This is a genomic window from Diaphorobacter nitroreducens (assembly GCF_002214645.1).
In the GTDB taxonomy this organism is placed as follows: domain Bacteria; phylum Pseudomonadota; class Gammaproteobacteria; order Burkholderiales; family Burkholderiaceae_C; genus Diaphorobacter; species Diaphorobacter nitroreducens.
Map to the genome: position 1 here is coordinate 617,697 of NZ_CP016278.1, position 56,812 is coordinate 674,508.

46 protein-coding genes, 1 tRNA gene, 2 pseudogenes and 1 riboswitch (2 of these 50 only partly in view) are annotated in these 56,812 nt (G+C 66.5%); of the genes and pseudogenes, 26 read left to right on the forward strand and 23 right to left on the reverse strand.

Going from position 1 to position 56,812, the window contains the following annotated elements; all coding sequences use genetic code 11:
• Positions 1-183, forward strand: partial view of a hypothetical protein gene (locus BA022_RS02905; protein ID WP_011804910.1) — the 3' portion only. The gene continues 120 nt to the left of window position 1, outside the view; only the last 183 of its 303 coding nucleotides appear in the window; its start codon lies off the left edge, out of view; its stop codon occupies positions 181-183.
• A gap of 119 nt (positions 184-302) precedes the next feature.
• Here BA022_RS02905 and BA022_RS02910 read toward each other — a convergent pair whose 3' ends face one another.
• The 3 genes and pseudogenes from BA022_RS02910 to BA022_RS02920 all read right to left on the reverse strand — a co-directional run bounded on the left by BA022_RS02910 (position 303) and on the right by BA022_RS02920 (position 3,029).
• Positions 303-728: an RNA-binding S4 domain-containing protein gene (locus BA022_RS02910; protein WP_047351412.1), complete on the reverse strand. Its 426-nt coding sequence runs from the start codon at positions 726-728 to the stop codon at positions 303-305.
• Positions 729-768: 40 nt separating this feature from the next.
• Positions 769-2,171: pseudogene (locus tag BA022_RS02915) on the reverse strand (sensor histidine kinase).
• A 172-nt stretch (positions 2,172-2,343) separates the two neighbouring features.
• A pseudogene (locus BA022_RS02920) lies at positions 2,344-3,029 on the reverse strand (response regulator).
• A gap of 147 nt (positions 3,030-3,176) precedes the next feature.
• Between BA022_RS02920 and BA022_RS02925 the strand changes: the two are divergent.
• The 3 genes from BA022_RS02925 (at position 3,177) to BA022_RS02935 (ending at position 6,441) form a co-directional block, all read left to right on the forward strand.
• Entirely contained in the window at positions 3,177-4,136 is a 960-nt protein-coding gene (locus BA022_RS02925) for a Bug family tripartite tricarboxylate transporter substrate binding protein (protein WP_011804914.1), read from the forward strand.
• Positions 4,137-4,269: 133 nt separating this feature from the next.
• Entirely contained in the window at positions 4,270-4,821 is a 552-nt protein-coding gene (locus BA022_RS02930) for a tripartite tricarboxylate transporter TctB family protein (protein ID WP_088888498.1), read from the forward strand.
• A gap of 90 nt (positions 4,822-4,911) precedes the next feature.
• On the forward strand, positions 4,912-6,441 hold the full coding sequence (locus tag BA022_RS02935; protein ID WP_088886501.1) for a tripartite tricarboxylate transporter permease: 1,530 nt from the start codon (positions 4,912-4,914) through the stop codon (positions 6,439-6,441).
• A gap of 46 nt (positions 6,442-6,487) precedes the next feature.
• Here the strand turns inward: BA022_RS02935 and BA022_RS02940 are convergent, their stop codons facing one another.
• From BA022_RS02940 to BA022_RS02950, 3 genes are read right to left on the reverse strand one after another with little or no spacing between them, the layout of a single operon-like run.
• Positions 6,488-7,681 carry a PepSY-associated TM helix domain-containing protein gene (locus tag BA022_RS02940; RefSeq protein WP_088886502.1) on the reverse strand — a complete coding sequence of 398 codons (1,194 nt, stop codon included), beginning with the start codon at positions 7,679-7,681 and terminating at the stop codon, positions 6,488-6,490.
• 23 nt (positions 7,682-7,704) lie between these two features.
• Entirely contained in the window at positions 7,705-9,894 is a 2,190-nt protein-coding gene (locus BA022_RS02945; RefSeq protein WP_088886503.1) for a TonB-dependent receptor, read from the reverse strand.
• Positions 9,891-10,151, reverse strand: a complete 261-nt coding sequence (locus tag BA022_RS02950) for a hypothetical protein (protein ID WP_088886504.1) — start codon at positions 10,149-10,151, stop codon at positions 9,891-9,893. Before BA022_RS02950 ends, BA022_RS02945 begins: the two co-directional genes overlap by 4 nt.
• A gap of 307 nt (positions 10,152-10,458) precedes the next feature.
• Here BA022_RS02950 and BA022_RS02955 point away from each other — a divergent pair, with 307 nt between their 5' ends.
• The 11 genes from BA022_RS02955 to BA022_RS03005 all read left to right on the forward strand — a co-directional run bounded on the left by BA022_RS02955 (position 10,459) and on the right by BA022_RS03005 (position 24,205).
• Complete coding sequence (locus BA022_RS02955) at positions 10,459-11,973, forward strand: sigma-54 interaction domain-containing protein (RefSeq protein ID WP_088888499.1); 1,515 nt, start codon at positions 10,459-10,461, stop codon at positions 11,971-11,973.
• Between the two features lie 190 nt (positions 11,974-12,163).
• A complete protein-coding gene (locus BA022_RS02960) occupies positions 12,164-13,363 on the forward strand; it encodes a substrate-binding domain-containing protein (RefSeq protein ID WP_088886505.1) in 1,200 nt (399 codons plus the stop codon).
• Between the two features lie 131 nt (positions 13,364-13,494).
• Complete coding sequence (locus BA022_RS02965; protein ID WP_088886506.1) at positions 13,495-15,015, forward strand: extracellular catalytic domain type 2 short-chain-length polyhydroxyalkanoate depolymerase; 1,521 nt, start codon at positions 13,495-13,497, stop codon at positions 15,013-15,015.
• A 39-nt stretch (positions 15,016-15,054) separates the two neighbouring features.
• A complete protein-coding gene (locus BA022_RS02970; RefSeq protein WP_088886507.1) occupies positions 15,055-15,837 on the forward strand; it encodes an ABC transporter ATP-binding protein in 783 nt (260 codons plus the stop codon).
• Positions 15,834-16,559 (forward strand): ABC transporter ATP-binding protein, encoded by a 726-nt coding sequence (locus tag BA022_RS02975; RefSeq protein ID WP_015913546.1) that lies wholly within the window; start codon positions 15,834-15,836, stop codon positions 16,557-16,559. The genes BA022_RS02970 and BA022_RS02975 overlap by 4 nt, the downstream gene beginning before the upstream one ends.
• 32 nt (positions 16,560-16,591) lie before the next feature.
• Positions 16,592-17,617: a branched-chain amino acid ABC transporter permease gene (locus BA022_RS02980; protein WP_088886508.1), complete on the forward strand. Its 1,026-nt coding sequence runs from the start codon at positions 16,592-16,594 to the stop codon at positions 17,615-17,617.
• Positions 17,618-17,628: 11 nt separating this feature from the next.
• Positions 17,629-18,696, forward strand: a complete 1,068-nt coding sequence (locus BA022_RS02985; RefSeq protein ID WP_088886509.1) for a branched-chain amino acid ABC transporter permease — start codon at positions 17,629-17,631, stop codon at positions 18,694-18,696.
• Positions 18,697-18,747: 51 nt separating this feature from the next.
• Positions 18,748-20,928, forward strand: coding sequence for a 3-hydroxybutyrate oligomer hydrolase family protein (locus BA022_RS02990; RefSeq protein WP_088886510.1), 2,181 nt, complete (start codon positions 18,748-18,750; stop codon positions 20,926-20,928).
• Between the two features lie 103 nt (positions 20,929-21,031).
• Positions 21,032-22,159: an ABC transporter substrate-binding protein gene (locus BA022_RS02995; RefSeq protein WP_088886511.1), complete on the forward strand. Its 1,128-nt coding sequence runs from the start codon at positions 21,032-21,034 to the stop codon at positions 22,157-22,159.
• 45 nt (positions 22,160-22,204) lie between these two features.
• Positions 22,205-23,083 carry an alpha/beta fold hydrolase gene (locus BA022_RS03000; protein WP_088886512.1) on the forward strand — a complete coding sequence of 293 codons (879 nt, stop codon included), beginning with the start codon at positions 22,205-22,207 and terminating at the stop codon, positions 23,081-23,083.
• Between the two features lie 162 nt (positions 23,084-23,245).
• A complete protein-coding gene (locus BA022_RS03005; protein WP_088886513.1) occupies positions 23,246-24,205 on the forward strand; it encodes a rhodanese-like domain-containing protein in 960 nt (319 codons plus the stop codon).
• A 70-nt stretch (positions 24,206-24,275) separates the two neighbouring features.
• Here the strand turns inward: BA022_RS03005 and BA022_RS19270 are convergent, their stop codons facing one another.
• From BA022_RS19270 to hemH, 5 genes are all read right to left on the reverse strand, one after another.
• Positions 24,276-24,443 carry a hypothetical protein gene (locus BA022_RS19270; protein ID WP_011804920.1) on the reverse strand — a complete coding sequence of 56 codons (168 nt, stop codon included), beginning with the start codon at positions 24,441-24,443 and terminating at the stop codon, positions 24,276-24,278.
• A 19-nt stretch (positions 24,444-24,462) separates the two neighbouring features.
• On the reverse strand, positions 24,463-25,560 hold the full coding sequence (locus tag BA022_RS03010; protein ID WP_088886514.1) for a YeeE/YedE thiosulfate transporter family protein: 1,098 nt from the start codon (positions 25,558-25,560) through the stop codon (positions 24,463-24,465).
• Between the two features lie 107 nt (positions 25,561-25,667).
• Positions 25,668-26,621, reverse strand: coding sequence for a sulfurtransferase (locus BA022_RS03015; protein ID WP_088886515.1), 954 nt, complete (start codon positions 26,619-26,621; stop codon positions 25,668-25,670).
• Positions 26,622-26,757: 136 nt separating this feature from the next.
• Complete coding sequence (locus BA022_RS03020) at positions 26,758-29,211, reverse strand: Lon protease family protein (RefSeq protein ID WP_088886516.1); 2,454 nt, start codon at positions 29,209-29,211, stop codon at positions 26,758-26,760.
• Positions 29,208-30,266, reverse strand: coding sequence for a ferrochelatase (hemH, locus tag BA022_RS03025; protein WP_088886517.1), 1,059 nt, complete (start codon positions 30,264-30,266; stop codon positions 29,208-29,210). Before hemH ends, BA022_RS03020 begins: the two co-directional genes overlap by 4 nt.
• 39 nt (positions 30,267-30,305) lie before the next feature.
• Between hemH and BA022_RS03030 the strand changes: the two genes are divergently transcribed.
• Positions 30,306-30,998 (forward strand): HAD family hydrolase, encoded by a 693-nt coding sequence (locus BA022_RS03030; RefSeq protein WP_088886518.1) that lies wholly within the window; start codon positions 30,306-30,308, stop codon positions 30,996-30,998.
• Positions 30,999-31,010: 12 nt separating this feature from the next.
• Here BA022_RS03030 and BA022_RS03035 read toward each other — a convergent pair whose 3' ends face one another.
• The 3 genes from BA022_RS03035 to BA022_RS03045 form a co-directional block, all read right to left on the reverse strand.
• Positions 31,011-33,749 carry a cation-transporting P-type ATPase gene (locus BA022_RS03035; protein WP_088886519.1) on the reverse strand — a complete coding sequence of 913 codons (2,739 nt, stop codon included), beginning with the start codon at positions 33,747-33,749 and terminating at the stop codon, positions 31,011-31,013.
• 344 nt (positions 33,750-34,093) lie between these two features.
• Positions 34,094-34,915, reverse strand: coding sequence for an alpha/beta fold hydrolase (locus tag BA022_RS03040; protein ID WP_088886520.1), 822 nt, complete (start codon positions 34,913-34,915; stop codon positions 34,094-34,096).
• Entirely contained in the window at positions 34,915-36,228 is a 1,314-nt protein-coding gene (locus tag BA022_RS03045) for an O-acetylhomoserine aminocarboxypropyltransferase (protein WP_088886521.1), read from the reverse strand. Before BA022_RS03045 ends, BA022_RS03040 begins: the two co-directional genes overlap by 1 nt.
• Positions 36,229-36,326: 98 nt before the next feature.
• On the opposite strand from BA022_RS03045, the gene BA022_RS03050 reads away from it, so the two are divergent.
• Together BA022_RS03050 and aroC are read left to right on the forward strand one after the other, a co-directional pair.
• Complete coding sequence (locus tag BA022_RS03050) at positions 36,327-36,782, forward strand: CBS domain-containing protein (protein ID WP_047351400.1); 456 nt, start codon at positions 36,327-36,329, stop codon at positions 36,780-36,782.
• Between the two features lie 92 nt (positions 36,783-36,874).
• Positions 36,875-37,975 carry a chorismate synthase gene (gene aroC / locus BA022_RS03055; protein WP_088886522.1) on the forward strand — a complete coding sequence of 367 codons (1,101 nt, stop codon included), beginning with the start codon at positions 36,875-36,877 and terminating at the stop codon, positions 37,973-37,975.
• 76 nt (positions 37,976-38,051) lie between these two features.
• Here aroC and nrdR read toward each other — a convergent pair whose 3' ends face one another.
• The 3 genes from nrdR to BA022_RS03070 all read right to left on the reverse strand — a co-directional run bounded on the left by nrdR (position 38,052) and on the right by BA022_RS03070 (position 40,836).
• On the reverse strand, positions 38,052-38,501 hold the full coding sequence (gene nrdR / locus BA022_RS03060) for a transcriptional regulator NrdR (protein ID WP_011804930.1): 450 nt from the start codon (positions 38,499-38,501) through the stop codon (positions 38,052-38,054).
• A gap of 12 nt (positions 38,502-38,513) precedes the next feature.
• The gene (gene glyA, locus BA022_RS03065) at positions 38,514-39,758 is read right to left on the reverse strand and encodes a serine hydroxymethyltransferase (protein WP_088886523.1); all 1,245 of its coding nucleotides are present in this window, start codon (positions 39,756-39,758) and stop codon (positions 38,514-38,516) included.
• Positions 39,759-39,792: 34 nt separating this feature from the next.
• Positions 39,793-39,952: riboswitch (ZMP/ZTP riboswitch) on the reverse strand.
• A 44-nt stretch (positions 39,953-39,996) separates the two neighbouring features.
• On the reverse strand, positions 39,997-40,836 hold the full coding sequence (locus BA022_RS03070; protein ID WP_011804932.1) for a lytic transglycosylase domain-containing protein: 840 nt from the start codon (positions 40,834-40,836) through the stop codon (positions 39,997-39,999).
• Between the two features lie 718 nt (positions 40,837-41,554).
• Between BA022_RS03070 and BA022_RS03075 the strand changes: the two genes are divergently transcribed.
• Positions 41,555-45,277 (forward strand): DUF748 domain-containing protein, encoded by a 3,723-nt coding sequence (locus tag BA022_RS03075; protein WP_088886524.1) that lies wholly within the window; start codon positions 41,555-41,557, stop codon positions 45,275-45,277.
• A gap of 252 nt (positions 45,278-45,529) precedes the next feature.
• Positions 45,530-48,169: a DUF349 domain-containing protein gene (locus BA022_RS03080; protein ID WP_088886525.1), complete on the forward strand. Its 2,640-nt coding sequence runs from the start codon at positions 45,530-45,532 to the stop codon at positions 48,167-48,169.
• A 69-nt stretch (positions 48,170-48,238) separates the two neighbouring features.
• Here BA022_RS03080 and BA022_RS03085 read toward each other — a convergent pair whose 3' ends face one another.
• Positions 48,239-48,802: an Rrf2 family transcriptional regulator gene (locus BA022_RS03085; RefSeq protein WP_011804935.1), complete on the reverse strand. Its 564-nt coding sequence runs from the start codon at positions 48,800-48,802 to the stop codon at positions 48,239-48,241.
• Positions 48,803-49,521: 719 nt separating this feature from the next.
• Between BA022_RS03085 and hutG the strand changes: the two genes are divergently transcribed.
• Complete coding sequence (gene hutG / locus BA022_RS03095) at positions 49,522-50,346, forward strand: N-formylglutamate deformylase (RefSeq protein ID WP_088886527.1); 825 nt, start codon at positions 49,522-49,524, stop codon at positions 50,344-50,346.
• 308 nt (positions 50,347-50,654) lie between these two features.
• Here the strand turns inward: hutG and asd are convergent, their stop codons facing one another.
• Positions 50,655-51,506: an archaetidylserine decarboxylase gene (gene asd / locus BA022_RS03105; protein WP_088886528.1), complete on the reverse strand. Its 852-nt coding sequence runs from the start codon at positions 51,504-51,506 to the stop codon at positions 50,655-50,657.
• Positions 51,507-51,716: 210 nt separating this feature from the next.
• Here asd and BA022_RS03110 point away from each other — a divergent pair, with 210 nt between their 5' ends.
• The 5 genes from BA022_RS03110 (at position 51,717) to BA022_RS03130 (ending at position 54,924) form a co-directional block, all read left to right on the forward strand.
• Positions 51,717-52,886: an HPP family protein gene (locus BA022_RS03110; protein ID WP_088886529.1), complete on the forward strand. Its 1,170-nt coding sequence runs from the start codon at positions 51,717-51,719 to the stop codon at positions 52,884-52,886.
• Between the two features lie 236 nt (positions 52,887-53,122).
• On the forward strand, positions 53,123-53,389 hold the full coding sequence (infA, locus tag BA022_RS03115) for a translation initiation factor IF-1 (protein ID WP_011804941.1): 267 nt from the start codon (positions 53,123-53,125) through the stop codon (positions 53,387-53,389).
• A 63-nt stretch (positions 53,390-53,452) separates the two neighbouring features.
• Positions 53,453-53,529 (forward strand) — tRNA-Pro (locus BA022_RS03120).
• Positions 53,530-53,704: 175 nt separating this feature from the next.
• The gene (locus BA022_RS03125; protein ID WP_088886530.1) at positions 53,705-54,007 is read left to right on the forward strand and encodes a hypothetical protein; all 303 of its coding nucleotides are present in this window, start codon (positions 53,705-53,707) and stop codon (positions 54,005-54,007) included.
• Positions 54,008-54,153: 146 nt separating this feature from the next.
• Positions 54,154-54,924 (forward strand): heparan-alpha-glucosaminide N-acetyltransferase, encoded by a 771-nt coding sequence (locus BA022_RS03130; protein ID WP_088886531.1) that lies wholly within the window; start codon positions 54,154-54,156, stop codon positions 54,922-54,924.
• Between the two features lie 49 nt (positions 54,925-54,973).
• On the opposite strand, the gene BA022_RS03135 is transcribed toward BA022_RS03130, so the two are convergent.
• The 4 genes from BA022_RS03135 to msrB form a co-directional block, all read right to left on the reverse strand.
• Positions 54,974-55,759, reverse strand: a complete 786-nt coding sequence (locus tag BA022_RS03135; RefSeq protein ID WP_015913520.1) for a foldase protein PrsA — start codon at positions 55,757-55,759, stop codon at positions 54,974-54,976.
• Positions 55,760-55,826: 67 nt separating this feature from the next.
• A complete protein-coding gene (locus tag BA022_RS03140) occupies positions 55,827-56,105 on the reverse strand; it encodes a BolA family protein (RefSeq protein WP_088886532.1) in 279 nt (92 codons plus the stop codon).
• Complete coding sequence (locus BA022_RS03145; RefSeq protein ID WP_088886533.1) at positions 56,102-56,662, reverse strand: septation protein A; 561 nt, start codon at positions 56,660-56,662, stop codon at positions 56,102-56,104. Before BA022_RS03145 ends, BA022_RS03140 begins: the two co-directional genes overlap by 4 nt.
• Positions 56,659-56,812, reverse strand: partial view of a peptide-methionine (R)-S-oxide reductase MsrB gene (msrB, locus tag BA022_RS03150; protein ID WP_011804947.1) — the 3' portion only. It continues 260 nt past the right edge of the window; the window shows 154 of its 414 coding nt (coding positions 261-414); its start codon lies beyond the right edge, outside the window; the stop codon is at positions 56,659-56,661. The genes BA022_RS03145 and msrB overlap by 4 nt, the downstream gene beginning before the upstream one ends.

Genomic DNA, 56,812 nt, shown 5'->3' on the forward strand with positions numbered 1-56,812 from the left:
CTGTTCTCGCACTTCGATGCGGCCGAGGACCGCGTGGTGCTGTTCTTCTCGCCCGCGGCCGCGGACATTGCCGTGCGCTTTCGCGCATCGCCGTGTGACCGGCCCGCGCAGGACCTGGTACTGCTGGCGGGAGAGGGTGACGCATGGCATGACGCGGCGCAGGATGAACGCCTGGCGGCCTGATCTTTGGGCATAGCGCTTCGGGCATAGCGCACGGCCCGTGGGGGCACGCGCTGTGCTTCGCGTCGTGGGGCTTTGGCGGCTGGCTGCCACAGGCTGCGGCGCTGTGAGCCCTGCCCATCTCAGTCGTCGATGGAGGCGCTCCAGCGGTCGTCCCAGTCATGGCGCAGGTGGTCCATGGAGCGGCGGTCGCGCTTGGTGGGGCGGCCCTCGCGCAGCGCGGCGGCTGGCTCTGGCGCCAGGCGGCGCGCTTCGGCGGCCTGCGCGCGCGCGGCGAGGCTCTCGGGCGTTTCCTCATAGAGCTGCTGCGCCACGGGTGCCGGGCCGCGGAAGTTGCTCAAGGCGCGCACTACGACCGTGCGGGCGACCGCGCCCTGGCGCAGCGCGACGGTGTCGCCCGCGCGCAGTTCACGCGCGGCTTTGGCCGCCTGGCCGTTGACAGTTACGCGGCCTTTGCCGATCTCTTCCACGGCGAGGCTGCGGGTCTTGTAGAAGCGCGCGCACCACAGCCATTTGTCCAGGCGCATTGCATCGGGTGGTGTCGTCATCGGCGTGATTTTGCCTGGGGCGGCGTGCGTGAAAAACGGTTCAGGCGTCGGCCAGTGGCAGCCGCACCACGGCGTCCAGGCCCAGCACGCGGCCGTCCGCCTGGCGATTGGCGAGGGTGATGTTGCCGCCCAGCGCGTGCACGATCTCCTGGCAAATCGCCAGGCCCAGGCCCGAACCCGTGCGCACGTCGCCGGCCGAAAACGGTTGGAACAGCCGCGTCGCCAGTTCGTCGTCGATGCCGGGGCCGGCGTCGGCCAGGGTGAGGACGGCCTCACCGTCCTCGCGGTGCAGCGTGACGGCGAGCTCGGTGCCGGGCGGCGCATGGCGTATGGCGTTGTGCAGCAGGTTGCGGCACAGCTCGCGCAGCATCCACTCGTGCGCGCGAATGGGCGCGGCGTCGGTGGTGATGCCGAAGTCCAGGTCGCCCTGTGCGATCAGCGGAGAAAGCTCGAGCGCCATCTCGCGCAGCACTGTGTCCAGTCGCGTCACGGGCACCTCGCCCTGCTGGCGCAGCTGCTCCACTTTGGCCAGCGCCAGCATCTGGTTGGCCAGCTGCGTGGCGCGGTCCACGGTGTGGCCGATTTCCTGCAGCGCCTGCGTGGGCGGCAGGTCGCCGCGCAGGGCGGACTGCACCTGCGTCTTGAGCACGGCCAGCGGCGTGCGCAACTGGTGCGACGCGTCGCGCACGAAGCGCTGCTGGTGGGCGAGCAGGCGCGACAGGCGCTGCATGACCGCGTTGGTGGCGTCGATCAGCGGCTGCAACTCGCGCGGCGCGGCGGGGGCGGCAAGGGGGGCCAGGTCGCCTTCGGTACGGGCCTGCAGGTCGCTGCTCAGCTGGCGCACCGGTTGCGTGGCGCGCTGCACCACCAGCACCACGATGCCCGCAATCAGCGCCAGCAGCAGCGCCTGGCGTGCCAGCGTGGTGTGCAGGATCTGCAGGGCCGCCGCCTCGCGCAGCTCCAGCGTTTCCGCCACCTGGATCACGGCCATGCCGCGCCCCTCGCTGCTGGCCACGGGCTGCAGCAGCACGGCCACGCGCACGGGCTGATCGCGAAACGGTCGTCATAGAAGTCCACGAGCGCCGCATAGGGCGGGCGCTGCGGGATGGTGCCGTGCCAGGCGGGTAGTTCGGCAAAGCCGGAAATCAAGTCGCCGCGCAGGTTGGACACGCGGTAGAACATGCGGCTCTGGTTGTCGGCCTCGAAGGCCTCCAGCGCCGCGTAGGGCACGATGGCGCGCAGCTCGGCCATGTCGTCCCAGCCGCGCACGTCCAGCTGCTCGCTGATGGTCTTGGCCGAAGCCAGCAGCGTGCGGTCATAGGCAGTGTGCAGCGCGGCCAGCGCCTGGCGGTGCAGGCTGTAGGTGTTCACGCCCACGAAGAGCAGCGTGGGCAGCAGGATGCCCACGAGCAATTGGCGGCGCAGCGACTGCGGGCGCGTCATGCCGCCACCCGGCTGCGTTGCGCGTGGTGGGGAGCCTGGCGCACAGGCGCGCCCGCTCTTGTCCGGTGGCGGTGGCGCAAACCATGCCAGCGCGCTCCGTGCAGCGGGCCCGGCCGGGCCTGCGGCATCGCCTGCCTGGAGGGGGAAGGCGCGCAGCGACTCACGGGCCGTTTCATGTCTCTGGCTTGAGTAGATAGCCCAGGCCGCGCAGCGTCATCAGGGCCACGCCGGTGCCTGCGAGTTTTTGCGCACGCGGTACACCACCACTTCGATGGCCTCGTATTGCACCTCGCTCTGGCCGGGGAAGACCAGTTCATACAGCCGCTCCTTGGCGACTGCGCGCCCCGGCTGGGCCAGCAGGGTGCGCAGCAGCGCCAACTCGCGCGGGGTGAGGTCCATGGGCGCATCGTGCAGATAGATGGCGCCGCTTTCTTTTTCATAGCGCAGAGCGCCCATCACCAGGGCGTTGGAGGCCTGTTTGTCATCTGCCGCATCGCCGCCGCTGCGGCGCAGCAGGGCGCGCAGCCGGGCCTCCAGCTCGTCCAGGTCGAAGGGCTTGGGCAGGTAGTCGTCGGCCCCCGCGTTCAGGCCCAGCACGCGGTCGCCCACGGTGCCGCGCGCGGTCAGCAGCAGCACGGGGGTGCGCAGGCCGCCGGCGCGTGCCTGTTGCAGTACCTGCAGGCCGTCCAGGCCGGGCAGGGTGAGATCCAGCACCACGGCGTCGGGCGGGTGCGCGCGCCATTCGGCCAGCGCGGCGCGCCCGTCCGCAAGGGCGGTGACGGCCATGCCGCGGCGCGCCAGCGAGCGCTGCAGCGTGGCCTGCATGGTGGCGTCGTCTTCGACGAGAAGCAGTTGCATCCGCGGATTAGAACGCGTTTGCGGCGGGTGGCGGTTGGCGCGCGGATCTCGGTGTTAACCCTGGTGCCGTGGACAGCCGTTTGACAGCTTGCGCGCGCATCATCGCGCCGGTCAGCGTTCCCTTTTTCTAACAAGCAAGGAGACAACATGCGTCGCGATACCTTTCTGAAGTCGCTGGCGGCACTGGCCGCCGCGGGCAGCCTGCCGCTGTCGGCCCAGGCCGCCGTGGCCGTCAAGATGATGCTGCCCGCCAACCCCGGCGGCGGTTGGGACACCACGGGCCGCGCCCTGGGCAAGGCCCTGCAGGATGCGGGCGTGGCCTCCAGCGTGACCTATGACAACAAGGGCGGCGCGGCCGGCGCCATCGGCCTGGCGCAGTTCGTGAACGGCTCCAAGGGCGACCCGAACGCGCTGATGGTGATGGGCGCCGTGATGCTGGGCGGCATCATCACCGGCAAGCCGCCGGTCAACCTGAGCCAGGCCACGCCGATCGCGCGGCTGACCAGCGAATACAACGTCTTCGTGCTGCCCGCCAACTCGCCCTTCAAGAGCATGGCCGAGGTGGTGGCGCAGCTCAAGAAGGACCCCGGCAGCGTGAAGTGGGGCGGCGGCTCGCGCGGCTCCACCGAGCACATCGCAGCGGCCATGATCGCCCGTGAAGTGGGGGTGGACCCGGCGCGCATCAACTACGTGGCTTTCCGTGGGGGCGGGGAGGCGACGGCGGCCATCCTGGGCGGCAACGTCACCGTGGGCGGCAGCGGCTACAGCGAGTTCTCCGAGTACATCGCCGCGGGCAAGATGAAGCCCATCGGCGTGACCTCGGGCCAGCGCCTGAAGGGCGTCAACGTGCCCACGCTCAAGGAGCAGGGCATCAACGTCGAGATCGGCAATTGGCGCGGTGTGTACGGCGCGCCCGGCATCACGGCCGAGCAGCGCAAGGCGCTGGTGGCAATGGTGGAGAAGGCCGTCAAGAGCAAGGCGTGGGCCGAGGCGCTGGAGAAGAACGGCTGGACGCCCGCGTGGCTGGCCGGCGACGACTTCGCCAACTTCGTGGACAGCGAATTCGCCAGCCTGCGCGCCACCATGGTGAAGTCGGGCATGGTCTAAGCCCGGCGGCGCCGCAGTGTGCTGCGGCGCTCCTTTTTTGAGAGCTGTCAGCGCTTGATGGATAAGCGCTAGGGCCGTTTTTTGTTTGAAACCTGCGCCGCCGCGGTGCGGCGCCTCCCCGGAGGCCGCAGCCATGTCTGAGCTTTCCTCTTCCCCTCCCTCCATTCCACCCACAAGCGCCGTGCCTTCACCCGGCTGGCAGGCCGCCGTGGGCGCCGGCGTCATCCTGGTGGCCGCGGCCATGGCCTGGGGCGCGCTGGAGATTCCCGGCAACGCCGGTTATGGCGGCGTGGGCCCCAACTTTCTGCCGTGGGCCTGCGCCCTGGTGTTGGCCGTGTGCGGCGGCTGGCTGATCTGGGAGGCCACCACGGGCGGCTACCGCCAAGCGGCCGACCCGGGCGGCGCGCCGCACGCGGCATGGGGGCCCTTTGCCTGGGTGTCGGCGGGGCTTCTGCTGAATGCGACGCTGATCGTGGAGCTGGGCTTCATCGTGGGCTGCACGCTGTGCTATGCGCTGGCCGTGCAGGGGCTGCGCCGCGCGGGTGGGCAGACGGGCCTGCTGTCGCCGCGCGTGCTGGCCGTGGATGTGGCGACCGGGCTGGCCATCGCCGCGCCGGTGTTCTGGCTGTTCACGCAGTTCCTGGCAATCAACTTGCCGGGCCTGACCGCCACCGGGTGGCTGTAGGCCAGGGCGCGGGAGAGTGCACATGCATGCTGACTTTGGCTGCTTCGATGGCGCCGGCGCAGGCCGCGTTCCAAACAGGGATTGAGTGCTATGGAAATCTTTGACGCATTGCTCGCAGGCTTTGCCACGGCGATCACGCCGGCAAACCTGCTGTGGGCCCTGGTGGGCTGCGCGCTGGGAACGGCCGTGGGTGTGCTGCCGGGCATCGGGCCGGCGGTGGCGGTGGCCATGCTGCTGCCCATCACGGCCAAGGTGGACATGACCGCCTCGATGATCTTCTTCGCGGGCATCTATTACGGCGCCATGTATGGCGGCTCCACGGCGTCCATCCTGCTGAACACGCCGGGCGAGACCGCCAGCATGGTCACGGCCATGGAGGGCAACAAGATGGCCAAGAGCGGGCGCGCGGGCGCGGCGCTGGCCACGTCGGCCATCGGCTCGTTCGTCGCCGGCACCATCGCCACGGTGGTGGTGACGCTGTTCGCGCCGGGCGTGGCCGAGTTCGCAGTCAAGCTCGGCCCGCCCGAATACTTCATGCTGATGGTGCTGGCCTTCACCACGGTGAGCGCGGTGCTGGGCCAGAGCAGTCTGCGCGGCATGACGGCGCTGTTCCTGGGCCTGGCGCTGGGCTGCGTGGGCATGGACCAGATCTCGGGGGCCGCCCGCTACACCGTGGGCAAGATGGAGCTGCTGGACGGCATCGACATCGTGCTGGTGGCCGTGGGTCTGTTCGCCGTGGCCGAGGTGCTGTATGCGGCGCTGTACGAGGGCCGGGTGGAAGAGTCGCAGAACCAAATGGGCCGTGTGCACATGACGCGGCGCGACTGGCGCCGGTCCATTCCCGCATGGCTGCGCGGTACCGTGATCGGCACGCCCTTCGGTTGCATCCCGGCGGGGGGGACGGAGATTCCCACCTTCTTGAGCTACGCGACCGAAAAGCGTCTGGCCAAGGGCGAGGACAAGGCCGAGTTCGGCACCCGTGGCGCGATCGAGGGGGTTGCGGGCCCCGAGGCGGCCAACAACGCCACGGTGACCGCGGCGCTCATCCCGCTGCTGACACTGGGCATCCCGACCAGCAACACCACGGCCGTGCTGCTGGGGGCCTTCCAGAACTATGGGCTGAACCCCGGCCCGCAGCTGTTCACCACATCGGCCACGCTCGTGTGGGCGCTGATCGCGTCGCTGTACATCGGCAACATCATGCTGCTGGTGCTGAACCTGCCCATGGTGGGGCTGTGGGTGAAGCTGCTGAGGATCCCGCGCCCGCAGCTCTACGCCGGCATCCTGATCTTTGCCACGGTGGGCGCCTACGGCATGCGCCAGAGCACGTTCGATCTGTTCCTGCTGTACGGCATCGGCCTGCTGGGCGTGCTGATGCGGCGCTTCGACTTCCCTACGGCGCCCGTGGTGGTGGGCATGATCCTCGGGCCGCTGGCCGAGGCGCAGCTGCGCAACGCGATTTCCATCGGCGAGGGCAGTTGGATGATCTTCCTGCAGCGCCCCATGTCCGTGACGCTGCTGGTGATCGTGCTGGCCGTGCTCATCGTGCCGCGCGTGCTGCGCCGCTGGGCCGAGCGCAACCTGGCCCATGCGCGCCAGAGCGTGGACGATGTGAGTTGATGGAGCGCTGCGCGTCGGCGCTACCCGCGCCGGCGCGCGCGCGGCCCTAGCGCAGCACCCGGGCCACCACCGGGCCTGGCTGGGGGGCAGGCCCGCTGCCGGGGCCTTCCTGCCGGGCCGCAGCGGCCGCGCCCTGCGGCTGCGTGCGGCGCCGCGCCACCCACAGGTACAGGCCGCTGCCCAGCACGATGATGGTGGCGATGTCGAGCACGGCCCAGAGGATCTGCATGGGCATGCCCGCGTAGTCGCCAAAGTGCAGCGGCTGCGACACCAGCAGGGCCGTCAGGTACCACGGTAGCTCCGGCGCGGCAGTGACCTTGGCGGTGCGCGCGTCGACCAGCACGGGCTCGAGCAGGCGCGAGGTGAGCGGCGCATCACCGCGCAGGAAGAAGGTGTTGTGGTGCGGGCTGGAGAACGCCGTGCCCGGGAACGCAATGAACGACAGCCGCGTGCCCGGCGCCTGGGCCAGCGCTGCGTCCAGTGACTGCTGCAGGGAGCCGCGCTCGGCGACGGGCGTCAGCGGCTGGCCCTGGTAGGGCGCCAGCAGCGCGGTCAGCTCGTCGTGCTGCCAGTACTTGACGATCAGGTCGGCCCAGGTGTTGACCACCCCCGTGGCGCCGACCACGCAGGCCCACACCAGCGTCACGATGCCCAGCAGGTTGTGCAGGTCCAGCCATTTCACGCGCGTGGAGCGGTCGCGGCGCACCTCGCCGAACTGCAGCTTGCGCATGAAGGGCGCGTAGAGCACCACGCCGCTGATGATGGCGACCACCAGCAGCAGGCCCATGAACCCGAGGAACAGCTTGCCCGGCAGGCCCGCGAACAGGTCTACGTGGAGCTTGAGCATGACCCACATGAAGCCCTCGTCGAAGCGCGGCTGGGCCAGCACTTCGGCCGTGCGCGCGTCCACGGCGACGGAGCGAAAGTCGTCCGTGGGAGCCGGCGTGGGCGTGAGCGTCACAAACCACAGGTCGGTGCTGTCATCGGGCTGCGAGGCGTATTGCACCACGCGGTCCGGGTGCTGCGCCTGGGCCACCGCCAGGATGCGGTCCAGGCTGGCGCGGGGCGTGTCCGCCGGCATGGCGGGGGCCTCCACCTCGGTGCCGAGCAGGTGCCCGATCTCGTGGTGAAAGATCAGCGGCAGGCCGGTCAGGCACAGCAGCAGCATGAAGACCGTGCAGACGAGGCTGCTCCACTTGTGCAGCCAGGTCCAGGTCTTGAGGGTATTGGGTGTCAGCATGGCGTTGGTGCGTCCGTAGGGGGTCAGAAATCCACGCTGGCGCTCAGCGTGAAGGTGCGCGGTGCGCCTACCACCAGGTAGCCTGATCCGGGGTAGCCGCCCGCAGAGGCCCAGTAGTTGCGGTTGGTGGCGTTGTCCACGCGGGCGCGCAGTGTCAGCAGCCGGCCGCCGACCTCGGTCAGATAGCGCACGCCCAGGTCCAGGCGCGTCCAGGCGGGCAGGCGCAGGGTGTTGGCATCGTCGGCGTAGCTCGCGCCGGTGTGGACCACGCGCGTATCCAGGGCGAGGCCGCGCACGCCCGGCATATCCCATTCCACTCCGGCATTGGCCTGCAGGCGCGGTACGCCGATCACGCGGTTGCCATCCAGCGAGGCGGTGCCCGTGGCGCGCTGCTTGGCCTGCAGCCAGGTGGCGCCACCCAGCAGGCGCAGGCCGCGCGCGGCTTCGCCATAGACGTTGAACTCCACACCCTGGTGGCGGTCTTCGCCGGCGGCGGTGAAGACGTTGTCGGCATTCACCAGCGCACGCGGGCGCGTGGTGCTGAAGAGTGCCACCGAGCCGCCGATGCGGCCCGCGTCGTACTTGACGCCGATTTCCTTCTGTTTGGAAACGTAGGGCGCGAGCTGCTGCCCGTGGTTGACGACCGGAACGCCGTTGGCCGTGGCCGGGGCCGTTTCGCCTTGGCTCAGGCTCTCGATGTAGTTGGCGTACAGCGACAGGCGGGAGCTGGCCTTGAACACCACCCCGGCCGCGGGGCTGATGCGACTCTTGTCGTAGCTGCCCAGCGGTGCCGAGGTGCCGTAGGCGTAGTCCTGGACCTTGATGCTCTGGTGGCGCGCGCCCACGGTGAGCAGCAGCGTGTCGTCCATGAAGGCCAGCGTATCGCCCAGGGCAAAGCTGACCAGGCGCGTGCGCCCCGTGAGGTTGGGGTTTGCCAGGTCGCCGCCATGCAGCGCGCCGGCGCTGAATGCGGGAGCGGCATAGGGGGTGTAGCCATACAGGTTGGCGGGCAGCGTGTTGCCGTAATCCATCACATAGGCGTTGTCCTTCTCGAAGTCGAAATACGAGGCGGAAGCCACCCATTCGTGTCCCACGTTGCCGGTGCGCAGCTTGCCGCGCACGCCCAGCTCGCCCGTGTTCACGCGGTCTTTGCGTGTGTTGTCGAAGCGGTAGACGCTGCCCGCGCCGGTGTCGGAGTTGGTTACCCTCAGGTTCGCCAGCGAATTGGCCTCCTTGCTGCGGCGCATGCCCCAGGCACCCCAGGCGGTGATGTCGGGAGTGAGGTCGACTTCGCCGCGCAGCGTACCGAAGAGGTCGCGCTCGTTGGAATACGACCAGGGCTGGGAGAAGTTGGCCTTGGCATCGGGCGCGGCGAGGATGCTGGTGGCCAGGGGGCCTAGTGTCACGTTGCTGCGCGTACCCTTGAGTTTGTTGTCCTGCCAGCCGATGTCCCCCGACAGGCGTACGTTGCGGCTGCGCCAGTCCAGCCCCACCGAAAGCAGGCCCAGGCGGCTTTCCTCGTGATCAATGGCGGTATCGCCATCGCGCAGCGCGGCATTCACGCGGATGCCGGTGCTGCCCTCGGGGCCGAAGCGGCGCGCCAGGTCGAGCGCAGCGTGCCCGTAACCTCCCGACCCGGTGCCCAGCGTCACGCGGGACAAGGGCTCGTTCGGCGCGCGCTTGGGCAGCAGGTTGATGGTGCCCCCCGCGCCGCCCCCGAAGGGCGCTGCTCCCGTGAGGAAGGTAGCGGCGCCCCGCAGGACCTCGACGCGCTCGAACAGTTCGGTGGCGATGTACTGGCGCGGCAGCAGGCTGTACAGGCCGTTGTAGGCCACGTCGTCGGAGCCGACCACGAAGCCGCGGATGAAATACGCCTCCTGGAAGTTGCCGAAGCCCCGCGCCATGCGCACGCCTGAGTCGTTTTGCAGCACTTCGCCCACGCTGCGGGCCTGCTTGTCCTGGATGAGTTCGTTGGTGTACGCGGTGATGCTGAAGGGCGTCTCCTGTGGGTCGCGAGTCCCCAGGATGCCGACGCGCCCGCCGCGCGCCACCTGGCCGCCCGCATAGGCTGGCGACAGGCCCTGGGCCGACGCGTCGGCGCTGGCGTTGACCTCAACGGTGGGGAGTTCGGGCGCGGATGGCGTGCCCTGCGCATGCGCCATGGACTGCAGCGCGACAAAGATGGCAAGGGCTAAAGGGGTGGGGCGGTTCATGGTTGTGATGGGCGGGAGGAAACAGAGTCAAGGGCGGCGCAGGGCTTGGCGCGCGGGACCAGCGCGCACCAGGTCATCACGGCAACGGGCAGGCCAAGCGCGAACCATGACCAGCGGTCGCCCCAGTGGTCGGACACCAGTGCGCTCAGCAAGCCGCTGGCGGTGAGCACGCCCAGCACGCACGGCCAGAGCCAGAGGGAGGGCCGCGATGGCGCGGGAGGCCGCGGGGTGGACGGGGAAAGGCGGGTGTCGTTCATGGTTGGGCCGGTCAACAGCGGTGGGCGTTAAGGGCGTGCAGAAGCTGTGCGCTGACGGTAAAGGGCATAAGAACGAGAGTGATTGGTGTTTATGTTTCTTGGCGCATCGCTGCCTCGTTCATCGCCCTAGACAGAGTGCGCCGGGTACCGCCGCGCAAGCGCAGCGCGGCCAGCGCCCGGGGGACGGCCGCCCCCGGGACCTCCCCACCAGAGAGCACGCTTGCACAGGCGCGGAGTATAGCTCTATGTTGAGAATGGTTCTTATTAATTTGCAATGGGCGTCGAACGCCGGCGTTACCATCCGACCATGCCCCTGCATACCGACGCCTCGCCCTTGCCGCTGGATGCGCAGGGCATCCTGGAACTGGCTGCGCGCTCCATGTTCCAGCTCTTTTCCACCATGAGCCAGGGCATGTTCCTCGTGGACCTGAGCGGGCGCATCGTGTGGGTCAACGGGGGCTACCGCCGCTTCCTGCCCGACCTGGGCGTGCATTCGGTCCATGACTTCGTGGGCCGCATGGTGGAGGAGGTGATTCCCAACACCCAGATGCGCCAGGTGCTGGAGACGGGCCAGCCCGTCCTGGTGGACCTGCTGACGAACAAGGCCGGCACGTTCGTGGTCAGCCGCATTCCCCTGCATGGGGATGATGGGCGCGTGATCGGCGCCATTGGCATCGTGTTGTTCGACCATCCGGAAACCACGCTGCAGCCCCTGATTGCCAAGTTTGCTCAACTCCAGCGCGAGCTGGACGATGCGCGGCGCGAGCTGGCCGCGCAGCGCAGCCGGCTGCCCGTGGCCGGCCCGGGGGTGCGCCGTGCCAAGCACACGTTCGCCAGCTTCGTGGGTGCCAGCCCCGCAGCCACCGAGGTGAAGCGCCAGGCGCGCCGCGCGGCCCAGTCCCAGAGTCCGGTGTTGCTGTTGGGCGAAACCGGCACGGGCAAGGAGCTGCTGGCCCATGCCATCCACGCGGCTTCCACGCGGGCACAAGGTCCCTTCGTGAGCGTCAATATCGCCGCCGTGCCCGACACATTGCTGGAGGCAGAGTTCTTTGGTGTAGCCCCCGGTGCCTACACCGGTGCCAGCGTGCGGGGTCGGGAGGGCAAATTCAAGCTGGCCGACGGGGGCACGTTGTTCCTCGACGAGATCGGTGACATGCCCTCCAATCTGCAGGCCAAGCTGCTGCGCGCCCTGCAGGAAGGTGAAATCGAGCCCCTGGGTTCCAATCAGCTCGTGCCGTTCGACGTGCGCGTGGTAGCCGCCACTTCGCGCGACTTGGCCGCGCTGGTGCGCGACGGCCTGTTCCGCGAAGACCTCTTCTATCGCCTGCATGTGCTGCCCATCCGCGTGCCACCGCTGCGGGAGCGGCGTGGCGACATCCCGGCCCTGGTGGAGGCACTGGCCGACGACCTGGCTCTGCGCAATGGCATCGCCCCGCCCGAGCTGCTGCCCGATGCACTGGCCCTGCTGGGCGCGCAGGCATGGCGCGGAAACATCCGCGAACTGCGCAACGTACTGGAGCAGGCTGCCATGCGCAGCGAAACGCTGACCGTCGATGCAGAGCAATTGCGTCAGGTGCTGCGCGAAAGCGGCGTCGAACCCGCAGCGCCCACACCCGATGCGGGCGGGGTTTCTACCGGCGACGATGGCGCGGCGCTGCTGCGCCCATTGGCCGTGCAGGTGGCAGAGTTGGAGCGCCGCGCCATAGCTGCAGCGCTGTCATTGCATGGTGGCAACAAGCTCGCCACGGCGCGGCACCTGGGCATCTCCCGTGCCACGCTCTACGAACGGATGGGGCAGCCCTTGGCTAACCCTGATAAATAAATAGACAAATGCCTGAAATTAAGGCATTCAATTTGTCTGTAAATTAGTCAAGAAAACCGCAGCGGCTGGAAATTCGCGAAAAATGTCGCCGAAGTGACGTCTGGTGATCTGTCCGGCGACCATGTCGGGCCACTTGCGCCCTGGCATGGTGCGTGCAATGTTTTTGTCATACCCAAAAGAGGAGACACGCATGCACCATCGCAGCCTCGCGGCGCGGGCCGGCGGCCTGGCCGCAGCCCTGGCGGCCGCTCTGACCGCGCCGTTGGCGCTGGCCCAGTCCGAGATTCGCATCGCCCATGTCTATAGCAAGACCGGGCCGCTCGAAGCCTATGGCAAGCAGACGCAGGCAGGGTTGATGATGGGGCTGGATTACGCCACTGGTGGGACCATGGCGGTGGCGGGCAAGAAGCTCGTGGTGATCGAGAAGGATGACCAGGGCAAGCCAGACCTGGGCAAGAGCCAGCTGGCAACGGCGTATTCCGACGATAAGGCGGACCTGGCGGTGGGCCCCAGCGCCTCGGGCGTGGCGCTGGCCATGCTGCCGGTAGCAGAGGAATACAAGAAGATCCTGTTGGTTGAGCCCGCGGTGGCGGACTCGATCACCGGTGACAAGTGGAACAAGTACATCTTCCGCACGGGCCGCAATTCCAGCCAGGACGCGATCGGCAACGCCGTCGCCATCGACAAGCCCGGCACCCTCATCGCCACCCTGGCGCAGGACAACGCCTTTGGCCGCGACGGTGTCAAGGCGTTCAAGGACGCCATCAAGACAGCCAAGCTGGTGCATGAGGAATACCTGCCCGCGGCCACCACCGACTTCACCGCGGGCGCGCAGCGCCTGATAGACCGGCTCAAGGACCAGCCGGGCAAGAAGGTGATCTGGGTGCTGTGGGCCGGGGCGGGCAACCCGTTCAAGATCAACGACATGGATCTCAAGCGCTACGGCATCGAGATTGCCACGGGCGGCAACATCCTGCCGGCGATGGCGGCGTTCAAGGGCATGCCGGGCATGGAAGGCGCCACGTATTACTACTTCGGCATCCCGACGAACCCGGTGAACGAGGCATTGGTGTCCATGCACTACAAGCAATTCAAGACGCCGCCAGACTTCTTCACGGCCGGTGGTTTCTCGGCCGCTATGGCGATCGTGACGGCGCTGAAGAAGACCGGCGGCGACACGAAGACCAATACGCTCATCAAGGCGATGGAGGGCATGAGCTTCGATACGCCGAAGGGCACCATGACCTTCCGCAAGGAAGACCACCAAGCCATGCAGAGCATGTACCACTTCCGCATCAAGAACGACCCGGCGTTTGCGTGGGGCGTACCCGAACTGGTGCGCGAGATCAAGCCGCAAGAGATGCAGGTACCGATCCGCAACAAGCGCTGATTGCCCACCGTGCAGGGCGCGCCGGCGAAGCCTCGCCCGGCCGCCCACACGTCGTTTGTATTCCTCGATGAACCCCGGGCCACACGGGGCGGACTTGCGCACACCGCGCCCCTTTGACAGGAGACAAAAGCATGCCATTCCATCGTTTTCTGCTCGCTGCTGCGTTGGCATCCGCCGGCATGGCGCAGGCGGCGGCGCCGCTGGGCCAGTACAACATCGACACGGGCAAGATCAGCGTTTCAGGGCTGTCCTCAGGCGGCTTCATGGCCAACCAGCTTGGCAATGCGTACTCGTCCACCTTCATGGGCGTGGGCATCTTTGCCGCGGGGCCGTACATGTGCGCGGGCCACAACAACTACACGGCCTGCATGTACAACGCCAGCATCAGCGCCAGCCAGCAGAGCGCGATGCAGGGCAGCATCGACAGCTACAGCGCCAACGGCACCATCGATGGCAAGTCCGGCATTGCTGCTCAGAAGATCTACATCTTCACGGGCACCAGCGACTACACCGTGGGGCCCAACCTGACCGATGCGCTGCAGACCCAGTACCTCAACAATGGGGTGCCCGCGGGCAACATCACGTACGTCAAGCGCAGCGGGACCGCGCATGTGCTGCCCACCGACTTTGACAGCACGGGCAACAACGCATGCAGCAGCAGCACCTCGCCCTTCATCAGCAACTGCGGTTATGACGGCGCGGGAGCGGTGCTCTCACATTTCTATGGCGCGCTGAATGCGCGCAACAACGCCCCTGCGGCAGCCAACTACATCGAGTTCGATCAAAGCGCCTATACCGCAGGCAACCCGGGCATGGCCGCCAACGCCTGGCTGTACGTGCCCGCAAGCTGCGCCAACGGCGCGCAGTGCAAGCTGCACGTCGTGCTGCACGGTTGCCAGCAGAGCACCGACAAGATCGGCGACAAGTTCGTCAAGAACACCGGCTATAGCCGCTGGGCCGATACCAACCAGATCATCCTGCTGTTCCCGCAGACCCGGATCGACAACACCAGCCGCAGCACCGCCAAGAGCGGATCGCTGGCCAACCCCAACGCCTGCTGGGACTGGATCGGCTGGTACGGCGGCAATTTCGCGCAAAAGAGCGGCGCGCAGATGGCCGCGATCAAGGCCATGGTGGATCGCATCGCTTCCGGTGCAGGTTCGGGCGACGGCGGCGGCACCCCACCGCCCACCGATCCGGTCCTGCCAGCGCCCACCGGTCTCAGCGCGTCGGGCGCCACCGCCACAAGCATGAACCTGGCCTGGAATGCCGTGGCTGGCGCCAACGGCTACAACGTCTACCGCAACGGCAACAAAGCCAACGCCCTTACCGTCTACGCCACCAGCTATACCGACTCGGCGCTGACCGCTTCCACCACCTACAGCTGGGCGGTGCGTGCGGTGGATGCCAACGGCGCAGAGGGTGATGCGTCGAACGCCGTGAACGGCACCACGCTCGCGCCCACGCAGTCCCCTGGCACCTGCACCACAGCCAGCAACTATGCGCACACACAAGCGGGGCGCGCCTACCAGCAGGGCGGCTACACCTACGCCAATGGCTCCGGCCAGAGCATGGGGCTGTGGAACGTGTTCGTGACCACCACGCTCAAGCAGACAGCCACCAATTACTACGTGATCGGCACCTGCCCCTGACGCGCACCGACCGCGGCATTGGCACACAAGTACGCACCCATGAGCGCCTTGGCCACCCAGGACCTGACGATCCGCTTCGGCGGGCATGTGGCGGTGAACGCCGTGACCTGTGCCTTCGCGCAGGGCACGCTCACGGCCATCGTGGGGCCCAATGGCGCGGGCAAGACCACGTACTTCAACCTGATCTCGGGCCAGCTCAAGGCGACGGCAGGTCGCGTGTCGCTCCATGGCCAGGACCTCACGGGCCTGCCGCCTTCTGCGCGCACGCGCGCCGGCCTGGGCAGGGCGTTCCAGCTCACCAATCTGTTTCCACACCTGTCGGTGCTGGAGAACGTGCGCCTGGCCGTGCAGGCTGCGCAGCCCGGGCGGCACCGGCGCGGCCTCAACCTGTGGAGCATCTGGAGCGACCACGCCGCACTCACCACCCGTGCGCAGGGCATCCTGCATGCCGTGGCCTTGGCCGACCGCCAGGACATGCCGGTCGCCAGCCTGCCGCATGGGGACCAGCGCAAGCTGGAGGTGGCGCTGCTCATGGCGCTGGACCCGCAGGTCTACATGTTCGACGAGCCCACGGCTGGCATGGGCCATGACGAGGCCCCCGTGATCCTGGACCTGATACGCGCGCTCAAGAAAGACAAGACCAAGACCATCCTGCTGGTCGAGCACAAGATGGACGTGGTGCGCGAGCTGGCCGACCGCATCATCGTGCTGCACAACGGCGTGCTCGTCGCGGACGGCGAGCCCGCCGCAGTGATCGCGTCGCCGATCGTGCAGCAGGCCTACCTGGGCACGGCGGCGTCGGCTGCGGAGGCTGAGGCATGAGCGCACCGCTGCTGAAGCTGTCCGGCGTGCACACGCACATCGGGGCATATCACATCCTGCATGGCGTTGATTTGGCCGTGCCCCGCGGGCAGCTCACGCTGCTGCTGGGGCGCAACGGCGCGGGCAAGACGACGACCCTGCGCACCATCATGGGTCTGTGGCGCGCCAGCGCCGGGACCATCACCTTCGGCGGCCAGGGCATCGCGGCCTGGGAGACGCCGCGCATTGCCCAGCAGGGCATTGCCTACGTACCCGAGAACATGGGCATCTTTGCCGACCTGACGGTGAAGGAAAACCTGCTGCTGGCCGCGCGTGGCGCGCGCACCGCGGCGCAGATGGACAGCGCGCGGCTGGAGTGGATCTTCCGGCTCTTTCCCGCCGTGGAAAAGTTCTGGAATCACCCCGCGGGCAAGCTCAGCGGCGGGCAAAAGCAGATGGTGGCCGTGGCACGCGCCATCGTGGAGCCGCGCGAGTTGCTCATCGTGGATGAACCCAGCAAGGGACTGGCGCCCGCCATCGTCAACAACATGATCGACGCCTTCGCCCAGCTCAAGGCCAGCGGCACCACCATCCTGCTGGTGGAGCAGAACCTGCACTTCGCCCAGCGCCTGGGCGACCAGGTGGCGGTGATGGACAACGGTGTAGTGGTGCATGCCGGCCCCATGGCCGCATTGGCAGAGGACGAGGCGTTGCAGCAGTCGCTGCTGGGGCTGTCGTTATGAGTGGTTATGAATCAAATCGGCCTGTAGCGCCCATGCAGCAAGCGCGAGTAGCTATTAAAAGTGAAGCGACCGGGCGGGGCGCAATAGCCATCGACTGGACACCCCTGGCGCTGGTACCGCTGCTGGCGATCGCGGTGCTGCCCTTCATCGGATCGGCCAGCACCTGGCTCACCCTCACGGTTGCGGGGCTGGCCATGGGCATGATCATCTTCATCATCGCCTCCGGCCTCACGCTGGTGTTCGGGCTCATGGACGTGCTGAATTTCGGCCATGGCGTGTTCATCGCGCTGGGCGCGTTTGTCGCCACCAGCGTGCTGGGCGCGATGAGCGACTGGACTGGGTCGGCCGCGCTGTGGCGCAACCTGGTGGCCGTGCTGCCCGCCATGGCCGTCGCCATGCTGGTGGCCGGCGCGGTGGGCCTGGCATTCGAGCGCCTGATCGTGCGCCCCGTGTACGGCCAGCATCTCAAGCAGATCCTCATCACCATGGGCGGGATGATCATCGGCGAGGAGTTGATCAAAGTCATCTGGGGACCACAGCAGATTCCGCTGCCGTTGCCCGAGGCCATGCGGGGCGCGTGGCTCGTCGGCGAGGCGGCCGTGGAAAAGTACCGCGTGCTGGCCGTTGGCGTGGGGCTGGCGGTGTTCGCGCTGCTGGCGTGGACCCTTGCGCGCACCAAGCTGGGCCTGTTGATCCGCGCCGGCGTGCAGGACCGCGAGATGGTCGAGAGCCTGGGCTACGGCGTGCGGCGGCTGTTCGTGGGCGTGTTCGTGGCTGGCAGCGCGCTGGCGGGGCTGGGCGGCGTGATGTGGGGGCTGTACCAGCAGAACGTGGTGCCGCAGATGGGGGCCCAGGTGAACGTGCTGATCTTCATCGTGATCATCATTGGGGGACTGGGCAGCACGGGTGGTGCGCTGATCGGTGCGTTGCTCGTGGGCCTGATGGCCAACTACACGGGCTTCCTGCTGCCGAAGGTGGCGCTGTTCTCCAACATCGCGCTCATGGTCGCCATCCTGCTGTGGCGGCCGCAGGGCGTGTACCCGGTGGCCAACCGTTGAGGAGCGCGTCGATGCTGAACCGGCTCCTCTCCGGCGACTATCCCCGCAGCAAGGTGCTGGCTGTGCTGCTCATGGCCTGCCTGCTGGGGCTCGCCGTGGCGCCGTTCGCCTTTGCGGGCGTGAAGGCGCTCAACGTGGCGGCCAAGGTGCTGGTGTTCGTGGTGCTGGTCGCCAGCTTCGACCTGCTGCTGGGCTACACGGGCATCGTGAGCTTTGCGCACACCATGTTCTTCGGCATCGGCGCCTACGGCATCGCCATCGCCACCAGCCGCCTGGGTGCTACATGGGGCGCGCTGGCCTTGGGGCTGGGGTGCGCGCTGCTGCTGTCATTGCTGCTGGCGCTGGCGATCGGATTGTTCTCGCTGCGCGTGCGCGCCATCTTTTTCGCCATGATCACGCTGGCCGTGGCGGCGGCGTTCCAGACGCTGGCTTCGCAGCTTTCGGACTGGACGGGCGGCGAGGACGGCCTGACCTTCAAGCTGCCCGCGTGGCTGTCGCCCAGCTTTGAGCCCTTCGAGGACGAGGTGCTGGGGGTGCTGATCGACGGGCGCCTCATCACCTACTACCTGCTGTTCGTCACGGCTGTGGTGCTGGTGCTGGCTCTGCTGCGCATCGTGAACTCGCCCTTTGGCCGTGTGCTGCAGGCCATCCGCGAGAACGAGTTCCGTGCCGAGGCCATCGGCTATCGCGTGGTGGTGTACCGCACGCTGTCCAGCGTGCTGTCCGCGCTGTTCGCCTGTGCGGCGGGTGCGATGCTGGCACTCTGGCTGCGCTACAACGGGCCGGACACGTCGCTCAGCTTCGAGATCATGATGGACTGCCTGCTCATCGTCGTGATCGGTGGCATGGGCACGATCTATGGTGCCGTGATCGGCTCCGTGCTCTTCGTGGTGGCGCAAAGCTACCTGCAGGACCTGTTGGGCGTTGCCCATGAGGCTGCCTCTGGTCTTTCCTGGCTGGCCGCACTCCTGTCGCCCGACCGCTGGCTGCTGTGGCTGGGCCTGCTGTTCGTGCTCTCGGTCTATTACTTCCCCACCGGTGTGGTGGGGCGCCTGCGTTCCCTGTGTGCCCCGCCTTGATGGGTGCGCGTTTTTTCTCGTACTGCCATTACCACAACCTTAGGAGACAACATGCGAGTGAATGAACGAGTGACGGTGCGTTGGGCGCTGACGGCGCTGGCGGGGGCCACGCTGGTGGCCTGTGGCGGCGGATCGGATCCGTCCAACGATCTGCCCCAAGGCATCAAAGAAATCAGCGCCACGGTGTACCCGGCCACGACCGTAGGCACGGGCACCACAGCGGCTACCCAGGACCTGCTGACGGGCGGTATTGGCAAAACGGGCCTGGGCGCCGCGGCCGCGCCCGCCTATGCCGACCCGGCCAACCCCACGGCGGCGGAACTGCGCCGCAATGCGCTGTTTTCCAACTACCGCGGCATCCTGGACTACACGGCCAAGGGCGGCTATGGCACGCTGTACGGCCCCAACATCACGGCCGAAGGCCAGGTGACCGCCAGTGAAGGTCTGATCCCAGGCCGTGAATACCTCGCTGTGCTGGACGATGGCTCCGGCCGCAAGCAAACCGTGATCGCCGTGCAGGTGCCCGACAGTTTCAACACCAGCAACCCCTGCATCGTGCTCGGCCCTTCGTCCGGTTCGCGCGGCGTGTACGGTGCCATCGGCACGGCGGGGGAGTGGGGCTTGAAGAAGGGCTGCGCCGTCGCGCTGACGGATGCCGGCAAGGGCGTGGGCCTGCACAACCTGGCCGACGACACGGTCAACAAGGTCGACGGCACGCGCGCCACGCGCACGGCGGCGGGGGCGCTGAGCTTCTTTGCTGCCAATCTGACGGATGCGGTGCGCTCGGCGTACAACGCGGCCTTCCCCAATCGCATTGCCATCAAGCACGCGCACTCACAGCAAAACCCCGAGAAGGATTGGGGTGCGGACACGTTGGCGGCAGGCCGCTATGCGCTGTATGTGCTGAATGCGCGCTATGGCACGGCAGACAATCCGGTACCGTTCACCAAGGGCAACACGCTGGTGATCGCGGGCTCCGCCTCCAATGGCGGCGCCGCCTCGCTGCGCGCAGCCGAGCAGGACGGCGAGGGCCTGATCGACGGCGTGGTGGCTTCAGAGCCCGTGACCGAAATGCCCACCGCCGCCGGCTATGGCATCCAGTTCGACGGCGCGGCGGTCGCTGGCTACGGCAAGACCCTGGCCGAGTACACCACCTGGGGCAACATCTACCAGCCCTGCGCCGCGCTGGCGGCCGACGCGGCCATCAACGAGACATCGATCTACAACTACATCGCCCTCACTGCCATGACTGCGCGCGCCACGGCACGCTGCGACGGCCTGGCGGCCAAAGGCCTGGTGAGTGGCGCCACCACGGAGGAGCGTGCGGCCGACGCCCTGGCCAAGCTGCGTGCCTATGGCTGGAACGCCGAGAACAACACCATGCACAACGCCCACTATGCGCTGGGCAACGGACCCATCCTGTCGGCCATGTACACCATGGCCTATGGCCGCTTTGGCGCGGATGCCAACCTGTGCGGGTCCAGCTTTGCCGCTGCCAATGCCACGGGCGACGTGATTGCCGCCGCGCCCACGGCGCTGGCCCAAAGCGCCGCCACCGCGAACGGCACAGCCAATGGGACGCCCGCCACGGTGATCTACAACGACTCGGTGGGAGGCGCCAAGTCCTGGCCCTTCGCCGTGTCGCCCTCTACCGGCGTGGCGGACTTCGGGCTGGACAACGCGCTGTGCCAGTATGCGCTGGTCAGCGGCAAGGACCCCGTGACCGGTGCGGCCCTTACGGCGGCCAGCACGCCGACCAAGGCGCAGAGCGACGCCGTGCGCAGCGGCGTGGCCGAGGTGCTGCACAACGCCAACCTGCGCGGCAAGCCCGCGATCATCGTCGCCGGCCGCAGCGATGCGCTGGTGCCGGTCAACAACAACGCGCGTGCCTATGCGGCGCTCAATCGTGCTGTGGAAGGCGCGTCGAGCAAGCTGCGCTACGTGGAAGTCATGAACGGCCAGCACTTCGATGCGTTCCTGCCCTTCTCAGGTTTCGACACGCGCTTCGTGCCGCTGCACCCGTACTTCAACCAGGCCATGGACGTGATGTGGGCGCACCTGAAGAACGGCGGCCCGCTGCCCGCAAACCAGGTCGTGCGCACCACGCCGCGCGGCGGCACCGCGGGAGCGGCGCCGGCCATTACCGCAGCCAATGTCCCGCCGTTCGCCATGAGCCCCGCCGCCGCCGACCAGATTGGCTTTGTGGGCACATCCATCAGCGTGCCCCGTTGAGGCTGCGCGGCTGAACAGGCCCCGCCTGTGCCCCGGCATCCGGGGCAGGGCCGGGGCCCCTGCGTGGGGACTGCGTTTGGAGCTTCGAAAGGAAGGGACGGGCATGCGCAAGCTGAGGTGTTGGGTTGGCGGGTTGCTGGTGTCTTTGGCGGCTCTTGCGTCATCGGCCGCAGAGGTGGTGATCGGGCAGGTGGCGCCGCTGTCGGGCGTGCTCGCGTCCACGGGCGAGCAGATGGTGCTGGGCGGCAAGGTGTACTTTGACGCCGTCAACGCGCAGGGGGGCGTGCATGGCGCCAAGATCCGCCTGCAGGTGGAGGACGATGGCTACAAGGTGGACGACACCGTGCGCCTGACGCGTGCCATGCTCGACCACCCTGAAGTCGTTGCCCTGTTCGGCTTTGCCGGCACGGCCAACATTGCGCAGTTGCTGGCCGACAAGGTGCTGGAGCAGGGCGGTGGGGCCCTGGTGGCGCCGTACACGGGCGGCGAGGTGCTGCGCACGCCCTTCAACCCCTGGATCTTCCATGTGCGTGCGGGCTATGCCGATGAAGCCGAGCACATGGTGCAGCAGCTTGCCACGCTGGGCATCACGCGCATTGCCGTCATGTACCAGGACGACGGTTTCGGCAAGGCGGGCCTGGCCGGAGTGGAGGCGGCGCTGGAGCGGCGCCAGCTCAAGTTGGTAGCCGCGGCCGGCTATGAGCGCAACACCGACAACGTGGACTCCGCCGTGCAGACCATCCGCGCCATGGATGCGCAAGCCGTGATCATGATCGCCGTCAACAAGCCGGCTGCCGCATTCACCAAGCGCTACCGCGAGCAGGGCGGCGGCGCGCGGCTGTTCAACATCTCCGTGGTGGACCCCGCCGAAATCGTGAAGCTGGCGGGGCTGAAGAACGCGCACGGCCTGGCCATCAGCCAGGTGGTGCCGTACCCCTACCGGCCTCAATTGCCCGTGGTGCGCGAGTATCAGCAGTTGCTCAAGAAATACGCGCCAGAGGCTGAGATCAACTACACCAGCTTCGAGACCTTCCTGGGCGCGAAGGTCCTTGTCGAGGCCCTGCGCCGTGCCGGCCCGCAGCCTACCAGGGCACGCGTGCTGCGTGCACTGGAGTCGCTGCAGGGGTTCGATCTGGGTGGCGTCACGCTGAACTACGGGCCGAACAACCGTGTCGGCTCGCGCTTCGTCGAGGTCACGGTGATCGGGGGCAACGGCCGGCTCATGAAGTGAGGCGCGCCCGCGGCGATCACACTCTCCCTGCACAAAGGCTGCACCATGTCCTTCGTCTCGCGCTACGTGCGCTGCGCCGGCTATGAAATCCACCTGACCGACTGGGGCGCGCCCGGCGCGCCGGTGGTGGTAGCCTGGCACGGCCTGGCACGCACCGGACGCGACATGGACGAGCTGGCCGCACACCTGGCGGCCCATGGCTGGCGCGTGTTGTGCCCCGACACCCTGGGTCGCGGCCTGAGCCAGTGGAGCCGTGATCCGCAGCGCGAATACACGCTGGCTTTCTATGCATGCGTTGTGGAGGAGCTGCTGGACCAGCTGGGTGTGCAGCGGGTGCAGTGGGTGGGTACGTCGATGGGCGGCGCCATCGGCACCGTGTGCGCCGCCGGCCTGCTGGCGCCGCGCCTGCACGGCCGCATCACGCACCTGGTGCTCAACGACAATGCCCCGCAGCTGGCCGGCCCCGCGCTGGAGCGCATCAAAGCCTATGCGGGCCAGCCGCCCCAGTTCGATACCGTGATGGAGCTGGAGGCCTTCTTTCGCCGCACCTACGCGCCCTTCGGCTGGCTCAGCGATGCGCAGTGGCTGCGCCTCACCGAGACCTCGCTGCGCCGCCTGCCCGATGGGCGCGTGACCCCGCACTACGACCCGGCCATGGTGCAGCAGTTCACGCGGCATGAGAACGACTATCTCGTCTGGCCGCACTACGACCGGCTCGACATTCCCGTGCTGTGCCTGCGCGGGGCCGAGTCCGACCTGGTGCTGCCCGCGGTGGTGCAGGAGATGCAGCGCCGGGGCCCGGGCGCACGCGGCCTGCTGGAGGTGGTCGAGGTGCCGGGCTGCGGCCACGCGCCCGCGCTCAACGTGCCGCAGCAACTGGCCTGGGTGCAGCGCTTTTTGCAGGGCCAGCCCGCGCAGGGGTGAGGCGGCGCACGGCTTGCGCGGTGTGCCTGCATTGTTGCCATCCACGCAACGCAGTTTCCTTATTTCAGGTCTCACTCGGCGCAGCCGTTGCAGCTAGCATGTGAGACTTGCATTGCCTGGGCGTCAGCGGCGACGCCGGCACGGCATGAAGGGAACCGCGACATGGGTTTTCTGGTGGATCTGATTCGCGAATACGGCCTAGGTGTCGTGTTCCTGAACGTGCTGATCGAGCAGCTGGGTGCGCCCATTCCCGCCTATCCAGTGCTGGTGGTCACCGGCGCGGTGGCGGGCGACGACTGGCAGCACGGCGCACGCATCGTGCTGTTGGCCGTGGCGGCCGCGCTCATTGCCGACCTGCTGTGGTACCAGGCCGGCAAATCCTACGGCCATCGTGTGCTGGGGCGCATCTGCCGCATTTCGCTGTCGCCCGATGCCTGCATCCGCCAGACGGAATCGCTCTACGGCCGCTGGGGCCCCAAGTCGCTGCTGATTGCCAAGTTCGTTCCAGGCTTTGCGTCGATCGCCAGCGCGCTTGCGGGTGTGGTGGGCACGCCGCGGTCGGTCTTCGTGCTGTACGACACGCTGGGCGCGTTGATCTGGGTGGGCTCGGCAGTGTTGCTGGGATCGCTGTTCAGCACCACGGTCGAGGACCTGCTGGCCGTGCTCACAGCGCTGGGCCAGGGGGGATTGGTATTGCTGGCGGTGGGCCTGGGCGTGTTCATTCTGCGCAAGTGGTGGCAGCGCCAGCGCACGGTGCGCTCGCTGAAGATGCCTCGCGTGTCGGTGCAGGAGTTGCGCGGCATGCAGGCCCAGGGGGTCATGCCCACGGTGATCGATGTGCGCACGGGTCAGGCCTACAGCGCGGGCCATATTCCTGGCGCCCAGGCGTGGGAGCTGCGCCCCCGGGACGCGGCAGCACCCCACGCCCATCTATTGCCGCACGACGCGCATCCGCACGGCGTGGTCATCTATTGCGACTGCCCGGCAGAGATATCGGCCGCCCGGCTGGCGCGCCAGCTACAGCGCGCAGGCTTTTCCAACGTGCGCCCGCTGCTGGGCGGGCTGCAGGCCTGGCAGGACGCCGGGTTCGAGGTCGCCAAGCCGTCTGCCGATACGCCCTGAGACCGCTCGCCGCGCCAAGCAACAAGGCCTCCGTGTGGAGGCCTTGTTGCGTTGTGCGCGGAGAAGGACGTCAGTCCGGCATGGAGCAATGCCCGCCCGAGGCGGCCTTGCCCGAGCCGGCTGCGATCAGCGGCGCCTCGAAGCGCAGGTCCACCGGGGCGGAGTTGCTGTAGTCCCAGGCCAGGAAGGCGGCGAGCACGGCCCAGAAGGCCAGGCGCAGTGTGGTGTGTCGTGTCATGGCGTAGCTCTCCTCGTGTTCAGAAGCCGAAATGGCGACGGATGCGCAGGCCGAAGATCGTTCCTGCGAAGGCCAGCGGCACCCAGATCCAGCCGTGGAGGCTGCCCGTGGAGATGCCCGACAGCATGGCGCCGACGTTGCAGCCGAAGGCCAGGCGTGAGCTGTACCCCAGCAGCAGGCCCGCGACCAGGGCCACGGCCCATTGCGTGCCCGTCAGCGCCTTGGCCGTGACCGGCTTGCCGGCCGACACCCACAGAGCGCCCCCGAGGATGCCGATGTTGGTGATGCTGGTCACGTCCAGCAGCACGGTCTCCTGCAGACGGGCGGCATTGCCGGGCTGGCTCCAGAACCAGTTGCCCGCCAGGTCCGCGGCACCGCTGGCCTGGGCGAGTTTTGCCGCCCACAGGCCAAAGCCGTACACCACACCCCAAGGCTGGCCGGCGATCACCAGGTTCAGCGTGGCCAGCAGCGCCAGCAGCACGGCGCCCACGATCCACCTGCGCACCAGCAGCGGCTGGGGCTGCGTGCCTTGAGGTCTCTGAGCCCGGCGCGCATACCAGCGCACCCCCACCGCGACCACGGCCAGCACCGCCAGCGTGATCAACAGTGCCTGTTGCCAACCGAAGCGATTGACCAAACCGACGGGCTGCGCGCGGCCGAGGTCCAGCCAGAAGCCCAGGTGCATCGAGCCCAGGAAACTGCCGAGCGCGAACAGCGGCAGGATCGCCGCGTTCATCGGAATGCCCAGGCCCGCCTTGTACAGCGTGCCGCTACCGCAGCCGTCGGCAATCTGCATGCACAGCCCGAACACGAAGGCGCCGACCAGCAGGCTCACGCTGGGTGGGCCCAGGGCGGCCGTCAGTTCAGGGAAGTGGCCCAGCAGCGGCATGGCCAGTGCGGCGGCCAGTGCCAGCAGCAGCAGCTGGCCCATGACGCCGCTGGCGTCCTTGTCCTCGATGAGCATGCGCCAGCCCGTGGTGAAGCCAAAGCGCTGGCCGGCCAGCACCGCGCCCAGGCCCAGACCTACGGCGAACAGGGCCGCTTGCCGCACGGACACGGTCCACAGCAGCCAGCCCAAGAAAATGGCCAGCAGGGCCGCAAGAGGGAGTCGTTTCATGGAAGAGGGCCAGAGATTCAAAAAAGTGAGCTGCTAGCGCTTTACTGGCAAGCGCTAGAGGCCGATTTGACTATGAAGCTGTCAGGTGCCCAGCGCAGTGGGCTGGCTTACTTGAGCTTGCGTTCCCACCACTGCTTGGCGTCGTAGGCCAGGGCCTCGGCGCGGGTGGGCTGGTTCGCCATCAGCGGCGGCTCCTGGGACTGGGTCCAGTCCACCATGGAGCCGGCGTACAGCTTCACGCCGGGCAGGCCCGCCACTTCGGACAGGCCGAACCAGTCGGTGGCCGCCCAGTGGCCGGTATTGCAGAACGCGACCATGTCCTGGCCCTGTTCGCGCTTGACCTTGGCGGCGATCTGCCGGGCCGTCGCCGCATCCACGAAGGTGGAGGTGCCGGGAACGAACCACTGGTTGAAGTCCAGCTGCTGTGCGCCCGGCAGGGTGCCAGACACCTTGGCCGCTGGCGCACGCACCTTGCCCTGGTAGAAGGCATCGGGGCGCGAATCCACCAGTGCGGCGTTGCTCAGGCGAATGTGCTGGCCCACGTCCTCGCGCGTGGCCAGCAGGCGGGTGTCCAGCGTGGGCGTGTACTGGCTGGCCGCGACCTGTGGCACCTCGGCCGTCAACGGAAGCTGGGCTTGGCCCCAGGCCTTCATGCCGCCATTGAGGATGGAGAGTTCCTTGAGGCCCAGCAGCTTCAGCGTCCAGTACACGCGCGCCGCCGCGCCGAAGTCCGTCGGGTCCGCGCCCGTGGAGACCACCACGGCATGCGTGGTGGGCGTGAGCCCCAGCGACTGCACCAGCACGGTGAGCCGGGGCAGGTCGGGCAGTTCACCCGGGTTGCTGGCGGGGCCGCGCCACTTGCCGTAGGGGGCATTCACCGCACCCGGAATGTGCTGGGCGCCGTAGCTAGCGGGGTCGCGGATGTCGATCACGCGCGGCGGCGTGGCCTGCGTTGTCTGGGCCTTCAGTTCGGCGGGCGTCAGCAGTGGCTGGGCTGCCCACGCCGCAGGGGCCACATGGGCGGCCGTGGCGAATACTGCGAGGGCGAGCAGTTTTTTCATGGCGATCTCGAAAACAGTCGTTCAGGGAAGGGCGTCATTGTCCCGCGCCCTTGAGCCTCATCAACGACAGAATCGGATTGTTCTTATAGCCAATATGGATAAGCCAGGCCCGGCCCACCGCGGCGCCGGGCGGCTTTCAGAGGCCGCTGCCGAGCCTGCGCGGCACGCGCCGCCGCCCCAGCGCCATGGCCTGCCACGCGCGGCGGTAGGCCAGCAGCGTGCTTTCGGCGCGCGCCCGCACGCTGCCTTCCCACGGCTCGCCGGGGGTGAGGCCCGCGTGCGTACCAGTGAGCAGCGCAATGCCCTCGCTGACGTGCTGCGCCGTATAGACGTGAAAGCGCCCCGCCGCGACCGCATCCACCACGGCGGGCGAGAGCATCAGGTGGCGCTGGTTGCGGGCCGGAATTAGCACTCCCTGCGTGCCGGTCAGGCCCGCGTGCGCGCACACGCGGAACCAGCCCTCGATCTTCTCGTTCAGCCCGCCCACGGGCAGCACCTCACCGTGCTGGTTGAGCGCGCCGGTGACCGCGATGTCCTGGCGCAGCGGCAGGCCCGACAGCGACGACAGCAGGGTATACAGCTCGGCGCAGGAGGCCGAGTCGCCCTCAATGCCGCTGTACTCCTGCTCCAGCACGATGGACGCGTTGAGCGCCAGCGGCGCCAGGTGTCCGAACAGCGCGCTGAAATAACTGTGCAGGATGAGCACGCCCTTGTCGTGGATCGGGCCGGACAGCTCGACCTCGCGCTCGATGTTGACCAGGCCTTCCTGGCCCGCATGCGTGCGCGCGGTGATGCGCACCGGAAAGCCGAAGCGGTAGTCGCCCAGGTCGATCTGCGTGAGCGCATTCAACTGGCCGACGCGCGTGCCGTCCAGCGTGATAAGCAACTCGCCCTCGGCAATCGATTCGTGCAATGCCTCCTCGGGGGCGTTGTGGCGCTGGCGCTTGGCGATCAGCGCGGCTTCCACATCGGCCGCATCGGTCAGCGCCGCGCCGCGTGCCCGTGCCTGGGCCGCGCTTTCGAGCAGCAGGGCTTCCAGCAGGGAAAAGCGCGCGCTCTGGCGCGACTGGTCGTCGGCCTCGCGGTGGGTGAATTCCAGCAGGCGGGCCACGGCCGCGGCGCTGCAGTGCGGCAGGCCGCGGCGGGCGCACGCGCGCGCGATGAACACGGCGCTGGCGTAATGCGTCTGGGCGCTGGCGGTGAAGCGCTCGGCAAAATCCACCTTCACGCGAAAGCGCTGCGCCAGGTCTTCGTCGCCCTCCTGCAGCACGTAATACTCGACGGCGGTGCCGATCAGCACGAGCTTGACGTCCACATCCACGCCCTCGGGCTGCAGCGCCACTGTCGGCCCACCACCGCCATGGCTGGCGGCCGTGTCCTCGACCGCCAGGCGGCTGCAGCGCAGGAAGCGGCGCAGCCGTTCCCACAGCGGCGTATCGCCCAGCAGGTCGCGCAGGAACAGCATCAGGTAGCCGCCGTGCGCACGCAGCAGGCCGCCGGCGTGGATGCTGGAGAAATCGGCATACGGCGCGTCTTCCCCGGATTCGTACTGGATGTGGCCGAACAGGTTGCGCAGCTGCGGGTTGTCTTCGACCACCACTGGCGCGCCCTTCAGGGAAGCGTTGTCCACCGCCAAGTTCACCTGGCACAGCGCCAGCAGGTTGGCCAGTTGGTCGCGGCGTTCCTCTTCCTGCGGATCGTCGGGCTGCTCGCCTTCGTGAGGCACGAAGAGCTCAAGGTCGTCGAGCACCTCGCGCTGCACCTGGTCGAGCCAGCGTCCCAGCTTGACCGCGTCCTTGATCTGCTTGCGCAGGCCCTGGCGGATGTCGTCCAGACCGTGCGTCACCAGCGGGCCGGCGCTCTGGCGCAGAAGCTGCGCCAGCGCATCGTCGCGCGCGCGCTCCAGCGGGCGGGTCTGTTCCAGGAAGCGCACGATCTCCGTGCGCAGCTCCTGCTCGGCCAGCTCGATGGCGGCGCGCTCGGGTGCGCCGAGCGCTGCGCCATCGGCCTCCGTCAGCGGCTCGCCGCCCGGGCCCAGCAGGGTGAACACCATCTGCCCCTGTTCACGCGACAGGCGAAACCGCCGTGCACGCGCGAAGTCGGCCAACTGGCTGAAGGCGCGCGCCTCGTCGCTCTGGTAGCGCTTGTGGATGCGCTCGCGCTCGTTCTTCACGTCCGGCGCAGCCAGGCGCTTGGGGATCTCCGCCTCCAGCTGGCGGCTCCAGCTCGCCATCTGGTCGCGCAGCTGGCGCCCCTGGCCCGCGGGCAGGCGCAGGGCGCGTGGACGTTCGGGTGCGTCGAAATCGTGCAGAAAGCACAGGTCCGGCGGCACGGGCCGGCTGGCGGCCGCTTCGTCCATGGCCTGGCGCATCAGGGAGGCACGGCCGCTGCCGACCTCGCCCAGCACGAACAGGTGGTAGTCGGGCTGTTGCATGGTCAGCCCGAACCGGGCCGCATCGAACGCGCGCTGCTGGCCGATCCACGGCAGGGGCTCGGCCACCAGCGCGCGCGTATCGTCAAAGCCCAGGCTCTCGGGGCGGATGCTCAGGCGCAGCTGGCCGGGTGCGAGTGCCGTGCAGGGCGCGCTCATGGCTGGCTCCAGCCCGCCAGGTGCTGTTGTGCAATGCGGCTCAAGGCGGTGATCCAGGCGGGGTTGTCGTTCAGGCAGGGGATGTAGCGGAAGTCCTGGCCGCCTGCGTGCAGGAAGGCCTCGCGTGCCTCCTGGTTGATCTCCTCCAGCGTTTCCAGGCAGTCGCTGGTGAAGCCTGGGCACATCACGTCCACGCGGCGCGTGCCGCCCTGTGCCAGCGCCACCAGCGAGGGTTCGGTGTAGGGCTCCAGCCAGCGGGCCTTGCCAAAGCGCGACTGGAAGGTCAGCAGGTACCGGTCTTCGCCCAGCCCCAGCGCCTGCGCGAGCAGCCGGGCCGTGTTGCGGCATTGCTCCGCGTAGGGGTCGCCCAATCGCACATTGCGTTCGGGAATGCCGTGAAAACTCATCACCAGCTTGTCCGCCGGGCCGCCCTCGCGCTGCCAGTGCGCGCGCACCGATTGGGCCAGCGCGGCAATGTAGTCCGGGTGGTCGTGGTAGTCGTTCACGAAGCGCAGCTCGGGAAAGCAACGCGAGCGGCGCACCCACGCGGCCACGTCGTCGAACACGCTGGCGGTGGTCGTGGCCGAGTACTGCGGGTACAGCGGCAGCACCAGCACGCGGCACACGCCGGCGTCCTGCAGCACCTGCAGCTGCGCACCAATGGCCGGCTGACCGTAGCGCATGGCGGGCAGTACACGCACCGGCTGGTCGGCCTCGCCCAGCCAGCCGCGCAGCATCACCGCCTGCTTGGCCGTCCATACGGCGAGCGGGGAGCCTTCTTCCGTCCAGATGCTGGCGTACTTGGCGGCCGACTTGGCCGGCCGCGTGCGCAGGATGATCCCGTACAGCAGTGGCAGCCACAGCGCCCGCGGAATTTCCACCACCCGCGGGTCGCCCAGGAACTGCGCCAGATAGCGGCGCAGCGCCGGTGCGGTGGGGGCGTCTGGCGTGCCCAGGTTGCACAGCAGAATGGCGGTGCTTTCGCGTGCTGCGGCGGTCTGGATCGAAGAGGCTGAGGCCGTCTGGGCGGCATGGTGAGAAGGCGAGGCGGGCATGCGGTGATTGTGGCAAATGCCGGGCGGTATGCTCGGTCCATGCTCGATATTTCCCGCATCCGCGCCATCACTCTTGACCTGGATGACACCCTATGGCCTATCTGGCCCACCATTGCGCGGGCTGAGAAGGTGCTGATCGAGTGGCTGCTCACGGTGGCGCCCGGCGCCTCGGCGCTGCTGGCGTCGCCCGATACGTCCCGCATGCTCCGTGCGCAGGTGGCGTCCGCCCATGCGCACCTGTCGCACGACCTGACTGTGCTGCGCCGCGAGACCATCCGCGCAGCGCTGCGTCAGGCGGGCGAGGACGAGTCGCTCACGGACCAGGGGTTCGACGTGTTCTTTGCCGAGCGCCAGCGGGTGGAGCTGTTCGACGATGCGATCGCGGCGCTGGAATTCCTCTCGGCGCGCCACCCGGTGGTGGCGCTGTCCAATGGCAATGCGGACCTGCAGGTGATCGGCATCGGACGGTACTTTCGCGCCAGCATCAGCGCCCGCGAGTTCGGTATTGCCAAGCCCGACCCCCGCATCTTCCATGAGGCGGCGCGGGTGCTGGACCTGCCGCCCGCAGCCGTGCTGCACATAGGCGACGATGCCACGCTGGATGCGCATGGCGCGCTGGGCGCCGGCATGCAGGCGGCCTGGCTCAATCGGGGCGATGCGGCGTGGCCGCACGCGGTGGCGCCCCCTGCCACCGTGCGCGACCTGGCCGCGCTGTGCCGTCTGCTGGGGTAGGCGTGGTCCGTGTCAGCGATGGGCGCGGCGTGCGCGCCAGCGCCGCAGAGCTGCCTTTTCCAGTTCGGCCAGCGTGAAGACGGCCAGCCCGGCCAGCAGGACGCGCGACCATTCCTGCACAGACAGGTCCGTGGAGCCGAACACGGCCTGCATCCAGGGCAGGTGCACGAAGCCCAGTTGCAGCAGCGCACAGAAGGCGATGGTCAGCGGCACCTTGGGATTGCCCAGCAGTCCCTCGCGCGACAGCACGCTGCGCTCGATGTGCCGGCTGTTGAGCAGGTAGAACATCTCCATCACCACCACCGCGCTGACAGCCATGGTGCGCGCGGTTTCGATCGCAGCGCCGTTGGACAGCTCCCACAGGAACAGCCCGAGCGAAGCCGCCGCCATGCAAACCGCCACCATGAGCACACGCCACGCGAACAGGCCGGACAGCAGCTTTTCCTGCGGAGGCCGGGGAGGGCGGCGCATGACGTCGTTCTCCGCGGGCTCGAATGCCAGCGCCACGCCCAGCGTGCTGGACGTGACCAGGTTGATCCACAGCACCTGCGCCGCGGTGAGCGGCAGCAGCAGGCCGAATGCGATGGCGGCAAACACGATCAGCGCCTCGCCCCCGTTGGTGGGCAGCATGAACAGGATGAATTTGCGCACGTTGTCGTAGATGCCCCGGCCCTCGCGCACCGCATGGCCCAGCGTGGCGAAGTTGTCGTCGGTCAGCACCATGGCGGCCGCGTCCTTGGCGGCCTCGGTACCGTTCCTGCCCATCGCGACTCCCACGTCGGCGCGCTTGAGTGCGGGCGCGTCGTTCACGCCGTCGCCTGTCATGGCCACGACTTCACCGCGGGACTGCAGGGCTTGCACCAGGCGCAGCTTGTGTTCGGGACTGGCACGGGCGAACACGTCCACGCTGGCCACCACGTCGCGCAAGGCGGCGTCGTCCAGCAGCTCGATCTCGGCGCCCGTGAGGGCGGGGCGGCCCAGGCCGATGCCCAGCTGCGCGCCAATCGCACGTGCGGTTTCGCCGTGGTCGCCGGTGATCATCTTCACGCGTACGCCCGCGGCCTGGCATTCGGCCACCGCGGCCACGGCCTCGGGGCGCGGCGGGTCCATGCTGCCCAGCAGCCCGAGCAGCGTGAAGCCGCCCTCCATGTCGGCGAACTGCAGCGCGTGCTGCTGCGCCGGCACGCGCTTGATGGCGATCGCCAGCACGCGCAGCGCCCGCGCCGCGCAGTCGTTGGCCGCGCGGCGCCAGTAGTCGTGCTGCAGCGGGGCATCGGTGCCCGCGCCATCGGCGGGCCACTGGCGCTGTGCGTTGCACATGTCCAGCACACGCTCGGGCGCTCCTTTCACCAGGATCACCGCATGCCCCGCGTGGTCGTGGTGCAGTGTGGCCATGAAGCGGTGCTCGGACTCGAACGGTATGGCGTCGATGCGTGGCTGGCGGGCATGCAGCGCCGTTGCGTCCAGCCCCGCCTTGAGCGCCAGGGTGACGAGCGCGCCCTCCGTCGGGTCGCCCGTCAGGCTCCAGCCCTGGGGACCGTCGTGCAGCGTGGCGTCGTTGCACAGCAGCGCCACCTGGGCCACGGACTGCAGGGCAGGGTGTTCTTGCGCAGTGATGGGCACGCCCCCGATGAGGAAGCCCCCCTGCGGCGCATAGCCGCTGCCGGTCACCTCTATGACATGGTCGGCGGTCACCACGCGCTGCACGGTCATCTCGTTGCAAGTGAGGGTGCCGGTCTTGTCGGAGCAAATCACCGTGACGGCTCCCAGCGTTTCCACTGCCGGCAGGTGGCGGATGATGGCGTTGTGCTGCGCCATGCGCCGCACGCCCATGGCCAGGGTGATGGTCATGATGGCGGGCAGCCCCTCGGGGATGGCCGAGGCCGCCAGCGCCACGGCCATCATGAACATGTCCGCGGGTGCCTGAGCGCGCCAGAGCACCCCGATGGCGAACGTGGCGAGCACGAACAGCCCGATGGCCAGCGCCAGCCAGCGGCTGAACTGCGCGATCTGCCGCAGCAGCGGCGTGGTGCTCGCCTGCACCTGGGCCAACAGCGTGCTGATGCGCCCCAGTTCACTGTTCGTGCCCGTGGCCACCACGGTGCCCAAAGCGGTGCCCGCGGCCACCAGCGTGCCGGAGTAGAGCATGCTGCGGCGGTCGCCCAAAGCGGCGTCGGTTGCCACGGTGGCTTCATGCTTGTCGCAGGGCACGGACTCGCCCGTCAGCACGGCCTCGTCGGCGCGCAGGCTGCGGGCCGTGAGGATGCGCAGGTCCGCAGGCACCTTGTCGCCGGACGCGAGGATGACGATGTCGCCCGGCACGAGCTGGTCGGCGGCCACCAGTTGGCGCTCTCCCCCGCGCAGCACCGTGGCCTGGTGCGAGAGCATGTGGCGTATCGCGTCCAGCGCCGACTCGGCCTTGCCCTCCTGCAAGAAACCGATGATGGCGTTGACGATCACGGCCCCCAATAGCACCCCGGTGTCGATCCAGTGCGCCAGTGCCGCGGTGACCGTCGCGGCAGCGAGCATCACGTAGATCAGCACGTTGTGGAATTGCTGCAGCAGGCGCAGCCAGGCCGGTCGGCGCGGCGGCGCGGGCAGGCGGTTGGGGCCGAAGCGTGCCAGGCGCCGCGCCACCTCGGCATGCGCCAGGCCGTGGCGGTCGTCGGTTTGCAGCCGTTGCAGCGCTTCGCCAGCGGACAGCGCATGCCACGGGGTGTCGCGGGCATCGGTGGATGGGGGCAGGTGCATGCAGGGCGGGCGCCGGACGACGCGACTGGTCGAGTGAACCCAGTCTAGGTCCGCAGGCGTGGACCGTGCCAATGCCCCAGTGCCAGGCCGGGGAAAGTGGCCGCTATTGGCCTTCGTTTGCTATATAAACAATAGCTGACTGCGCTTGCTGGTTGGGCGTTTAATGCTATTTTTGATATGCATCACGTGGCCGTAAATGGTCGCCGCGGGCAAGCAGGGGCCAGTGTTTCGCATGTGGCAGGGGAAGTCATATCCCTCTGCCGAGGCGGCGGCGCCCGTCATCCATTGGGCAGGGGAGCGCTGCAGGGGATGCCCTGCACCGCCGGCCCTGCCGTGCAACGATCTTAGGCGGAGATGCGTCTTGCCAGGAAGTCGCGGATGGCGAACAGCGTTGCGTCCGGTGCTTCGGTCATCTGGTGGTGGCCCACCGGCAGATGGACGATCTGCACGTCCTTGTCCGCGGATCGCGCGGCCTGGATCAACCCCTGCGCGGCCTTGGGCGCGGTCATCTGGTCTTGTGTGCCCAAGGCAAACAGCACGGGGCACTGCACCGCTGCGATGGCCTGCTCGCCATGGGAGTAGCTGTCGCAGGCGACGAAGCCGCGGTGGAACACATTGACCTGCGGGTTGCTGCGCAGCACCTTGCGGCCCAGCGCCATGCCCGCGCCGTACACCCAGAAGCCCGCGCCTGAGGGGGGCGCGAGGGTGCTGCGCGAGAACACGTTGACCATGCGCAGCGCCTGCTCGGGGTCGGTCTGCGATGCCTCGATGAGCGCGGGCGACACCTTCATCGGGTAGGCCGTACCGACCAGCACCAGATGGCTCACGCGCCCGCCCAGGCGTGCGGCGGCCTCCAGCGCGATCAACGAGCCCCAGCTATGGCCCACCAGCGCGGCGCGCTGGATGGACAGTGCGTCGAGCAGGGCGCCCACGAAGTCGGCCGCCTGCTCCACGCTCGCAGGGGCATCGCCCGCGCTTTTGCTGTGGCCGGGCAGGTCGACGGCCAGCACGTTCCAGCCATGGTTTGCCATGTAGCGGCTTTGCAGCGCCCAGACGCTGTGGTCGTTGAGCACGCCGTGGATGAACACCACGGTGGGCTTAGCGGCATCGAAGGGCTTGCCGCCGGTGTAGCAGTAGGTCTGTGCGCCGTTGACTTGCACGTACATCACGCACCTGCCTTTCCCGCTTGCTTCTCCGCAGCCTTGAGTGCCCGCTTGAGGTCGTCGATCAGGTCGTCGGCATCTTCCAGTCCGATCGACAGGCGGATCGTGCCCTGGCTGATGCCGCCCGCGGCGAGCGCTTCGTCGCTCATGCGGAAGTGCGTGGTGGAGGCGGGGTGGATCACCAGGCTGCGGCAGTCACCCACATTGGCCAGGTGGCTGAAGAGCTTGAGCGTCTCGATGAACGTCTTGCCCTGCTCGCGGTTGCCCTTGAGGTCGAAGCTGAACACCGAGCCCGCGCCGCGCGGCAGCAGGCGCTGCGCGAGCTGGTGGCTGGGGTGGGACTCGAGCAGCGGGTGGCCCACGCGCTCGACGAACGGGTGGCTGGCCAGGAACTGCACCACCTTCTCGGTATTGCGCATGTGGCGTTCCATGCGCAGCGGCAGGGTCTCGATGCCCTGCAGGATCAGCCAGGCGGTGTGCGGGCTCATGCAGGCGCCGAAGTCGCGCAGGCCCTCGCGGCGAGCGCGCAGCAGGAAGGCGCCCACGGTGCTCTCCTCGGTGAACACCATGTTGTGAAAGCCGTCGTAGGGCTGGGTCAGCTCGGGGAAGCGGCCGGAGCCTTCCCAGTCAAAGCTGCCGCCATCGACCACGACGCCGCCGATCACCGTGCCATGGCCTGAGAGGAACTTGGTGGCCGAGTGGTACACCAGGTCCGCGCCATGCTCGAAGGGCTTGATGAGCCACGGCGAGGTGAGGGTGGAGTCCACCAGCAGGGGCACGCCGGCTTCATGCGCAATGTCCGCGACCGTGGGGATGTCCAGCACCTCCAGCCCGGGGTTGCCCACGGTTTCGCCAAAGAACAGCTTGGTGTTGGGGCGGATGGCGGCGCGCCAGCCGTCGATGTCGCCGGGCTTCACGAAGGTGGTGTCAATGCCGAAGCGGCGCAGCGTATAGTGCAGCAGGTTCTGGCTGCCGCCATACAGCGCCGTGCTGGCCACGATGTGGCTGCCCGCGCCCATCAATGTGGCAATCGCCAGGTGCAGCGCGGCCTGCCCGCTGGCCACGGCGATCGCGCCCACGCCGCCCTCCAGCGCCGCCACGCGCTGCTCCAGCACCGCGTTGGTGGGGTTGCTCAGGCGGCTGTACACATGGCCCGGGCGCTCCAGGTTGAACAGGGCCGCCGCATGGTCGCTCGACTCGAAGACGAACGAGGTGCTCAGGTGGATCGGCACGGCGCGCGCACCTGTGGCGGGGTCCGGCTGCGCGCCGGCGTGCAGGGCCAGCGTGTCGAAGCCGGGGTCGGAATATCCGGGCATTCATGTCTCCAAAGTGGTGAATTTGTGCGCCATTGTGGGCTATATTTATTCGCTATCGGGCTGCATGCAGCGCCTGCAGAACCCTTCGGAGACTCCCCATGAAAGTCAGCGACATCCTGCGCCTCAAAGGCAACACCCTCTACACCGTGCATCCCGACGAGCCGCTGGCCCGCGCTGTGGATGCCATGGCCGAGAAGGACATCGGCTCGCTGGTCGTGATGGAACATGGCGACCTGGTGGGCATGCTCACCTTCCGCGAGGTGATCCAGGCGCTGACGAAAAATGGTGGCGGCGTGGGCACCATGCTGGTGCGTACCGCCATGGACGACGCGCCGCTGACCTGCACGCTGGAGACCGACATGGACGAGGTGCGCCGCATGATGCTGGGCCGCCACGCGCGCTACATGCCGGTGATGGACAAGCGCATGCTGATGGGCGTGGTCAGCTTCTACGACGTGGCCAAGGCCGTGGTGGACAGCCAGAATTTCGAGAACAAGCTGCTCAAGGCCTACATCCGCGACTGGCCGCAGGAAGAATCGCGGCCGGCCAACTGATTTGGTGATCAAAATAGCTGCCAGCGCTTGTCAATCAAGCGCTGGCAGCTATTTTTTGGTAGTAACAGTGGCTCGGGGATAATCGCACTCCTATGAGCGGCAACACACTCGGTACCCTTTTTTGCGTCACCAACTTTGGTGAATCCCATGGCCCCGCCATCGGCTGCGTGATCGACGGCTGCCCGCCCGGCATGGAACTGTCCGAGGCCGACATTCAGGCCGACTTGGACCGCCGCCGCCCCGGCACCAGCCGCCATGTGACGCAGCGCAACGAGCCGGATGCGGTGGAAATCCTCTCGGGCGTGTATGAGGGCAAGACCACCGGCACGCCCATCGCGCTGCTGATCCGCAACACCGACCAGCGCAGCAAGGACTACGGCAACATCGCGCAGAGCTTCCGCCCGGGGCATGCCGACTATGCCTACTGGCACAAGTACGGCCTGCGCGACCCGCGCGGCGGCGGCCGCTCGTCTGCGCGCCTCACGGCACCCACCGTGGCTGCCGGCGCGGTGGCCAAGAAATGGCTGGCCGAGAAATACGGCACCCGCTTTCGTGCCTGCATGACCCAACTGGGCGAACTGCCCATCCCGTTCGAGAGTTGGGAGCATGTGCCGCACAACCCCTTCTTCGCACCGGTGGCCGACGTGCAGGCCTACGAGGACTACATGGACGCGCTGCGCAAGTCCGGCGACTCCTGCGGTGCGCGCATCCGCGTGCAGGCCACCAGCGTGCCCGTGGGGCTGGGCGAGCCGCTGTACGACAAGCTGGATGCCGACATCGCCTATGTGATGATGGGCCTGAACGCCGTGAAGGGTGTGGAGATTGGGGCCGGCTTTGCCAGCGTGGCCCAGCGCGGCACCACGCACGGCGATTCGCTCACGCCCACGGGCTTCGCCAGCAACAACGCGGGAGGCGTGCTGGGCGGCATCAGCACCGGGCAGGACATCGAGGTGTCGCTGGCCATCAAGCCCACCAGTTCCATCATCAGCCCGCGCGAGTCCATCGACATCCACGGCCAGAGTACCGAGGTGATCACGAAGGGGCGCCACGACCCCTGCGTGGGCATCCGCGCCGCGCCGATCGCCGAGGCGTTGCTCGCATTGGTCATCATGGACCATGCGCTGCGCCACCGTGCGCAATGCGGCGACGTGGTGCAGGCCGTGGCTCCGATTCCGGCAGTCCGCCTGGGGTGATGGTCAAAAACGGCTGCAGCGCCCGCCCAGTGGGCGCTGCCAGCTATCAATAGAAGAGCGACTGAAGCGTGGCGGCTTACTTGCGGACTTCGTCCACCAGCGCGCGGAACTCGTCGATGTCCTCGAAGCTGCGGTACACGCTGGCGTAGCGCACATACGCTACTTTGTCGAGCTTCTTCAACTCGCGCATGACCAACTCGCCGATGCGGCTGGACAGGATCTCGCGCTGCCCCAGGTTGAGCAGCTTTTCCTCGATGCGCTCGATGGCCGAGTCGATCTGCACTGTGCTCACCGGTCGCTTGCGCAGCGCCAGCTTGAACGATCCCAGCAGTTTCTCGCGGTCGTATTCGACGCGGCGGCCGTCCTTCTTGACGACCGTGGGGAAGTTGACTTCCGGTCGTTCGTAGGTCGTGAAGCGCTTGTCGCAGGCGCCGCACTGGCGCCTGCGGCGGATGAAGTCCCCGTCCTCGGAGACGCGGGTTTCGACGACCTGCGTCTCCTGATGGCTGCAAAAGGGGCACTTCATCGCAGCGGTCGATCAGCGATAGACCGGGAAGCGGCTGGTCAGCGCGTGCACCTTGGCGCGCACGGCTTCCAGGTTCGCCTCGTCATGCGGGTTGTCCAGCACGTCGGCCACCAGGTTGGCCGTGAGGCGCGTTTCCTCTTCCTTGAAACCCCGTGTCGTGATGGCGGGCGTGCCCACGCGAATGCCGCTGGTGACCATCGGCTTTTCGGGATCGTTGGGGATCGCGTTCTTGTTGATCGTGATATGGGCCTTGCCCAGGGCTGCCTCGGCCTCCTTGCCGGTGATGCCCTTGGCGCGAAGGTCCACCAGCATCACGTGGCTTTCGGTGCGACCGCTCACGATGCGCAGTCCGCGCTGGATCAGCGTTTCCGCGAACACCTTGGCGTTCTTGGTCACCTGCTGCTGATACTGCTTGAACTCGGGCGACAGGGCTTCCTTGAAGGCCACGGCCTTGGCGGCGATGACGTGTTCCAGCGGGCCGCCCTGCAGGCCGGGGAAGATGGCGCTGTTGATGGCCTTCTCGTGCTCGGCCTTCATCAGAATGATGCCGCCGCGCGGGCCGCGCAGGCTCTTGTGCGTGGTGGAGGTCACCACGTCCGCAAACGGCACCGGGTTGGGGTACTCGCCCGCGACGACCAGGCCGGCATAGTGGGCAATGTCCACCCAGAAGATGGCGCCGACTTCCTTGGCGATCTTCGCGAAGCGCTCGAAGTCGATGCGCAGGGCGTAGGCGGAGGCGCCGGCGATGATCAGCTTGGGCTTGTGCTCGCGGGCTTTGGCTTCCAGCGCCTCGTAATCGATCTCTTCCTTGTCGTTCAGTCCGTAGGAGACTACGTTGAACCACTTGCCGCTCATGTTCAGCGGCATGCCGTGCGTGAGGTGGCCGCCCTCGGCCAGGCTCATGCCCAGAATGGTGTCGCCGGGCTTCAGGAAGGCCATCAGCACAGCCTGGTTGGCCTGCGAACCCGAGTTGGGCTGCACATTGGCCGCTTCAGCGCCGAAGAGTTGCTTGATGCGGTCGATGGCCAACTGCTCGATCACGTCCACGTTCTCGCAGCCGCCGTAGTAGCGCTTGCCAGGGTAGCCTTCGGCGTACTTGTTGGTGAGCTGCGAGCCCTGAGCGGCCATCACGGCGGGCGAGGCGTAGTTCTCGCTGGCGATCAGCTCGATGTGCTCTTCCTGGCGGCGGTCTTCGGCCTGGATGGCGGCCCACACCTCGGGATCGGTTTGTTCGACAAGAATATTGCGTTGGTACATGGCAGTCCGATGAACTAAGTGTCCCTTGGCAATCAAGGGCTGCCCAGGCGAACGACGGATCGCTGCGGGGCTGGTGCCTGCCGCGCGGCACGCTCCCCAGTGGTTTGCAGAAAAACGCTGTTTCCTGCCGGTGTCCACGTCAGCGGCGGTGTCCCGGAAGACCTCCGCGCCTATCGCCAGTTGCGTGCCCTGCTAGTGTAGCTGAGCACGCCCTTCATCAGTGCCAGAGTAGGTTCCTTCAGAGGCCGCTCAGCAGGGCCACCTTCTCGCCAGTGGCAGGGGTTGCAGGTGCGGCTTCCGGTGTGGCAGGAGCCTTGGTGGACAAGAGAGGTGGATTCACGGGGCCGGCGGGAGAAACGCCCGTGCGACCATTGGCGACCTGGCGCAGCCGGAAATGCTCCGCCAGTACCTTGGCGGCGTAGCCCCCGTCGTCGGGCAGGTTGGCTGCGCCGACGTAGTAACGCAGTCCGCCTTCCAGTGAGCCGGCGCGCGCGATGCACTCCTGCAGCACCTTCACGCCCACGCGCAGGTTGGCCACGGGATCGAATGCCGCCAGGTGCCCACCAAAGCCTTCGTACTTGTCGGTATGCACGCGCGTCATCACCTGCATCAAGCCTTGCGCACCTACCGGGCTTTGTGCAAACGGGTTGAAACTCGATTCCACGGCCATGACGGCCAGGATCAAGGTGGGATCCAGCTTGGTCCGCGCGCCGATTTCATACGCCTCGGTGACCAGTGCCGCCAGCGGTTCGGGCGCCACGCGGTACTTCTTGCTGAGCCAGTAGGCCACGGCAGCCTGTTCCCGCGGCAACTCCTTGGGGTTGAGCGCTACTGCCCGCTCGCTTGCGGCGGGCTCCATAGGGAAGCCCACTACGGCTTCCTGGCGGGCCTGCAGCCAGCCCATGAGTTCTTCTTCTCCTGCCTGGCGCAGATCCGGGCGTGCCGTAAGTGTGATCACGCCAAAGACGACCCCCAGCCCGAGCAGGGCGAAGCCGCTGTGTGTCACTTCCAGAAAACCGTTGATCACATCGCCCGCAAACGTCCGGACGCCGGCAATCACATTTCCTGACGCTGTCATAGCTTTCCTTTCTAAGTCGGCTCCTGAGCGAAGAGCACTGTCGTGGTTGCTCAGGAGTCCGGTCCTGCCAGACGGTGGGGTCCGGGTGGGTATGCCGTTCAGTCCGTTTAGGCGCGTTAGGCCCAGGGGAATCTGTTGACTGTCGTAGCCGAAATCTGTAGCGGCTAGGGTTTTTACTAGGCCTTGGTTGAGGGCTGGCGGATTCTAGGAGGTCTCCAAATTCAAGGTCAATACTAACATTTGAATTTTTTAGAACAAAAAGTTCTGTTGTATCTGTGGGAAAGCACAGATTTTTCGCGCATGTCCTTTTAAGAAGGGTCTGTGCGCAAGCAATTCAACTGCTTGATGAAACAGTCAATTGCATGAAATCTTTCATTGCTAAAAGCTGTTGGAAGGCGCGCTCGAATTTGCTATCTTTAAGGCGCCTGAACGACTCAGGCATCCGCCAAACGGGGCGATCAGCGCGATGAATGGCAGACAGTGCCGCATCACATGAGATCTCCTCCAAGGCAACCCCTGGAGGCAATCCCTTGCCTCCGGCGCTTGAGACGATCCTCTCCCAAGCGCAAAAAGATGGCGAAAGACCGTTGTGTCAGCCGTCAAGCCCGGTGTACGAAGAAGTTCGACACCGGGCTTTCTTTTTTTGCGTTTTTTTACCTGCCTGCGTCAGCGCGGGACCGGTCCCATTGCGTTGGTAGCTCAACAGAATAGGTGCCGCGTGCTGCAAGTCATCAAGAACAACCCCTGGATTCGTCGATTTGCATGGTTGGTGCTGTGCTGGGGCGGCGCGTGGCTGCTCGGTTGGCTGGTGGTCCCTCCGCTGGCGCAGTCGCAGATTGAAAGGCATGCGAGTGAAGCGCTGGGGCGCAAGCTGACGGTCGAACGGGTGGAGTTTCTGCCCTGGACTTTGGAGGCCACTTTGCACGGCGTAGCCCTGGCGTCAAAGGATGGCAGTTCAGAGCAGGTACGGGTGGGCCGCATCTATATAGACGCTGAATTGCAATCCCTTTGGCGGGGCGCTCCAGTGATCGATGCGCTGCAGGTAGACGACCCGGTAGTTCGTGTCACGCAATTGGCCCCAGGGGTTTATGACGTGGACGACTTGCTCGCGCTCATGGCGGCGAAGCCGCAGGGCGAGAAATCAGCCACGGAGCCGGCACATTTCGCGCTCTTCAATATCGCATTGAAGGGTGGTGTCGTCGAATTCGATGACCGTACGGTGGGGGTGGTGCACACGTTGCGCCGCGTGGAACTGGACGTTCCTTTCCTGAGCAGTTTTTCTGCGGACCGCGAGGTCAAGGTGACGCCGCGCCTGGCGTTTGAGCTCAACGGCAGCACCTTTGATACCTCAGCGATGGCCACTCCCTTCATGGACGCCAGGCAAGCCGAGGTACGCCTGCATATTGAGAATTTCGACCTGGCCCCCTTCGGTCGCTACCTGCCGCCCAGCGTGCCGGTGCGGCTCAAGGCGGGGCGATTGGGCGCGGATGTTCAACTAGGGTTCGAGCAGCGGGAGACCCCTCGACTGCGGATTTCCGGGGATGTGCAACTGAGCGGGGTACATGCCACCGATGCGCAGGAGCAGCCTTTGCTGCAGTTCGAGGAAATGCGTGCCGTATTCAAGGAGGCGGAGCCCCTGCGGCGCAGGATCAACATTGATCTGCTGGAATGGCGCGGCGCGCGTGCACATGTACGCCGAAACGTGGCGGGTGAAGTAAAGCTTGCGGGATTGCCACGGGCCGAGAGGGACGAGCACCCAGCGCCACAGACAAAGGAGTCTGCGGAGCCCTGGCGCGTTTATATCGCCAGGGTGGGTTTGCGGGATGGCTTCATCCAATGGACCGATGCCAGCCTGCCGCGGGGGACCGCCGCGTGGGATGTGGAAGACCTGCAGGTAGAAGCGTCGTCCATTGCCTTGCCGCTGGAACAGCCCATGCAACTGCGTGCGAGTGCTTCCCTCAGGCAGTCTGCGGTCGCCGGCAGCAGCGAATCCGCGCGATTGGCTGTGCTGGGCCAAGTGAGCGCCTCGCAGGCGCAGGCCGGCCTTTCCATCAAGGGCCTGCCGCTGTCCATCGCTGCGCCCTATCTGGCTGGCGTGCTGCAACCCCGCGTGGAAGGTTCCGTGGATGCGGACCTGGGAATAGCACGGCATGGCGATGTCGTGCTGGCGAAGGTGGCTGCGTTGTCCGTGGATAAGTTGGCGCTGCGTTGCGCCTCCAAGGAACAATGCGTTCCACTGCAGAGCGCAGGAATCAAGGACGCGCCTGCGGATTCACTGGCCGCGTGGAGCCGGCTGGAAGTGGGCAATGCCTGGGTACGCTGGCCCCAGCGCGCCGTATCGGTAGAGCGGATTTCGTTGCAGAGGCCGCGCCTGCTGCTGTCGCGCACTCGCACGGGGGAATGGATGTTTGAACAGTGGGGCGTGTCGCACCCGGGGGTGACGGGGCCCAACGCGGACGCTCCAAAGGCTGCGGGTCTTCCCTGGTCCATGGGGCTGGCTTCCCTGGAGATCGATGGCGCAGCAGTGGCTTTGCGCGACGCGGTAGCGCAGAGCGCCGTAGCGCTGAATGTGTTCGATCTGCAGCTGCACGCGCGGGATTTCGCTTATGCGGACGGGCGGGTCACTCCCACGGCATTGCGCCTGGAAGGCCGGGTGGGTGCAGGGAGGACCGAACCCGGGCGATTGCGCTACGAGGGCTCGGTGGCGATGGCGCCCGTTCTGACGGCGCAGGGCAAGGTACACGCCCAACACCTGCCGTTGCACGCGCTGGAGCCCTATGTAGGGCAGCAGCTTAACGTCGATATCCTCCGTGCCGATGGTGGCTTCGACGGAGACGTGCGCTATGTCCAGGGGAATGCCGGCGCCACTGTTTCGGTCAAGGGGGATGTGTCGCTGGACGAGGTGCGCGTGCGCGCCAAGGCTGGCTTGGACATGCCTGAGGAGACGAAGGCCGGCGAGCGGACCGTAGGTGCCCGGGGCGTAGGCGCGCGGGGCGAGGATCTGCTGCGCTGGAAATCCCTGGCGTTGCGCGGGGTGGCGATGAATTTGCAGCCAGACCAGCCTGTGTCTCTGGATGTGAAGGAAACGGCGCTCAGCGATTTCTTCGCACGGATCATCGTGCAGGAAGACGGCCGCATCAATTTGCAGGATATTCGCAAGGCTTCGGCACCGGAAGACGCGGTTGCGGCATCGAACGCTGCGGCCGCCGCTCCGGCAGCGGCCCCTTCGGCTCCGCAGATCCGCTTTGGTCCCGTGGCGCTGACCAATGGATCGGTGCGCTTCACGGATTACTTCATCAAACCCAACTACTCTGCCGACCTGAGTGCACTCACTGGCCGGTTGAGCTCATTTTCCTCGGTGTCGCCGGAGGCGGGGGCAGCGCCGCAGATGGCCGACCTGGAATTGCGCGGTCGCGCCCAGGGGACGGCGTCACTGGAAGTCACCGGCCGCATCAACCCGCTTGTCAAGCCCCTGGCGCTGGATATTCAGGGGCGCATGCGTGACCTTGAGTTGCCCCCGTTGTCGCCTTACACCATCAAGTACGCGGGTCATGGGATAGAGAAGGGCAAGCTCAGCATGGACGTGGCGTACAAGATCTTGCCCGATGGGCAGCTCATCGCCACCAACAAGCTGGTATTGAACCAACTGGCGTTTGGGGAACCCGTGGAGGGCGCGTCCGCCAGTCTGCCCGTGCGGCTGGCGACGGCCCTGCTGGCGGACCGCAATGGGATCATCGACGTGGATCTGCCCATCAGCGGCTCCCTCAACGACCCCGAATTCCGTCTCGGAGCGGTCATCCTGAAGGTCATCGGCAACCTCATCATGAAAGCGATCACCGCCCCCTTTTCCCTGTTGGCTGGCGCTTTCGGCGACGCGGGCGAGCAGGGCGCGGTTCTCTTCGCGCTGGGCAGCGCAGAACTGGATGAGAAGGCCCGACAGCAACTGGACAAAATCGCCAACGAACTGAACAACCGCCCCGCACTGAAGGTCACGGTCGTGGGTTGGGCACAGCCCGACGCCGAGCAGCTGGCATGGAAACGCCAGCGTTTGCGAGACATGGCCGAGGCGCAAAAGCGCAGGGCAGCCATCCGTGCGGGTGAACCTGCGGACAGCATCGCGCCGCTCACTGAGGAGGAATACCCTGCGCTGCTGAAGGAGTTGTATCGCCGGTCCGACATCCGCAAACCGCGCAACTTCGTCGGTCTGGCGAAGGACGTACCCGTTGCAGAGATGGAGGCTCTGCTGATGCGCAACCTGACAGTTCCGGACAACGCCATGGAGGATCTGGCCTTGGCGCGAGGGGTGGCCGTGCGGGACTACCTGGCGCAACAGCAAGTCCCGCTTGAACGTTTGTTCGTAGGCGCAAGCAAGCTGCAGCCGGGGGGGGAGGGTGACGCGCCATGGCGGCCGAAGGCAGAGCTTTCTTTGAATGCCCAGTGAGGGGCGCGCGGGATTTTGTAACCTCACAGGGTGCGGCTACCGGTACAGTACCGTTCCAATGCGAGCGCGGTTCCCGCGCCATCCCGTCTATCCCTCGGATTCCTGATCTGGCGCAGCGGGAAGGCGGTGTAAAACCGGGCGAAAATAGCCGCTTGTCCGTGAGCGATGCCCACCTACTGCTTGCGCTGTTGGCGCAAGGTGGCTCGCTTGCACCTTGATGAATCCATGTTCCCTTTTTCTTCACGTAGCAAAATGTCCGACGCATCTGACGCGACCCCGGTCCCTGCCAAAACCAGCGAGCCGCATCCCCTTGATGCATTGACGGGCGGCGCTTTCTCTGCGGCCACGTCGGGTGAACGCTCGGCACGCATCCGTGAATGGTTGTCCACCCAGCCTGGCGTGGAAAAGCTCCAGGAAGTATTCAAGGAATTGAGTGCGCGGGACAAAGGCGCCGCGCGCGCAGTGCGTGAGCGACTGGACGAGATTCGGCGCGCGGAGGGCCAGGAGGCGATCGCCGCCGAATGGGCAGCCAAGGCCGAAGCGCTGCTCGCAGCCGCCAAGCTCAACATTGCCGACGCGCTCGCCTGGCAGCGCGATGCGGCCAAGGCCGGCGCGCCGCTGTCCCGCGAACCTCTGTCGGTGCTCAAACAGCGTCTGAACGAGCGCGTGAAAACCATCGAAGACCTGCAGCATCGTGTTCAGGTGCAGCGCGAAGCCGCCGTTCTGCTCGCGCAGCGCATCGAAGTGCTCTCCACCAAACCGTGGAAGGATGCGCAGTCTGCGCTGGAACTGCTGAACGCCGATGTCGGCCGCTGGCAGGAGCAGGCCCAGGCACTTGCCGACGACAGTGCCTGGCCTAGCGTAGAGGCGCGCTTTCCCGCGTTGCTCGATGCTTCGCGCAGCCAGTTGCTGGTGGTGTGGGAAGCGTTTCAGTCGGCATTGGCGCAGGCTGTCCTTGCGGCAGAAGACCCCTCGGCTCCCCTGCCGCCCGTGCCCGTGTGGTCCGACGAACTGCGCCAGGCGCGCGGGCTACCCCTAGAGGCGGGAGCCGCCGCCAAGACGCCTGCCCCCCGCCCATCCAAGCCGCAGGCGACTCCTGAAATGCGCGAGAAGGCCCTGCAGGCCGTTCAGGAGGCCCTGGCCAAGCTGGAGCAGGAAACCGCACAGGGCCATGGCAAGGCCAGCGCTGGCGCCGCGACTGCGCTGCGCGCCGTGCTTAAGGTGCACGGCAAGTTGATCGATGCCGAACTGGAGCAGAAAGTGCACGCCGCCCTCGTGGCTGCGGGCGAGTTGGAGGGCTGGCAGCGCTGGAGCGCCGACCAGGTGCGCGAGGATCTCGTGGCACGGGCCGAGGCCCTGCTGCGCAGGCCGGAAGGACAGTCCCTCGGCGGGCGCAAGATGCAGGAAACGCTGCGCCAGCTGCGCGAGCAGTGGAAGCAGGCCGACCAGGGGGCGCCGGCCAACCACGCCCTGTGGAAGAAATTCGACGATGCGTGCAATGCCGCGCACAAGGTGGTCGAGGGCTGGCTGGAGAAGGTGCGTGCCGAAGGTGCCGAACACCGTGCGCAGCGGTTGGCGCTGATCGAAGAGGTGAATGCCTGGGCCCAATCGCAGGCCGCTGCCGCTGCGCAGGACTGGAAGTCCTTCAGTCGTGCATTGCACCAGTTTGCCGAGCGTTGGCGCACCGGTGGCCATGTGAGCGAAAAGATGTTCGCTGAACTGCAGCCACTGTGGAAGCAGGCACTGGCGGCTGCCAGCGCTCCGCTGGAGGCTGCGCAGAAGGCCAGCCTGGAGCGCCGCCACGCCATGATCGACGAGGCAGGCGCCCTGGGTGCGGCCCCGGGTCTGCGCATCGATGCCATCAAGGCCTTGCAGCAGCGTTGGCAGGCCGAGGCGCAGGCGGTGCCGCTGGATCGCAAGCATGAGCAGAAGCTCTGGGACGCGTTCCGCAAGCCCATCGACGAGGCGTTCAACCGCAAGTCGGCCGAACGTGAGCGCAGTGCCTCCGAGTTGAGCGCGCGCGACCGGGCCGTGCTGGAGGCATCCAAGGCGCTGGAGGCCGCCAATGCGTCGGGCGATGCGCAGAAGATCCGCGGTGCCATGGCCGCGCTGGAGCGCGCGCTGAAGGAGCCTGCCGGCGAATCGGGGGTTTCCGAGAATTTAGATAAAAAAGCCGATCAAACCATTGATGGTCAAGCGCAAGCAGCTACTGATTCGGTAGCAGATCAAAACGATGCGCCGACTTCCAAACCCGTGCCTGCGGCGCGTCCGGTGGTGGCCGTGCGTGGCGATGACCGGCCGGGGGCGCGCAAGGCGGCGCCCGCGCAGCCCACGGTCACCGGCCGTGGTGGCGACCGGCGTGACGGCCGCGGCCCACGGGACAGCGGTATGCAGGGACGGGGGCGGGAGCGCGATGGTGCTGCTGCGCGAGGTCCGCGTCTGGGTGATGCGGCTTTCCGCGCGCAACGCGACGCCATGGAGCATGCGCAGGGCGCGCTGCGCAAGCTGGCGGCACAGGCCCATGGCGAAGCGCTCACGCAGCTGTTGTCGGCCTGGAAAAGCCGCGACGCTGCGCAATTGCCCAGCGTCCAGGAACTGGGCGGCAAGGTGCCCCCCACGGCGCGCACCGCCTGGTCGCAGGCGATTGCGGCACCTGCGGCCGGGGGAGCCCCGGAAGCATTGCTGCGGCTGGAGATCGCGGCGGAGGTCCCGACGCCCGCAGACCAACTGGCCGCACGGCGTGCTCTGCAGCTGCAGTTGCTCACGCGTCGCAACGATCCCTCGCCGGCGCAAACCTGGACGCAGGATGTGGCGCGCGTGCTGGAAGGCGCCAGCGACGAGGCAGGCGCGCGCCGCCTGCAGAGCGCATTGAAGGTCCTGCTCGGCAAATAGTCGGCAGTGTCGTCGCCCAGGGCGGGCATCCGTGTCGTTCCGGAGAAGGACGCTACGGATGCCGGCGCATCAACTCGTCCGGGTGCGCGGAACGGCAAGCCCCAAGGCAAATACGGAGTTCGGCACATCCCCTGACGGTAGCTGGGTTTTCGCTGCCCGTCGGCCTGTGGTGCTGGCGGGCGGGGCCACTACCACGGCTGCAGAATGGTCGGCATGGCAGGCGCTGGCTTCCCGCTGGGTCAGCAGGTCCGCCACCGTAATGGACTGCAGGTATTCCATGACACGCGAGTGAAAGCTGGCCCACAGCTCGGCCGTCATCTCGCCTGGTGCCGATGCGGTGCCGGTGTCCGTGCCCTTGTCATCGGCGCCGCCCATGTATTTTTCGGAGGCGATGACGATATCGGCCACGGAGAGTTCCTGTGGCGGCCGTGTCAGCGTGTACCCTCCGCCGGGCCCGCGAATGCTGTGGACCAGGCCGGCGCGGCGCAGTGCGCTGAAGATGTCTTCGAGATATGACAGGGAGATGCCTTGGCGGGCGCTGATGGAGGGAAGCGCGATCGGCCGGCCGTGGGAGCGCAAGGCCAGATCGGTGACCGCAGTGACGGCGAGTTTGCCTCGGGTGGTCAAACGCATGGTGCTGTTCCTGAGGGGAGGAAAAGGGCCTGAAGCCATCGGTCCGATGGTCAGGAGGGAAAAGAGGAAGGGGGTTGCACGCCGGAGTTGCGCGGCGCACCTGTCTTTCGCGTTCGCAGAACGCGTCCAGGCGGGCGCAACCTTTTAGACGCGCAGAGCCAGGGACCTGGGAGGTTTAGGCTGCTTTTTCAGCACAGGGGAGAGGGCGGCTCTCTCCCATTGCGCGGGGCAACTGAACAAGCCATGGAGGGGCTTGCCGCGAAAGGCGCGTATGTTCTGATCGTCCGGTAGATCCTGCTGCGCGTCCATCAGGCCGTGCTCGCCTTCGGATAACGCGTCGTTTGCCACGGAAGGGTCAGCGGCTGTTGCCATCGCGGCTTTGTCTGCTGGTGCCAACTGCACGGAGGCGACCGCTGGCCGGAGGTGTTCCACGGGTGGCACCTTGCCAAATGCGGAGACACCCACGCTCAGCAGGAAGTGGAGGGTGAAAACCGCAATCAACCATCTCGGCATGGTGGACAAATTATACGGGCGGGTCCTTAAAGCCCTTCGGCAATACATGAGGACAGTGGTCTGACTCATTGGCCTTTGGCTACACGCGCGTGTGTCGCCGGTGCGGCAGGTGGGACGGGATCCCTTGAGCCTCAAGATGATGCGTCATACTGCGGCCCAGGTTGTGCACTAACGCCAACTGTTGGTTCGCCCGCTTGTCCATTGCCATGAATGTCGTGCCTTCCGATTGTCCCCCTTTCACCTTCCACGGAGGCACCGCGCCACTGCTGGTTTCCATGCCCCATGTGGGCACCCATGTGCCAGACGCCATCGCAAGGCGTCTCAACCCCGAGGCGCGGAGCGTTCCGGACACCGATTGGCATTTGGAACGGCTCTACGGTTTTGCGAAGTCGAAGGGAGCTTCAGTACTGGTCGCCACGCACTCACGCTATGTGATTGACCTCAATCGCCCTCCTGATGGCTCCAGCCTCTACCCAGGCCAGAGCGTCACTGCGCTGTGCCCTGTTGACGCCTTTGACAGCACGCCGTTGTATGGCGGCGGGCCCGTGCCGGACGCAGCCGAGGTCGCCGCGCGGCGCGATGCATTGTGGGAGCCCTACCATGCCCAGTTGCGGGAGGAGTTGAACCGTATGCGCGCCACCCATGGCGTGGCGGTGTTGTGGGATGCGCACTCGATTCGGTCGGTCCTTCCGCGCTTCTTCGACGGCACATTGCCAGACCTGAACCTGGGTACCGCCGGAGGCGCGAGCTGCGATGCAGCGCTGGCGCAGGAGCTGTTTGCCATTGCCAAAACGGCGCCCGGCCACACGGCCGTGCTCAACGGACGGTTCAAGGGAGGCTACATCACGCGCCGTTACGGCGAGCCTGCGCGCAACATCCACGCGGTCCAACTGGAGATGACACAGTGCAGCTATATGCAGGAGGCACCGCCGTTCAACTACCTGCCGGAGCGCGCCGGGCGCATTCAGCCCACGCTGCAACGCATGGTGGAGGCAGCACTCCGGTTCGCGCAGCAACGGTCATTGCGCTGACGCGCTAAGATGCGCGCATGCAGGTTTCCAGTCCCTCTCTCGTAGCGCAAGATCCGGCCGAGGCGCCGTGGGGATGGTCCAGACAATTCCGCATGCCGGTCTTCAAGCCGGGCACCCGGGTGAGGCGAGCCGGAAGTTGGGAAACTGTCAGCCATGTAGCACTGCGGCGCCAGGATCTGGCTGTGTACCTGGTGGGGCGCGCTGAACCCGTGGACCCCCTGGAGCTGGAGCTCGAACCCACCTTGTTTACCACTGCTCGGGTGCCAGAGAGGCACTGAACAGCGGGTATCAACGCACCAATAGGTGAACTAGATGCCGCAGCGGTGCGCCATGGCTTCACCCAGCCTCACGGGCCGCGCTGCTTCCCATCCCGGCATGAACTGCACTGCGCCGCGGGGAAACAGCAGCACGACCGTGGAGCCCAGCAGAAAACGCCCCATTTCATCACCCTGACGAAGCACGACTTCTCGGTCCCCATAATCCCAGCGGCGCGGTTGGCCGGTACGCGGTGGATTGACCTGGCCGTGCCATACCGTGGCCATGCTGCCGACAATGGTGGCGCCTACCAGCACGAGCGCCATGGGGCCCAGGGGCGTTTCGAACAGGCAGACCACACGTTCGTTGCGCGCAAACAGTCCGGGCACACCGCGTGCGGTGGCCGGGTTCACTGAAAACAATGCCCCAGGCACATGGTCCATACGCACCAGTCGTCCATCGCACGGCATGTGAATGCGGTGGTAGTCGCGTGGACTGAGATAGATGGTGGCGAAGCTGCCATCCTGGAACTGCGCGGCCATTTGGGCGTCGCCGCCAAGCAGAGCCGCGGTGGAGTAGAGGTGGCCTTTGGCTTGGAAGATCTGGTCCTGCTCGATAGGACCGATCTGGCTGACCGCTCCATCCACAGGGCATACCACCGCAGCATCGGCAAGCGGGCGCAGTCCAGGGCGCAACGCACGTGTGAAGAAGTCGTTGAAGGTTGCGTAGCTCGCAATGTCCGGATTGGCCGCCTCGCTCATGTCCACGCCGTAGCGTGCCACAAACCGGCGGATGACCGCGGTGGTCAATTGGCCCGCGCGCGCAGACGCCATACGTCCGGCAAACGAGGTCAGGGCTTGTTTGGGTAACAAGTACTGAGGCAGTACGGCGATACGATCAGACACGTGGCGGTAATCCTGGTGATGGAGCCGGATGATTCTAAGGGGGAGGGTGGATTGCGCCCCAGCCGTGCGTCCCGTGCGGTTGTGGATGCCCGTAATGGCGCAAAAAACCACATGCCCTGCAAGTTCAGGGCTTGCCCGGATAATGCCCGGCGTCCTCGAGCCACGGCCGCCGCGCCGATTCTCTGCGCAGTTTGGCGCCTTCTCCCATTCATGTCTGCACCCCCATTCCCTCGCACAGACGCTGCAGTAGAGCCGCCGCCGTCAGTCTTACGGCGCATCGCTGGCTGGCTGCGCCTTTTCTGGCCGGCACCCGCTGGCGTCAATCAGCGCGAACGCTTGCGCATGGTGTCGGGTATCACGCTTTGCGTGGCCGTGGTGGCGCTGTTTGCGCATTGGTTCGGGGTTGGCCTGCCGGTCCCGTGGATGGTGGCCTCCCTGGGCTCCAGTGCGGTGCTCATCATTGCGATGCCGTCCAGCCCCCTCGCCCAGCCGTGGCCAGTGCTGGCGGGCAGCGTGCTGTCGTACATGGTAGGCGTTGCCTGCGCCACGCTGGTTCCCCACGTCGCTCTGGCCTGCGGCGCAGCCGTGGGACTTGCCGTGGCGGTCATGCTGGCATTGCGCTGCCTGCACCCCCCAGGCGGGGCGATGGCCTTGTTCGCTGTGCTCAATCCGCAGGACGGCGCGGCTTTTGCGGTATTTCCGGTGCTGCTCAATATGCTGGCGTTGGTGTTGATGGGGATGGCCTTCAATCACTTGACCGGGCGCAGCTATCCGCATGCACAAAGAGCGCGGGGGGCCGCGCATAAGGGATCTGGCGCTTTCATCTCGGCCGATTTGGATGCCGCCTTATCGCACTACAACCAAGTGCTGGATGTCAGTCGCGCCGACCTGGAGGGGCTTTTGCACTTGGCTGGCAAAGCCGCCTTCCAGCGCACGCTTGGCGAGCTGCGATGCGGCGAGATCATGTCATCACCGGTGCATGCGGTGGTTGCCGAGACCCCCCTCAAGGATGCCTGGGCGCTCATGCGCAAGCATGCCGTCAAGGCGTTGCCGGTAGTGGACGGGGCGCGCAGGGTGGTCGGCATCGTCACGGTGGCAGACTTCATGCGCCTGGCCAATCTGGACATGCATGAAGGCATGGGCCAGCGTCTACGCTCGCTCATCATGGGGCGGCCCAAACGTCCCGAGCAAGTACAAGGCCTGATGTCGTCTCCCGTGCAGCAGGTGCTGTCTGAACAGCATGTGATGGATCTGGTGCCTCTGTTCTCCGAGGCGGGACACCACCACATTCCGGTGGTGAATGATGCGCAGGAACTGGTTGGCATCATCACGCAGACGGACCTCGTGAAGACCTTGGCTGCCGCGGTTGCCCGGCCATAGGCCCAGCTTCGACATCGCAGTACAATTCCGCCGCTTATGCACAGCGCTTCGCCTGTCCATTGAAGCCGTTTCCCCGGCCTTACGGCCTCCTGCGCCTTTGGTGCAGCAACTCACCTGCCTGCATTGCACCTTGCTTCGAGCCCCTCAAGGGCCGATGCGGCCCTTGGGTTAGTGGACGCATCGGCTTTTTCCAGGCGCCGCCATAGATAATTGTTATCAAGAGACTGACCACACACATGGCCAAAGAAGAACTGATTGAAATGCAGGGTAGCGTGACCGAAGTCCTGCCGGATTCGCGCTTTCGCGTGACGCTGGATAACGGCCACCAACTCATCGCCTATACCGGCGGCAAGATGCGCAAGCACCATATCCGCATCCTGGCAGGCGACAAGGTGTCGCTGGAAATGTCGCCCTACGACCTGACCAAGGGCCGTATCACTTTCCGCCACCTTGCAGGGCGCGGCCCTGGGCCGGGCACCGGCTCGTCATCTGGCAATCGCTGAGTGTGACAAATACCGCCGATTTTTGGCGGTGAACAGAATCTGGCAGGTTAGAATGCCAGCTGTCGGAGCGTAGCGCAGCCTGGTAGCGCATCTGCTTTGGGAGCAGAGGGTCGCGAGTTCGAATCCCGCCGCTCCGACCAATTGAATCAAGGGGTTAGGTCTATTGACCTAACCCCTTTTGTCTTTGATTTTGCGGGCTGTCATGTTCGCTGGCCAACGGTGACAGACAATTCCCGCTGGGCTCCCCCGGCACCGTCTTACATCAGTGCAGTTCCTGTCTTCCTAGGATGAATTTTTCATCGCAGGAGTAGAAGCATGTCTGAAGAAGCAGTGTTTGGTACGGCGCCTCTTCCCGAAAGGCTGGCGGCAGACCAGAAACAACGCGCACGCGACCGTGGACATTTCAACAACTACGGTATGCGGGACGACTCCACGGACGAGCCTATCGTGGATGGTGAAAATGCGGCGGACGGCGGCCAGGCGCGACGCTTTGGAGCGGGTGGCGATGAGTCCACCTATGTAAACCGGCACGGCCGATTCCAGGAAGCAGGGCAGCCCAGCGCCGGGGAGCCTGCTATGAATTTGGTGAACGAGCCAACGTCTGCAAAGAAACCTTAATGCGGCGGCGTCGCCGTGATACGCACCCCATAATTTAGCGCTCCCTCTGGTTGCTGGGTTGTCCTGATCGGGCGAGTACTGGAGAGGGGGATCATTGAAGGCTGGCTTGAAGCGCCACCCTTTTTCCTGGACTTGTGGGACGCGTTTTGCTGACGATCGCTCAAAAAACTGCCGAGAGACGCCATGACCGACTGGACGCATTGCGCGGGTTCGCCATGGTATGGATGACGGCCTTCCATTTCTGCTTCGACCTCAGCCATTTTGGCTACTGGCCCCAGGACTTCCGGGCAGATCCCTTGTGGACTGTGCAGCGAACCCTCATCGTCAGTCTGTTCCTGGGATGTGCGGGGCTGGGACAAGCGGTGGCTTGGCAACGTCAGGTTGGGTGGGCGCGTTTCGCCCGGCGCTGGAGCCAGATCACGGCCTGTGCATTGCTGGTAACGGTTGGGTCTTTTCTGATGTTCCCGCGCAGTTTCATTTACTTTGGTGTGCTGCACGGCATGGCAGTGATGCTCGTCATCACGCGGCTGACGGCAGGGTGGGGCAGGTGGCTGTGGTTGGCCGGGCTGCTGGCACTGGTGTCGCCTTGGGTCGCAGGCTGGGCGCTGCAGGGGCCTCTTTCAGAATGGGCGCCGCTATTCAATGGGCGGGGCCTCAACTGGTTGGGCTGGATTTCGCGAAAGCCCTTTACCGAGGACTATGTGCCGCTCTTTCCGTGGCTGGGCGTCATGTGGTGGGGGATGGCGGCCGGGCAGTGGCTCGTTGTGCGTTCGGACGGCTGGCTGTCCCGCCCGTTGCCGCGTGTGGTAGCGCCCCTGGCTGGTTTGGGACGCTATAGCCTCAGCTATTACATGCTGCACCAGCCGGTTCTGATCGGAGGACTGTTGCTGGCTGGCTGGCTGGTGGGACGGGCATAAAAAACGCGGCCCGAAGGCCGCGTTGCCGTGCGCGAGGCGCCTGTAGTGGTTACTCCACCTTGGCCTTGGCGCGCAGGTCTTCCTGGAACTTCGCCAGTTTCTGCTGCTGCAGTTGCTGGGCGATCTGGGGCTTGACCTCTTCCAGCTTCGGCAGCTGGGCTTCGCGCACATCGTCCAGGCGGATGACGTGCCAGCCGAACTGGCTCTTCACGGGGGTCTGGGTCATCTTGCCTTTCTCCAGCTTCACCAGCGCTTCCGTGAACTCAGCCACGTAGCTGCTCGGGCTGGCCCAGTCCAGGTCGCCACCGCGGGCGCCGGATCCGGGGTCCTTGGATTGCTTCTTCGCGATGTCCTCGAACTTGCCACCCTTCTTGATGGAAGCAATGATGGCCTTGGCCTCGTCTTCCTTTTCGACCAGGATGTGGCTGGCCTTGTATTCCTTGCCAGCGTTGGCGGCCACGAACTTGTCGTACTCGGCCTGGATCTCGGCATCGGTCACGGCATTGTTCTTCTGGAAATCGACGAACAGTTCACGGATCAGAATGGTCTGGCGCGCCAACTCCATCTGGGCCTTGTAATCGGCAGAGCCTTCCAGGCCGCGCTTTTGCGCTTCCTGCATGAAGATCTCGCGGGCGATTACTTCTTCCTTGATCTGGTTTTCCAGTTCGGGCGTGACCGGGCGGCCCGAACGCTCCACCTGCTGCTTCAGGACTTCGGCACGTTCCTTGGGAACCGCCTTGCCATTGACGATGGCGAGATTTTGCGCGGCAACGGGCAATGCCATCGTGCCCAGCACGGCTGCGGCCACGAGGCCGGACAAGAGCTTTTTCTTCATTGGGAATCCACTGATTGGGAAATAGGCTGCAGACGACTGGCTGCAACGCCCTTGGATCGGGGTTGTTTCAGAGAGTTTCAATGGCAATGGCGTGGGCGCCTTGGTCAATGAAAATCTGCAGCGCATCATACACAAGGCGATGCTGTGCAACCTTGCGCTTGCCTGTAAATAACGGTGACGCGATGCGCACGCGGAAATGGGTGCCAAACCCGGTTCCATTGGCGCCGGCATGGCCTTCGTGCTGCCAGCTTTCGTCCACCACTTCCAGATGGGTGGGCGATAGTGTGGCGCGCAGGCGTTCGGCCATGGCCTCTGCCGTGATAGCGATGGAGGGCGTGGTGTTCATGGTTGCAGGTCCTTGGGCGCGGCATCGCCCTCATCCTTGACGTGGCGGCTCAGGTACAGCGCCTGTGCGATGACGAAGGCGAACATCAGGCCGATGCCACCGAACAGTTTGAAGTTCACCCAGGTGTCGGTGTCGAAGTTGTAGGCCACCCACAGATTGAGTACACCCATGGTGGCGAAAAAGCCCGTCCAGCCCCAGTTCAGGTTGCGCCACACGGGCGCGGGCAGATCGATCTGCGTGCCCATGAGTGACTGGATGAAGTTTTTGCGGAACACCCACTGGCCGACGAGCAAGGTGCCGCCCATGAGCCAGTAGAGCACGGTGGGCTTCCATTTGATGAAGGTTTCGCTGTGTGCCAGCAGCGTGGCGCCGCCGAACAGCACGATGACGCCCAGGCTCAGCCATTGCAGGGGTTCGACCTTGCCGTGCTTGAGGCGGATGTAGCCGATCTGCACGACGGTGGCGGCAATCGCCACGGCCGTGGCCACGTAGATGCCCCAGACCTTGAATGCGGCGAAGAACAGGATGATGGGAAAGAAATCGATGAGCAGTTTCATGGCGCCGGGGGTTCAAAATCGAGCGAGGCGGAGTTCATGCAATAGCGCAGGCCCGAAGGAGCCGGGCCGTCGGGGAAGACATGGCCCAGGTGGGCCCCGCATTGTGCACACACGGTCTCGGTGCGCACCATGCCGTGGCTGCGGTCCTCG

Excerpts from the sequence above, each read along its gene's own strand:
- BA022_RS03110 (WP_088886529.1), top strand. The coding sequence starts at position 51,717 with ATGTCTGCACCCCCATTCCCTCGCACAGACGCTGCAGTAGAGCCGCCG.
- BA022_RS02965 (WP_088886506.1), top strand. The coding sequence starts at position 13,495 with ATGCCATTCCATCGTTTTCTGCTCGCTGCTGCGTTGGCATCCGCCGGC.
- BA022_RS03020 (WP_088886516.1), bottom strand. The coding sequence starts at position 29,211 with ATGAGCGCGCCCTGCACGGCACTCGCACCCGGCCAGCTGCGCCTGAGC.
- BA022_RS02940 (WP_088886502.1), bottom strand. The coding sequence starts at position 7,681 with ATGCTGACACCCAATACCCTCAAGACCTGGACCTGGCTGCACAAGTGG.
- BA022_RS02935 (WP_088886501.1), top strand. The coding sequence starts at position 4,912 with ATGGAAATCTTTGACGCATTGCTCGCAGGCTTTGCCACGGCGATCACG.
- hemH (WP_088886517.1), bottom strand. The coding sequence starts at position 30,266 with ATGCCCGCCTCGCCTTCTCACCATGCCGCCCAGACGGCCTCAGCCTCT.
- BA022_RS02995 (WP_088886511.1), top strand. The coding sequence starts at position 21,032 with ATGCGCAAGCTGAGGTGTTGGGTTGGCGGGTTGCTGGTGTCTTTGGCG.
- BA022_RS03085 (WP_011804935.1), bottom strand. The coding sequence starts at position 48,802 with ATGCGTTTGACCACCCGAGGCAAACTCGCCGTCACTGCGGTCACCGAT.
- BA022_RS02950 (WP_088886504.1), bottom strand. The coding sequence starts at position 10,151 with ATGAACGACACCCGCCTTTCCCCGTCCACCCCGCGGCCTCCCGCGCCA.
- glyA (WP_088886523.1), bottom strand. The coding sequence starts at position 39,758 with ATGTACCAACGCAATATTCTTGTCGAACAAACCGATCCCGAGGTGTGG.
- BA022_RS03145 (WP_088886533.1), bottom strand. The coding sequence starts at position 56,662 with ATGAAACTGCTCATCGATTTCTTTCCCATCATCCTGTTCTTCGCCGCA.
- BA022_RS02945 (WP_088886503.1), bottom strand. The coding sequence starts at position 9,894 with ATGAACCGCCCCACCCCTTTAGCCCTTGCCATCTTTGTCGCGCTGCAG.
- BA022_RS03050 (WP_047351400.1), top strand. The coding sequence starts at position 36,327 with ATGAAAGTCAGCGACATCCTGCGCCTCAAAGGCAACACCCTCTACACC.
- BA022_RS03080 (WP_088886525.1), top strand. The coding sequence starts at position 45,530 with ATGTCCGACGCATCTGACGCGACCCCGGTCCCTGCCAAAACCAGCGAG.
- BA022_RS03045 (WP_088886521.1), bottom strand. The coding sequence starts at position 36,228 with ATGCCCGGATATTCCGACCCCGGCTTCGACACGCTGGCCCTGCACGCC.
- BA022_RS02990 (WP_088886510.1), top strand. The coding sequence starts at position 18,748 with ATGCGAGTGAATGAACGAGTGACGGTGCGTTGGGCGCTGACGGCGCTG.
- hutG (WP_088886527.1), top strand. The coding sequence starts at position 49,522 with ATGAATGTCGTGCCTTCCGATTGTCCCCCTTTCACCTTCCACGGAGGC.
- BA022_RS03140 (WP_088886532.1), bottom strand. The coding sequence starts at position 56,105 with ATGAACACCACGCCCTCCATCGCTATCACGGCAGAGGCCATGGCCGAA.
- BA022_RS03000 (WP_088886512.1), top strand. The coding sequence starts at position 22,205 with ATGTCCTTCGTCTCGCGCTACGTGCGCTGCGCCGGCTATGAAATCCAC.
- aroC (WP_088886522.1), top strand. The coding sequence starts at position 36,875 with ATGAGCGGCAACACACTCGGTACCCTTTTTTGCGTCACCAACTTTGGT.
- BA022_RS03125 (WP_088886530.1), top strand. The coding sequence starts at position 53,705 with ATGTCTGAAGAAGCAGTGTTTGGTACGGCGCCTCTTCCCGAAAGGCTG.
- nrdR (WP_011804930.1), bottom strand. The coding sequence starts at position 38,501 with ATGAAGTGCCCCTTTTGCAGCCATCAGGAGACGCAGGTCGTCGAAACC.
- BA022_RS02980 (WP_088886508.1), top strand. The coding sequence starts at position 16,592 with ATGCAGCAAGCGCGAGTAGCTATTAAAAGTGAAGCGACCGGGCGGGGC.
- BA022_RS03070 (WP_011804932.1), bottom strand. The coding sequence starts at position 40,836 with ATGACAGCGTCAGGAAATGTGATTGCCGGCGTCCGGACGTTTGCGGGC.
- BA022_RS02930 (WP_088888498.1), top strand. The coding sequence starts at position 4,270 with ATGTCTGAGCTTTCCTCTTCCCCTCCCTCCATTCCACCCACAAGCGCC.
- BA022_RS03015 (WP_088886515.1), bottom strand. The coding sequence starts at position 26,621 with ATGAAAAAACTGCTCGCCCTCGCAGTATTCGCCACGGCCGCCCATGTG.
- BA022_RS02955 (WP_088888499.1), top strand. The coding sequence starts at position 10,459 with ATGCCCCTGCATACCGACGCCTCGCCCTTGCCGCTGGATGCGCAGGGC.
- BA022_RS03030 (WP_088886518.1), top strand. The coding sequence starts at position 30,306 with ATGCTCGATATTTCCCGCATCCGCGCCATCACTCTTGACCTGGATGAC.
- BA022_RS02960 (WP_088886505.1), top strand. The coding sequence starts at position 12,164 with ATGCACCATCGCAGCCTCGCGGCGCGGGCCGGCGGCCTGGCCGCAGCC.
- BA022_RS19270 (WP_011804920.1), bottom strand. The coding sequence starts at position 24,443 with ATGACACGACACACCACACTGCGCCTGGCCTTCTGGGCCGTGCTCGCC.
- BA022_RS02925 (WP_011804914.1), top strand. The coding sequence starts at position 3,177 with ATGCGTCGCGATACCTTTCTGAAGTCGCTGGCGGCACTGGCCGCCGCG.
- BA022_RS03035 (WP_088886519.1), bottom strand. The coding sequence starts at position 33,749 with ATGCACCTGCCCCCATCCACCGATGCCCGCGACACCCCGTGGCATGCG.
- BA022_RS03040 (WP_088886520.1), bottom strand. The coding sequence starts at position 34,915 with ATGTACGTGCAAGTCAACGGCGCACAGACCTACTGCTACACCGGCGGC.
- BA022_RS03135 (WP_015913520.1), bottom strand. The coding sequence starts at position 55,759 with ATGAAGAAAAAGCTCTTGTCCGGCCTCGTGGCCGCAGCCGTGCTGGGC.
- BA022_RS03005 (WP_088886513.1), top strand. The coding sequence starts at position 23,246 with ATGGGTTTTCTGGTGGATCTGATTCGCGAATACGGCCTAGGTGTCGTG.
- BA022_RS02985 (WP_088886509.1), top strand. The coding sequence starts at position 17,629 with ATGCTGAACCGGCTCCTCTCCGGCGACTATCCCCGCAGCAAGGTGCTG.
- infA (WP_011804941.1), top strand. The coding sequence starts at position 53,123 with ATGGCCAAAGAAGAACTGATTGAAATGCAGGGTAGCGTGACCGAAGTC.
- BA022_RS02910 (WP_047351412.1), bottom strand. The coding sequence starts at position 728 with ATGACGACACCACCCGATGCAATGCGCCTGGACAAATGGCTGTGGTGC.
- BA022_RS02970 (WP_088886507.1), top strand. The coding sequence starts at position 15,055 with ATGAGCGCCTTGGCCACCCAGGACCTGACGATCCGCTTCGGCGGGCAT.
- BA022_RS03010 (WP_088886514.1), bottom strand. The coding sequence starts at position 25,560 with ATGAAACGACTCCCTCTTGCGGCCCTGCTGGCCATTTTCTTGGGCTGG.
- BA022_RS02975 (WP_015913546.1), top strand. The coding sequence starts at position 15,834 with ATGAGCGCACCGCTGCTGAAGCTGTCCGGCGTGCACACGCACATCGGG.